This is a genomic window from Pseudomonas sp. PLMAX, assembly GCF_046042685.1.
In the GTDB taxonomy this organism is placed as follows: Bacteria; Pseudomonadota; Gammaproteobacteria; order Pseudomonadales; family Pseudomonadaceae; genus Aquipseudomonas; species Aquipseudomonas putida_AE.
On the sequence record NZ_CP064949.1, the window covers coordinates 5,300,817 to 5,358,487 of the forward strand.

Consider the following 57,671-nt stretch of genomic DNA (forward strand, 5'->3'; position numbering starts at 1 on the left):
GCCGACTGGAGCCGTCGTGACTTCGACAGCACCACCTACTTCGCAAACCTGGAACAAGCGCTGGCCAACGACTGGAAACTCAAGGTCAGCCTCGACCAGAAAACCACCGATCACGATACCCAACTGGCCTCGGCCAGCGGTGGTTACCCGGACCGCGACACCGGCGAAGGCATGTTCTTTTACCAAGGGCACTGGGAAGGCCATCGCGTGCAGAACACCGCTGACGTGAACGTCTCCGGCCCTTTTTCCCTGGGCGGTCGCGAACATGAACTGGTGGCGGGTTTCATGACCTCCCACTCCCGTCAGACTGGCGCAACCTATGGTAACCCCACCGACTCCGATGGACTGGTGCCGGGCAACATCTTTGACTGGACAGGCCATATAGCGAAGCCGGACTTCCCGAAAAACGGCAAGTACGAACGCACCCAGAGCCAGAACGGCGCTTACCTGGCCACCCGCCTGCGCCCGACCGACGACCTGTCGTTCATCCTCGGCGGCCGTGTCAGTACCTACAAGTACAACGAGGATTACACCTACTACCCCGGCGCCGGCCTGGCCGACACCCACGCCAGCTACAAGGAACACGGCGTCGTCACGCCTTACGCCGGTGTAGTCTATGACCTGGACGATACCTACTCGGTCTGCGCCAGCTACACCAGCATCTACCAGCCACAGATCTACAAGGACGCCAGCGGCAAGACCCTGGATCCGGTTGAAGGCGACAGCTACGAAACCGGTATCAAGGCGGCCTACTTCGAAGGCAAGCTGAACGCCAGTCTGGCCTTGTTCCAGATCGAGCAAGACAACGTCGCGCAGTACGTCACCACCAACACGGACAACGGCCAGGACGTCTATGAGCCAATCGCCGGTGCCAAAACCAAGGGTGTGGAACTGGAACTCGCCGGTGAGCTGGCTGAAGGCTGGAACCTGTCTGCCGGTTACACCTACGCCCGTACCCGCGACCAGGACCATCAACGCATCTACGGTTTCCCACTGGCCACCAGCAAACCGGAACACGTCGCGCGCACCTTCACCACCTACCGCCTGCCCGGCGCACTGGACCAGGTCACCGTCGGTGGCGGCGTGAGCTGGCAGAGCGCATTTTACGGCCAGAGCTTCAGCCCTACCGATGGCAGCACCTCGCTCAAGCAAGGCGGCTACACCCTCGTGGACCTGATGACCCGTTATCAGTACGACGACCACCTGAGCTTCACCGTCAATGCCTACAACGTCTTCGACAAACGCTACCTGACCGGCCTTGGCAACTTCGGCACCACCTTCTACGGCGAACCGCGCAACATGCAGGTCACCGCGAAGTACGACTTCTGAGTCTGAGCTGAAAGAAAAATGCCCGCATTGAGAGATGCGGGCATTTTTTATGGGCGTTACTTCAAAAGCAAAATCAAAAGATCTTCTGCTTATGTCACCTCAAAGCCGCGAGCGCACCCACCCCGCTACCTCCGCATGAATCCCTTCCACCTCCCCCAATAACCCCGCCATGCGCAGAAAGTCATGAGTCATACCCGTCTGCTCCAACAACGTCACCTCATTCCCCGCCGCCCGCAAACGCTCGGCATACTCAAGCCCTTCGTCATGCAACGGGTCATAACCGGCCAGGTACACCAGTGCCGGGGCCAAACCCGACAAATCCTCGGCCAGCAGCGGCGAGCAGCGCCAGTCGGCCAGGTCCTGGGGGGTGCGGGCGTAGTGGGTGTAGAACCAGTCCAGGGTCGGGGTTTCCAGCAGGTAGCCCTCGGCAAAATCCCGGTGTGAGGCGCGGTGGGTGGTGGCGTCGGTGACGGGGTATGCCAGCAGTTGCGCCTTGGGTTTCAGCGCGAGTTCCTGTGGGTCGCGAACAGAGATGATCGACAGCACTGTGGCCAGTGTTGCACCGACGCTGTCGCCGGCCAGGGCCACCCGTGTGGCGTCCAGGCGGCGGGTTGCGCCTTCGCGTAGCAGCCAGTTGCCGGCGTCGCAGGCGTCCTGTACCGGAGTCGGGAAGCGCCATTCTGGGGCCAGGCGATAATCCACGGTCAGCACGGCGAAACCACCCTGCGCTGCCAGGCGACGGCACAGTGCGTCGTGGGAGTCGAGGCTGCCGACCACGTAGCCGCCGCCGTGGAAATAGAGCATCACTGGTTGCAGGGCTTCGACGACTTGGCCGTTGCGATACAGGCGTGCGGCGAGGCTGTGGCCGTCGCGGGCGGGGATGGTGAAGTTTTCGCAGGCGATATTGGCCAGCGGTGTATCGAGGAAGCTTGAGGAGGCTTCGAAGTCGATCCGTGCCTGTTGCGGGGTCTGTTCGTGCATGGGGCGACTTTTGCCGGTCAGGCGGCCGAACTCGGCGAGTTCGAGGAAAGCTTCAAGTTCTGGCAGTACGGCCATGGGAGGGATCCTTTACGCAAGAAAGTAGAAAATCTTGTAGTCAACGCGGTCCCCTGTAGGAGCTGGCTTGCCAGCGATGGATTCGAATACGCCGCGTGTATCCAGAAAGCACGCGTTATCGTTGGCGACCATCGCTGGCAAGCCAGCTCCTACAGGGGGTGTGTTTATCCAACAAGCACGCGTTATCGTTGGCGACCATCGCTGGCAAGCCAGCTCCTACAGGGGGGCGGTGTTGTCAGGCGGTGGTTGGGGTGCGCTCCAGTAGGTGTTCGAGGTCGTCGAGCAATTCGTCGCTGCGTAGCAGCTCGTAGTGGTCGCCGGCCAACAAGCGATCAATGCCGTGATTGCCGACCTGGGCTTCGAACACCTGGCGTTCGTCCTCGCGTCCGGCTACCCACCAGCGATGGGCCGAGACCTGAATTTTCGGTAGTTGTCGCTGCGACAGCGCAAGCTGTTTGAGCGACGAACCGGTAGCGAAGATCTGCGTCAGTTCACTGGCACCCAACGCCGCGTGGCCATTGGCGCCGTGCATGGCTGCTTCGATCACTGCGGTGGCGCCTTCGCGTTCGTTCAGGCCTGTGGTTTTCGAGGCAATCAAGGCCTGTGCTTCTACAGACGGTTGACCGAGGACAAACTTAAGGAAGTCCGCCAGGTCTTCGCGCCAGTCCCCCGCTTCCGCCGTACCCGCTACATAACTGTCGACCAGCCCGGCGAAGGCCACCGTCTGCCCCTGGCGTTCCAGTTCATGGGCGACCAGTTGCGTCAATGCGCCACCCAGAGACCAGCCGAGCAAGTAGTACGGCCCTTGCGGCTGTTGTGTGCGGATTCGCTGGGCATAGGCCTGGGCCATGGCCAGCAGCGACTCGTCCTGCCACTGCGGGTCGAGCAGCATGCGGCATTGCAGGCCGTACACCGTGCGCCGGCCTTCGAGTCGACGGGCCAGCGGCTCGTAGTCGAATACCGTGCCGAAACCGGCGTGCAGGCAGAACAGCGCCGGCAAGTTAGTGACCCGGCCATTCAGCGCCAACAGTGGGTCCGGCGCTTGTGCTGGTTCCGCCACCTGATAGCCGCTGAGTTCGGCGATGCAGGGTTTCTGCATCAGGTCGCGCAGTTTCAATTCGAAGCCCAGTTGCGGCTGGCTGCGCACCCGCGAGATGACCTTGAGCACCTGCAATGAGTCGCCGCCGAGTTCAAAGAAGTTGTCATCGATGCCCACTTGCGGCACCCCCAGCACCTCTTGCCAGATCGTCGCCAGTGCGCTTTCCAGCGCGTTGCGCGGCGCGCGGTAGCCGCCCAGCGCCCACTCCGGCACAGGCAGTGCGCGACGGTCGAGCTTGCCGTTGGCCGACAGCGGGAAGCGCTCCAGCACCAGGATCCGTGCCGGCACCATGTAGTCAGGCATCTGCGCTTGCAGATCGGCCTTCAAGCGTCGATCCAGTCCGGTGGCAGCAGCGGCCACCACGTAACCGACCAACTGTTTGCCGGTCGGCGTGTCGTGCACCACCACGGCGGCATCCTGCACAGCGGCGCAGTCACGCAGGCGGGCTTCGATCTCGCCCAGCTCGATACGGAAACCACGGATCTTCACTTGCTGGTCGAGCCGGCCGAGGTAGTCGATCAAGCCGCATTCGCGCTGGCGCACCAGGTCGCCGGTGCGGTACATGCGGCCACCGGCCTCGAACGGATCGGGAATGAAACGCTCGGCGCTCATGCCCGGCCGCTGGTGATAACCCCGCGCCAGGCATTCGCCGCCCAGGTACAACTCACCGCTGACACCCACCGGCAACGGATTGAGGTCGGCGTCGAGGATGTACAGGCCACGGCCCGCCACGCCACGGCCAATCGGCGCATAGGCCGCCTCGCAGGTTTCGCTGGCTTCGGCACGCCACAGCAGTGGTGTAACCACGGTTTCGGTCGGGCCGTAGCCGTTGACCAGGCGCTGCGGGCGCAAGGTGCGCTTGACCTGTTCGAAGCTGGCATCCGGCACCGCATCACCGCCAAAGCAGTACACCTCGACCGCCGGCGGATTGCCCAGGCGCTCGGCTACTTCGGCCATCTGTTGCAGGTACGCCGGCGGGAAGCAGGCGACGCTGACGCTGTGGCGATGCAGCACCTCCAGGGTGTATTCCGGGGTCCACAGGTTGTCTTCGCGAATCACCAGGCTGCCGCCGGCCAACAGCACACTCAGCCAGCGTTCCTGGGCACCGTCGAAGGCGAACGACATGAAGTGCAGTTCACGGCTGCGCGGCGCCAGTTCGTAGAGGTCGATGATGCCGCGGCAATGTCGGGCAATCGGTCCACGTTCCACCGCGACGCCCTTGGGCTGGCCGGTGGAGCCGGAGGTGTAGATCAGGTACGCCAGGTGTCCCGGCAGTGGTTCGACAACCGGGCACTGGGGGCTGCCCGCAACGCTCAGTTGATCGAGCAACAGGCGTGGCGGGCTGTCAGCCAGGGCCAGGCGATCACCCAGGTCGCTGTCGCACAGCAACAGGCTGGCGGCCGAATCGCTGAGCATGTAGGCCAGGCGCTCAACCGGGTAAGACAGGTCCAGTGGCAGATACGCCGCACCGGCCTTGAGCACGGCCAGGAACGCGACGATCGTGCGTTCCGAGCGGGGCAAGGCCACCGCGACCATGCTTTCCGGGCCAACGCCACGACCGATCAATTGCTGCGCCAGCGCATTGGCTTGGGTTTCAAGATTGGCGTAGCTGACATTGCGATCCTCACAGAATAAGGCGATTTTCTGCGGTTGAGTAAGCACATGCTGATTAAAACTGTGCAGCAGATCGGCGTTATCGCTGGAGGTTTGCGGCAAACTCAGGCGCGCTTGCGGCAGGCCGATGTTGCCCAGCAGGCAGTCCGCATCCTCTGGCAGAGCGCGCAGCAAACCTTCCATCTGCGCACGAATCCGCTCCACCTCCTGTTCACTGAAGCGATCGCGCAGGTACAGGTATTCGACTTCCAGACCTTCATCGTTGGCACTGACCATCAGGTCCATCGGGAAGTTAGTGACGCCGCCGCTGCCGACTTCGGCAAAGCGCAGCTCGCCTTCCTCGCCACCACGCAAGGCACGGTCCACCGGATGGTTTTCGAACACGATGATGCTGTCGAACAGACCCTGGCCACCCTGCCCGGCCCAGCGCTGGACGTCGGACAAGGGCGTGTGTTCGTAGTCGCGCACGGCCAGGTTGTAATCCTGCAGGTCACGCAGCCACTCGCCCAGCGGCTGTTGCGGGTCGAGGGTCTGGATCACCGGCAAGGTATTGATGAACAGGCCGAGCATGTCCTGGGCACCGGCCAGCCCCGTCGGCCGCCCCGCCACCGTGGCGCCGAACGCCACGCTGCGTTGGCCGCTGTGGCGTTGCAGCAACAACAGCCACGCGCCTTGCACCAAAGTGTTGAGGGTGACGCGCTGACGCTTGGCGAAGCTGTGCAGCTTGCGTGTCGCCTGGGCATCGAGGTCGCTGTACATCACGCCGTGGCCGGAGCCTGTGGCACCCGATGCCGTGGCCAGGATGGTCGGCGCCTCGAGCGACGCCAGGCGTTCACGCCAGAAGCCTTCGGCCTGTGCCTCGTCCTGGCGTTGCAGCCAGGCGATGTAGTCGGCGTAACGTCCGGTCAGCGCCGGCAGGCTGGTGTGGTGGTACAGGCGCAGCATTTCGCCCAGCAGGCGCGAAGCGCTCCAGCCGTCCAGCAGCAGGTGATGGTAGATCCAGATCATTTGGTAGCGATCTTCACCCAGGCGCACCAGCACAAAGCGCATCAGCGGCGGGCAACTCAAATCGAAACCCTTGGCCTGCTCGGCGGCCGCCAGTTCACTCAGCGCCTGCTCGGTGCCGCTACGTTCGCGCCAGTCGAGTTCTTCGATGGGCAACTCGACGCTGGCAAACACCGCCTGCAGCGGATCGGCCAAGCCATCGCGCCAGCGGAAAGCGGCGCGCAATACTTCATGGCGCTCGATCAAGGCTTGCCAGGCTGCGCGGAATCGCGGCACCTGCAAGCCGTCAACCGCCACGCTCAACTGGTTGACGTAGGGGTTGAGCTGCGGCGATTCGAGGCAATGGAACAGCATGCCCTGTTGCATCGGCGACAGCGGATACAGGTCTTGCAAGCCTTCACGGGCGGCGAGATCGATGTGCGGCACCAAGGCAAACGCCTCGACTGCCGGCGCTTCGACCAACGCCGCTTCATCACGGCTCGCCACTGCGGCCAGTGCACGAATGGTCTGCTGCTCGAACAACTGCTTGGGACTGAACACCAGTCCACGCTGCCCGGCACGGCTCACCGCCTGCAGCGAGATGATCGAGTCACCGCCCAGTTCAAAGAAGTTTTCGGTGACGCCCACCGAGTCCAGGCCCAGCAGTTCCTGCCAGATCTCCACCAGCAGTGCTTCCGCCGGCGACGCGGCGGCCACCTGGTCGAGGCTCTGACGTGATGCCTCCGGTGCCGGCAGGCCCTGACGATCGAGCTTGCCGTTCGGCGTCAGCGGCAATGCCGCCAGGCACATCAAGTGCGCCGGCAACATGTGCGCCGGCAGACGGCTGCGCAGGTGTGCGGTCAGTGCTTCATGCAGGTCCTGCTCGTTGGCCAGCGGATCGCGCGGCACCACGTAGCCGACCAGTTGACGGCTCACCGGACCTTCGCGGTCGATGACGAAGGCTTCACGCACGCCTTCGTGCTCCATCAGGCAGGCTTCGATTTCGCCCAGCTCGATACGGAAGCCGCGAATCTTCACTTGCTGGTCGATACGGCCGAGGTATTCGACCACGCCATCGGCACGGAACCGCGCCAGGTCGCCACTGCGGTACAGGCGCGCCCCTGGCACGAACGGGTCCGGTACGAAACGCTCGGCGGTGAGGTCAGGACGTTGGTGATAACCCCGGGCAACGCCCTCGCCGCCCAGGTACAACTCGCCCGCCACGCCGACCGGTAACGGCTGCAAGCCGCCGTCGAGAATGTAGGCGCTGCGGTTGCCCACCGGCCGGCCGATCGGCATGAACGCCGAGTCGAACTCGGTATCCGGATAGGCCAGCCAGATCAGCGGCGTGATCACCGTTTCGGTCGGGCCATAGCCATTGATCAGACGCTTGGGTTGCAGGACTTGCTGCACCTCGTCGAACGCATGCTTGGCCATCCCCTCACCGCACGGGGTGTAGGAACGGATCGGCAGATCGCGCCCGGCTTCGCCCATGTAATCGGCGATCTGCGCCAGGTAACTCGGGGTGAAGCAGGCGATGGTGATGCCGTGTTTTTCGATCTCGGCGCAGGTGCGCTCCACGCTCCACAACTCGTCGTCGCGGGGCATCACCGCCGAACCGAACACCAGTGGCGTCAGCCAGCGCTCGTGAGCGCCGTCGAAACTGATCGAAGCGAATTGCAGTTCGCGGTCGTCCGGGGTCATGCCATACAACTCGCCGATCGACAGGCAATGCATGGCCAAAGGACCGTGGGCCACGCTGACGCCTTTCGGCCGGCCGGTGGAGCCCGAGGTGTAGATCAGGTAGGCGAGGTTTTCGCCGCAGGTCAGGTTGACCGGGTTGCTGTCCGCCATGAATTCCAGCGGCTCGCGGTCGATTTCCAGCACCGCCAGGCCTTCGGGCAATGGCAGTTTTTCCCGCAGCCAGGATTGGCTGATCAGCAGGGAAATGCCGCTGTCGTCCATCAGGTAGCGCAGGCGCTCCGCCGGGTAGGCCGGGTCCAGCGGCACGTAGGCGCCGCCGGCCTTGAGGATCGCCAGCAGGCCGATGATCATCTCTGGCGAACGTTGCATGGCCAGGCCGACCCGCACTTCCGGGCCGATGCCGCGCCCGCGCAGATGGTGGGCCAGGCGGTTGGCGCGGCGATTGAGCTGGTCGAAGCTCAGCTCCAGTTCGTTGAAGATCAACGCCGTGGCGTCAGGCCGGATAACGGCCTGGGCCTCGATCAGTTGATGCACGCACAGTGGGTTTTCCTGCATGGTGAACGGTGGGTTCCATTCCAGCAATTGCTGGGTGCGCTCCGGCAAAGTCAGCAGGTCCAGCTCGCTCAAGGCGGCCTGAGGCGCAGCGACCATCGCTTCCAACAGCGCGGCCAGATGTTCGCTCATGCGCGCAATGGCAGTGCTGCTGAAATGACTGCACTGGTAGCTCCAATTCAGGCTGAGCTGGCTCTCAGCGGTGGCCGCCAGGGTCAGCGGGAAGTTGGTGCGCTCATGGTTCTGCGGAATCGAGAAGCTCAACCCGGCCGGTGCGCCTTGTTGCAAGGCTTCGGCCACCGGGAAGTTTTCGAACACCAGCAGGCTGTCGAACAGCGGCTCGCCGGCACGCCCGGCCCAACGCTGAATGTCGCCCAGCGCTGTGAATTCATGCTCGCGCAGTTCCAGGTTTTGCGCCTGCAAGCGCGTCAGCCATTGCCCGACGCTTTCGAGGGCATCCGGGCTGCTGATCACCGGCAAAGTGTTGATGAACAGGCCGAGCTGGCTTTCGGCCCCAGGCAAATCCACCGGGCGACCGGCCACGGTGGCGCCGAACGCCACGCTGCGTTGGCCGCTGTAGCGTTGCAACAGCAGTGCCCAGGCGCCTTGCACCAGGGTGTTGAGGGTCACTTTTTGCTGGCGGGCGAAGTCGCTGAAGCGCTTGCTGGTGGCGACGTCGAAGGTCTGGCGGTGGTCGGCAAAGCCTGCGTCCGCCTTGCTGGCGACATTGGCCAGGCTCTGGGCCAACAACGTCGGGTTGTCGAGGGATGCCAGTTGCTCGCGCCAGAACAGTTCGTCAGCTTGCGCATCCTGACGTTGCAGCCAACCGATGTAGTCGGCGAAACGCCCGGTCGGCGCCTGAACCTCCTGCCCCGCATAACGCTGCAGGACTTCGCTCAGCAGCAGCGAGTTACTCCAGCCGTCGAGCAACAGGTGATGGTGGGTGTAGATCAGTTGCTGACGCTCGTCGTCCAGGCGCACCAGGGTCAGGCGCATCAGTGGCGCCCGGGTCGAATCCAGTTGCAGGCGTTCGCTGGCGATCAGTTGCGCCAGCGCCTCGGCCTGATCATCGCGGCCGCGCCAGTCGAGGCAGGTCAGCGGCAAATGCAGATGACGATGCACCAGTTGCACCGGCGCCTCGAAACCTTCGGGGAAGTGGAAGCTGCTGCGCAGGATCGCGTGGCTGTCGAGCACCGCTTGCCAGGCGCGGCCCAGGCGTTCGGCATCGAGACCGCGAGCCTCGACGCTGAGCGGGTTCACGTAGGCGCCGGAATCCGACTCGTACAGGCTGTGGAACAACAAACCGGCCTGCATCGGCGACAGCGGATACATATCTTCGATCTGCGCCGGTGGCACTGGCAGGCCATCGAGTTGCGCCTGGGTCAGGCGGGCCAGCGGGAAGTCCGCCGGGGTCACGCCGCCCGCGCCCTCGCTCAGGCAATGCTCGATCAGCGCCAGCAGTTCAGCGCGGAAATCGTTCGCCAGGGCCTCGATTTCGCGCCGGTCGAAGCATTCGCGGCTGAAGGTCCAGTCGAGTTTCAGTTCACCGCCGTACACCTGACCGTCCACCGACAGCCAGTTCGGCAAGGGTGCGTCCGCCGATTGCGCAGCTCCGCTGGACTCACTTGAAGGCGTGAACAGCGCGTCCTCGGCAAAGCTCTGGTCGAACTGGCCGAGGTAGTTGAAGGTCACCCGTGCTTGCGGCAATGCGGCCAAGGTCGCTTGCGCCGAAGCATCGCCCATGTAGCGCAGCAAGCCATAGCCCAGGCCTTTGCCGGGGATGTCCCGCAGTTGCTGCTTGATCGCCTTGATCGAGCCGCCGAGGTCGGCCGTCGGCGTCAGGCGCACCGGGAACAGGCTGGAGAACCAGCCGACGGTGCGGGTCAGGTCGATGTCGTCGAACAGCTCTTCGCGGCCATGGCCTTCGAGCTGGATCAACGCTGATTCGTGACCGGTCCAGCGGCTGAGGGTGCGAGTCAGCGCGGTGAGCAGCAGGTCGTTGACCTGGGTGCGGTAGATCGCCGGAGCCTGTTGCAACAGCTGACGGGTTTGTTCGCGGTCCAGACCGATGCTCACGCCCTGGCGCAGATGCCCGGCCTGGCTTGCTTGCGCGTTGGCCGCTGGCAGCGAATCGCTGGCGCCAGTCAGTTGAGCCTGCCACCAGTTCAGTTCGTCGGTGGCGGTTTCGCAGCGTGCGTAGGTACCGAGTTTTTCTGCCCAAGCCTGGAAGGCGCTGGTCTTCGGCGGCAGTTCCTCACCTTGATACGCGGCCTGCAAATCTTCCAGCAACACCCGCCACGAAACACCGTCCACCGCCAAGTGGTGGATGACCAACAACAAGCGTTGCGAGCCGTCAGCCTGGGCGATCAGCGCCACGCGCAGCAGCGGCCCGTCTTGCAGGCTGAGGCTGCGCTGGGCTTCGTCGCACACCGATTCGAGCGACGCATCGCTGGCGACGCGGGCGGTCCAGAGCATGTCGATGACATCGGCACTGTCGGCACCGACATAGCGCGCCGACCATTGGCCGTCGACCAAGCTGAAACGCAAACGCAGGGCATCGTGCTGCTTGAGCAGCCGTTGCAGGGCAGCTTGCAGACGCGGCAGTTCGAGGGTTTCGCGCGGCGTCAGCAACACCGCCTGGTTCCAGTGGGCACGTTGCGGGATCGGTTCTTCGAAGAACCAGCGCTGGATCGGCGTGAGGGTTTGCACGCCGTCTACCGGACCTTGTTGCGCCACCGGGGCGGCCTGCTCTTTCACCACTGCGGCCAGGGCTTGCAGGGTCTGCTGCTGGAACAGGTCGCGCGGTTGCAGGCTCAGGCCGGCACGTCGGGCGCGGCTGACCACCTGGATCGAAATGATCGAGTCACCGCCCAGTTCGAAGAAATTGTCCTGGCGCCCGACCGGCTCCACACCCAGCACGTCCTGCCAGATCTGCGCCAGCACGCGCTCGTGTTCACTGCGTGGCGCTTCGAATGCACGCTGGCTGACCTGCGCGGTCGGTGCCGGCAGGCGCTTGCGCTCGAGTTTGCCGTTGGGGCTCAGTGGCATCTGTTCGATCAGCACGGTCTGCGCCGGCACCATGTAGTCCGGCAGGCTGCCGAGCAGATGGCTTTTCAGGGTTTCCCGCCAGGAGCCCTGCTGCGCCGCATCGGCGTCTAGCAACGCACGATCCTGCGGCACGATGTAGGCCACCAGTTGCTTGCCGCTCGGGCCGTCCAGGGCCAGCACCACGGCTTCCTGCACGTCGGCGTGTTCTTGCAGGCGCGCTTCGATCTCCCCCAGTTCGATGCGCAGGCCGCGAATCTTCACCTGGTGGTCGATCCGCCCGCAGTAGTCGATGGCGCCATCGGCGCGGTAGCGCGCCAGGTCACCGGTGCGGTACAGGCGCTCGCCGCTGCCGAACGGGTCGACCACGAAACGCTCGGCGGTCAGCGCACCACGGCGGTGATAACCCCGGGCCAGGCCGACGCCACCGAGGTACAACTCACCCACCGCGCCCAGCGGCAAGGGTTGTAGTTCACTGTCGAGGATAAAGGTGCGCAGGTTGGCGATCGGTCGGCCGATCGGCACGCTATCGCGGCCCTCTTCCACACAGGTCCAGTGGGTCACGTCGATGGCCGCTTCGGTCGGGCCATACAGGTTGTACAGGTTGGCCTGCGGCAGGCTGCGCAGGGTCTGGCGTTGCAGCTCCATCGGCAGCGCTTCGCCGCTGCAGATGATGCGGGTCAGGGAGGTGCAGGCCAAGGCTTCGTCGGCAGCAATGAACGCCGAGAGCATCGACGGCACGAAGTGCAGCGTGGTGATCGCCTGCTCGACGATCAGCGCGGCGAGGCGTTGCGGATCGCGATGCTCACCCGGGGCGGCGATCACCAGGATGGCGCCTTTCATCAGCGGCCAGAAAAACTCCCACACCGACACGTCGAAACTGAACGGGGTTTTCTGCAGCACGCGGTCCGTGGGCCGCAAGTCATAGGCGGCCTGCATCCACTCGATACGGTTATGCAGCGCCACGTGGCGGTTGCCGGCGCCCTTGGGTTTGCCGGTGGAACCGGAGGTGTAGATCATGTAGGCGAGGTTTTCCGCCACCGCCAGGTTCGGCAGATCGCTGCCTGGCAAGTCGCTCAACCAGTCGGCATCGGCGTGCAGGCACAGGGTGCGCACGGTGTCCGGGGTCGGCAGTTGCGCCAGCAGGGGTTCCTGGGTCAGCAGCAGTGTTATGCCGCTGTCTTCGATCATGTAGCTCAAGCGATCGAGCGGGTATTCCGGATCCAGTGGCACGTAGGCACCGCCGGCCTTGAGGATCGCCAGCAGGCCGACGACCATTTCCAGCGAACGGTCGCAGGCGATGCCGACGATCACTTCCGGGTCGACACCCTGGGCGCGCAAGTGGTGGGCCAGGCGGTTGGCGCGCAGGTTCAACTCGGCATAGCTCAGGGACTGGCCCTGGAACACCAGCGCCGTCGCCTGAGGATTTTCCAGCACCCGTGCTTCGAAATGCCGTTGTACACAGACTTCGCCCGGATAGACCTGAGCGGTGTCGTTGAGGTCGTCGAGCATGCGCAGGCGCTCGTCGGCCTCCAGCAACGGCAATTCAGCCAGCGGCGTTTGCGGGTTGGCCAGCACCCCGGCCAGCAGGTTGCGCCAATGCCGGGCCAGGTGCTCGATGCGCTCGGCATCGAACAGGTCGGTGGCGTAGGTCAGGCTGGCGAACAGTTGGTCGCCCTGTTCCTGGGTGTCCAGTTGCAGATCGAATTGCGTGGTGTGCGCCGTGGCGTTCAACGCCTCCACACGCAGGCCGGCCAGCAAGCCGCTGACGGCGGCGGGCTTGGCCTGCTGGTGGTTGAACATCACCTGGAACAGCGGGCTGTGGCTCAGGCTGCGCTCGCCTTGCAGCGCCTGCACCAGGCGCTCGAACGGCAGGTCCTGGTAATCCTGTGCATCCAGGGCAAAGGCGCGGGTCTGGTCGAGCAACTGGGTGAACGGCAGGCGCCCGTCGAGTTCGGCGCGCATCACCTGGGTGTTGACGAAGAAGCCGATCAGGCCACGGGTCTCGGCGCGATTGCGGTTGCCGATCGGCACGCCGATGCGCAGGTCGGCCTGACCGCTGTAGCGATAGAGCAAGGCCTGGAAACTGGCCAGCAGCAGCATGAAAGGCGTGACGCCGCGCTGTTTGGCCAGGGCCATCAGGCCGGATGAGAGCGTGGCGTCCAGGGCGAAATCCAGACGCGCACCGCGCTGGCTCGGTTGCGCAGGACGCGGGCGATCGGTCGGCAATTCCAGCAGAGGCTGTTCGCTGCCGAGCTTGCCACGCCACCAATCGAGTTGGCGTTCAAGCTCGCCGGCTTCCATCCAGCGTCGCTGCCACGCAGCGTAGTCCGAATACTCGATCGGCAGCGCTTGCAGCTGTGCGCTGCGGCCCTGGCAATGGGCGGCATACAACTGGGAAAACTCTTCCACCAACACGCCCATCGACCAGCCATCGGTGACAATGTGATGCAGGGTCAGCACCAGCACGTGGTCATTAAAATCCAGCTGCAACAGGCTGACGCGCAACAGCGGGCCGTGTTGCAGATCGAACGGTCGGGCGATTTCCTGCTCGACTTTTTGCATCGCCAATTCGAGGCGCTGCGCCTCAGGCCCGCCGCTCAGGTCGTGCTGCTCGATGGGGAGCGTGGTGAACGTGGCCAAGGTCTGCAGCACTTGGCCGTCGTCCTCGACAAATCGGCTGCGCAGGCTCTGATGCCGCTCCAGCAAAACATCGAAACTCTGCTGCAACGCCGCGACATTCAGCGGGCCTTGGAGACGCAGGGCCGCGGGAATGTTGTAGGCACTGCTCTGTGGGTCGAGCTGCCAGAGGAACCACTGGCGCTGCTGCGCATAGGACAGTTCGAAGGTCGCTTGTGGCCCGGCGGCAGGCGGGATCGGCAGTTGGCCGAAGCTCACGCCCTGCTCCTGCATTTTGCTCAGAAACTCGCGGCGCTTGTCGGCAGGCAGGCCAGCGAAGCGGGTGGCGATACGCGAGGCGGTGCTGTGCTCCATCAGTTGATCTCCATCTCGTCCAGCAGCGACTCAAGCGCATCCAGACGGGCATCGTTGTCAGTCGGGGCTTGTTGCCCGGCCATGGCGGCATAAGCCTGAAGGTCGTTGCTTTCGAACAGCGCGCGCAGCGGCAGCTCGATGCCCAGTTCCAGTTCCACACGGGCACTGGCCTGGGCGGCGAGCAGCGAATGCCCGCCCAATTCAAAGAAGTTGTCGCGCCGGCCGATCTGCGCCACGCCCAGCACCTCGGCCCAGATCGCCGCCAGTTGCTGTTCGAGCTCGCCCTCTGGGGCTTCGAACGGTCGTTGCCAGTCCTCGGCATCCGGCAGCGGCAAGGCCTTGCGATCGAGCTTGCCGTTGCTGGTCAGCGGCAAGGCATCGAGCAATAGCCAGTGGCTGGGCACCATGTAGTCCGGCAGGTCGACCTTGAGCGCGGCGCGCAGGTTGTCGCGCCAGCTGATCGGATCGTGCGGGGTTTGCTCGGCGACGACGTAGGCGCACAGCTGTAGCCCGCTGTCGCCGGCATGCACGCTCAGCACCGCCTGGCGCACGCCCGGTTGCGCCAGCAGGGCGGCTTCGATCTCGCCCAGTTCGATGCGGAACCCGCGGATCTTCACCTGTTGGTCGATGCGCCCCAGGTAGTCGATGCTGCCGTCGGCGCGCTGGCGCGCCAGGTCGCCGCTGCGATACAGGCGTTGCGCGGCATCGAACGGGCTGGGCACAAAACGCTCGGCGGTCAGGCCGAAACGCCCGTGGTAACCCCGTGCGAGGCCGGCGCCGGCGATGTACAACTCCCCCGCCACGCCCACCGGCACCGGTTGCAACTGGCTGTCGAGCAGGTACCAGCGCAGGTCGCGGATCGGCAGGCCGATCGGGCTCTGGGCCTTGCCGTCGAGGTCGGCCAGGCGGATCGCGCGGTAGGTCACGTGCACCGTGGTTTCGGTGATGCCGTACATGTTGACCAGGGTCGGTTGCTGGTCGCCAAAGCGTTCGAACCAGGGACGCAGGCTGGCCACTTCCAGGGCTTCGCCACCGAAAATCACCTGGCGCAACGCCAGTTGGCGCGGGCTGGCGCAGGCGATCGGCAGCAACTGGCGGAAGGCCGTCGGGGTCTGGTTCAACACCGTCACCCCTTCATCGCAAAGCAGGCGGTGGAACTCCTGGGGCTCGCGGCTGATGTAATACGGCACGATCACCAGGCGCCCGCCGGTGCACAGCGAGCCAAACAGCTCCCACACCGAGAAATCGAAGGCATAGGAGTGGAACAGGGTCCAGACATCGTCTGCGCCGAAGTTGAACTCGGCCGCGGTGGCCGTGAGCAGGCGCCCGACGTTGCCATGGCTGAGCAAGGCGCCCTTTGGCCGGCCGGTGGAGCCGGAGGTGTAGATCACGTAGGCGAGGTTGTCCGGGGTCGCCAACGGCGCCAGGTTGTCGTCGCTGTAGGCGTCCAGTTGCAACGCCGCCAGGTCCAGGACCTGCACGCCGTCGCGGGCCGGCAAGCCATCGATCAGGTGAGCCTGGGTCAACAGCAACGCGATGCCACTGTCATCGATCATGTAGCTCAGGCGCTCGGCCGGGTATTGCGGATCGAGCGGCACGTAGGCGCCACCGGCCTTGAGAATCGCCAGCAAACCGACCACCAGCGGCACCGCCCGCTCGGTGGCGATACCCACCCGCACTTCGGGGCCGACACCCTGCTCACGCAGTTTGCGCGCCAGGCGGTTGGCCTGGGCATTGAGCGCCGCGTAGCTCAGCTGCTCGCCTTCACAGGACAGTGCGATGGCGTCCGGGCGTTGCGCGGCCTGGGCTTCGAACAGCTGATGCAGAGTTGGCGATGGCGCTTGCGCCTCGAACGCCGGGTTCCAGTGCTGGATCAACGCCTGCTGTTGCGGCGCTTGCAGCAACGGCAGTTCAGCGACGCGCTGCTGCGGATCGGCAACCACCGCGCGCAACAGGTTCAGCCACTGCTCGGCGAAGCGCTGCGTCGAGGCCTCGTCGTACAGGTCGGTGGCGTAGCTGAGGCTGGCGGCCAGCGTGTCGCCCTGCTCCTGGGTATCGAGCACCAGGTCGAACTGCGCGGTGTGTTGCTGCCAGTGCAAACGCTCCACCTGCAGGCCGGCGACCTCGCGCTCGACGCTCGCGCCCATTTGCTGCTGGTGGTTGTAGAGCACCTGGAACAAGGGGCTGTGATTGAGGCTGCGATCCGGTTGCAGGGCATCCACCAGTTGCTCGAACGGCAGGTCCTGATGCGCCTGGGCGTCCAGCGCGACCTGCTTGACCTGTTGCAGCAACGCACTGAACGGTTGCTGTCCATCGATCTCGGCACGCAGCACCTGGGTATTGATGAAGAAGCCGATCAGGCCTTCGGTTTCCAGGCGAGAACGGCCGGCGCTCGGTACGCCGACGCTAATGCCCGACTGCCCGCTCTGGCGGTGCAGCAAGGTCTGGAAACTGGCCAGCAACAGCATGAACAGCGTCACTTGCTGTTGCTGCGCACGCTCGCGTAAACCGGCTAGCAATTCACGATCAACGTTCAGTGTCAGGCTGGCGCCGCGTTCGCTGCGGCGAGCCGGACGGGTCAGTTCACTCGGCAATTCCAGCGGCGCCTGGCTGCCCGCCAGTTGTTCGCGCCACCACGCCAGTTGCCGCGCGCCCTCGCCGGCTTCCAGCCAGTCGCGCTGCCAACGAGCGTAGTCGCTGTAGTTCACCGGCAGGCTCGCGAGGTTGGCTGCACTGCCTTCGACAGCCGCCTGATACAACGCGCTGAACTCATCGACCATGACCTGCATCGACCAGCCATCGGCGGCGATGTGGTGCACGGTGAGCACCAGCACATGCTCCTCGCCGCCGACCTGCAGCAGCAATGCGCGCCACAACGGACCGTTGCGCAGATCGAACGGCCGGGCGATTTCTTCGGCAACGGCGGCGTCGACCGACGACTCATCGAGCTGCCGTTCGCTGAAGTGCAACGCCAGTTCCGTGTGCAGCAATGGACGCGCCTGCTGACCGTCCTGTTCGAAGGTGGTGCGCAAGGTCTGGTGCCGGGCCTGCAATTGCAGGAAGGCTTCGCGCAGGGCCTGGCGATTCAGTGGTCCCTTGAGGCGCAGCGCGGCGGGAATGTTGTAGGCGCTGCTCTGTGGGTCCAGTTGCCAGAGAATCCACTGGCGCTGTTGGGCGTAGGACAGAATCGGCGCCTGATCATCGGCTGCACGTTGCAAGGTCGGCTGAGCGCTGGTTTCGGCAAGCATTGCACGCTCGGCAAATTCCGCCAGATTCGTGGCGGAGAACAGGCTGCTCACCGACAGTTCAATGCTAAGTTGCTGACGTACCCGCGAGATCACTTGCAGCACAAGCAACGAATGGCCGCCCAACTCGAAGAAGTTGTCGTCGCGACCTATCTGTTCGACCTGCAACACGTCCTGCCAGACCTGCGCCAGTTGCGTTTCCAGGCCTTCGGCCGGGGCAATGAAGGCACGTTGTGCAGCGCCAGCTTCAGCACGCGGCAAGGCCTTGCGGTCGAGTTTGCCGTTGTTGTTGAGCGGCAATTTCGCCAGCAGGATCAGATGGCTGGGCACCATGTACTCCGGCAGCGACTGGCGCATGACGGACCTGAGCCCTTCCAGATAGTCGGCCTCGGAAACCACCGCGCCGCTGGCAACGATGTACGCCACCAGTTGCGTGCCATCCTGGGCGATGACCGCCGCTTCGCGTACCTCGTCCCGGGCTTGCAGACAGGCTTCGATCTCACCCATCTCGATGCGGAAACCGCGAATTTTCACCTGATGGTCGATACGCCCGACGTATTCCAGATCACCGCTGGCGTTGTAGCGCGCCAGGTCGCCGCTTCGGTACAGGCGCGCGCCCGGCTCGCGGGCGAAGGGGTCCGGGAGGAAACGTTCGGCAGTCAGCGCCGGACGGTCGAAATAACTTTGCGCCAGGCAGGCCGGCGCGCCGATGCACAACTCGCCGACACCGTCGGCGGGCAGCAACTGGCCGGCTGCATCCAGCACATAGAGCGCACGACCGGCGATGGCACGACCGATCGGGATGCCGAACGCATCGCTGGCATCCTCCAGGCGGCACTCATGCACGCTGGACACCACCGTCGCTTCGGTCGGCCCGTAGGTGTTGAGCAGGCGCACGTGACCCAGACCAGCCTGATGCCACAGGCGCAGTCCTTCTACCGACATGGCCTCGCCGCCGACGTGCACCTGACGCAGAGCGCCAAAGTTACGCACCGCACCGCTGGCACATTCACCGGCCAGCAGGAACCAGTAGGCGGCGGGCAAGTCGGCCACGGTCACACCTTGCTCGACGATCTGTGCAGCCAGTCGACCGGCGTCCCACAGGTCATCGCCACGCATGATCAGTGCCGCGCCGACGCACAGGGTCGGGAAGCATTGCTCGACGAAGCCGTCGAAGCTGAAGGTGGCGAATTGCAGTACGCGATCTTCTTTCGTCAACCTCGAATAATCGGCGGCGGTTTGGCAGAACTCGCGTAAAGCGTCGTGGGCGATGGCCACGCCTTTGGGTTGGCCGGTGGAGCCGGAGGTGTAGATGATGTAGGCCAGGTCTGCGGCGACGGCGTGGTTCTGCGGATTGCCTTGTGGATAACCGGCGCTGTCGTCGAGGCGCAGGCGTACCCGCCCCGTCGGCAACGGCAGGTCTTCCAGTAAGCCGGACTCGCTCAACAGCACATCGAGGCGGCTGTCGTCGACCATGTAGGCCAGGCGTTCAGCCGGGTATTTCGGGTCCAGTGGCACATAGGCCGCGCCGCTTTTCAGCACCGCCAGCAGGCTGACGATCAACTGCGGGCCGCGACGCAGCGCCAGGCCGACACGCTTGCCGGGGCCGGCTCCGTTTTCGATCAGGCGATGGGCCAGGCGGTTGGCCTGGGCATTGAGTTCGCCGTAGCTCAGGCTCCGGCCGTCGACCTGCAATGCCAGCGCATCCGGAGTCGCGGCGGCTTGAGCGGCGATGCGTTCATGGACCAGAAGCACTGTGGATAACTCAACCGAGGCCGGTTGGCTGATGGCGAGTACCGCGTTCTTGCCTTCGGCATCGAGCAGTTCCAGCGCACCCAGCGCCGCGTCTGGTGAAGCCACCAATTGCGTCAGCAGATGCTGCAAATTGGCCGACAGTTGAGCGACTTGAGCGGCACTGAAGCGCGCAGCGTCGTAGCTGAAATCCAGGCTCAGGGCTTCGCCCAACTCGACGCCAAGCGTCAGTGGATAATGGGTGCGCTCGTGGTTATGCAAATTGCCGAACGACAACCCCGCCGGTGCGCCCTGCTTCAGCGCCTGGGCAACGGGGAAGTTTTCGAACACCAGCAAACTGTCGAACAATGCCGAGCCCTGCTGCCCCGCCCAGCCCTGAATGTCATACAGCGGCACATGCTCGAACTCGCGCATCGCCAGGTTCAGGCCTTGCAACTCGCCGAGCCACTGGCTGACGGTCTGGTCCGGCTTCATCGCGCACACCAGCGGCAGGGTGTTGATGAACAGCCCGAGCTGTTCTTCGATGCCCGGCAGCGGCGCCGAACGGCCGGCCACGGTGGCGCCGAACACCACGCAGTCCTGGCCGGTGTAGCGCTGCAACAACAGACTCCACGCCGCTTGCAGCACGGTGTTGAGGGTGACTTTCTGCTGCCGGGCGAACTCGGCCAGACGCTGGGTCGCGCGTGGGTCGATGGTCACGCGACATTCCTCGCTGCCTGCGCCCCCGACGGGAGGACGCAAGGCTTCGGCCAGCAGCGTTGGCGCTTCAAGCGGTGCCAGTGCGGCTTTCCAGAATTGTTCGCCAGCGACCGTCGATTGCTGCTGCAACCAGCCCAGGTAATCGCGGTACTGCCCAGTCGGTGCCGGCAGCGCATGCCCGGCGGCATAGTGCTGGATGACTTCGGCGAGCAACTGCGCGTTGCTCCAGCCGTCCATCAGGATGTGATGGCTGGTGTAGATCAGGTGCCAGGCGTCAGTGCCGGTACGCACCAGCTTCAAGCGCAACAGCGGTGCCGTGCCCAGCTCGAAACCTTGCGCGCGTTCGGCATCGGCCAGGGCGTCGGTATCGGTCGCTTCCAGCACTTGCAGTGGCAATGCGACCTGACGGGCAATCGCCTGATGCGCTACGTCCAGGCCTTGCCAGTGGAAGCTGCTGCGCAAGATGTCGTGACGCTCGACCGCGGCCTGCCAGGAGCGGGTGAAGCGCTCGCAGTCCAGGCCACCGATGTCCAGGCGCAGCTGACTGATGTAGGCGCCGACTTGCGGCTCGTACAGGGTGTGAAAGAGCATGCCCTGCTGCATTGGCGACAGCGGGTACAGGTCCTCGAGCGCCGCGACGTTGATCGGTAAAACATCGAGCTGCGCCTGATCGACCCGCGCCAACGGGAAGTCTGACGGAGTGGCCTGGGGTGCTGGCAGCGAGCAGCAGTGATCGATCAACGCGTTGAGCTCCAGCGCGTAGTCGTCCGCCAGACCCTGGATGGTCGCGGTGTCGAACATCTCGCGGCTGAAGCCCCAGCTCAGGGACAGCTCGCCACCGTAGACCTGACCTTCGACCACCAGCCAATTGCCCAGGGTTGCCGCCGGGTCCTGGGCCACGCCGTTGCCTTCGGTGGACGGGATGAACAACGCCCCCTCATCGAACTGACGGTCGAACTGTCCCAGGTAGTTGAAGGTGATGCGCGGTTGCGCCAGCGCCGCCAGTTCGGCGCGGACTTCAGGTGTGCCGAGGTAGCGCATCGCGCCGTAGCCCAGGCCTTTGTCCGGGACTTTGCGCAGTTGCTCCTTGATGGATTTGATCGATGCGCCGAGCTCAAGGGCGGGTGTCAGGTTGACCGGGAACAGGCTGGTGAACCAGCCGACGCTGCGGGTCAGGTCGATGTCGTCGAACAGGTCTTCGCGACCATGGCCTTCGAGCTGGATCAGCGTGCTGCCCTGCCCGCTCCAGCGGCAAACGGTGCGGGCCAGGGCGGTCAGCAACAGGTCGTTGACCTGGGTACGGTAGGCCGCCGGGGCCTGTTGCAGTAGCTTGCGGGTTCGCTCGGTGTCGAGCTTGAGTTCGAGTTTGTGTTCGAAACGGTTTTCCAGCGCGCCGTTCGGGCGCTCGCACGGCAGGTCTTTTGGCGCGTGTTGCAGTTGGGCCTGCCAGTGGCCGAGGCCGTGCTCGAAGGCTGATAAATGCGCCTGCAAGCGCGCGACCCAACGCTGATAGGTGCTGGTTTTGGCCGGCGCGCTGCCGCCGTTGTAGAAGTGCTGCAGATCTTCCAGCAGTACGCGCCAGGACACGCCGTCCACCGCCAGGTGGTGGATCACCAGCAGCAAACGTTCAGAGCCGTCGGCCATCGCCACCCACAGTGCGCGCAGCAACGGGCCATTGTGCAAGTCGAGACTGCGCTGGGCTTCGTCGCACAAAGCGTTGAGCTGCTCGACCGATTGCGCCTGACGCTGCCACAGCACCGATTCAGTGGTTGGGGCGGCGTAGGTTTGCTGCCAAGCGTTTTCTGCCTGTGCATAACGCAGGCGCAGGCTGTCGTGTTGGGTCAGCAATTGTTCCAGGGCGCGATCCAGCGCTGCGACGTTCAACGGCTCGCGCGGCACCAGCAACAGCGACTGGTTCCAGTGCTGACGCTCGGGGATGTTTTGTTCGAAGAACCATTGTTGCACTGGCGCCAACGCCACTGCGCCAACCGCAGGGCCTTGGTCGATCTGCGATTGCTCGCCACTGCGTGCCGCCTGGGCGAGGCTACGGATGGTCTGGTGCTGGAACAGGTCCTTGGGGCTGAGCACGATGCCGGCCTGGCGCGCGCGGCTGACCACTTGCATCGAGACGATGGAGTCGCCGCCCAGTTCGAAGAAATTGTCTTCCAGGCCGACGTTGTCGATGGCCAGCACGTCCTGCCAGATTGCGGCGAGGGATTTCTCCAGCTCGCTGCGTGGCGCGACGTGTTCGCGTTGCTGCTGGCTGCCATCCACCGCTGGCAAGGCCTTGCGGTCGAGCTTGCCGTTGGGGGTCAGCGGCAGTTGTCCGAGGAACAACAGGAACGCCGGGACCATGAAGTCCGGCAGGTGCTGGCGCAGCGCTGCTTTCAGGGATTCACGCAGGGTCGCTTGCGCGTCGAGGTCGTCCAGCAACGCCGAATCGTTCGGCACGATGTAGGCCACCAGTTGCTGACCGCTGGCGCCGTCCTGGGCCAGCACCGCCAGTTCGCGCACCGCCTCCTGCTGCAACAGCCGCGCTTCGATTTCCCCCAGCTCGATACGGAAGCCACGGACCTTGACCTGATGATCGATACGGCCGACGTATTGCAGGGTGCCGTCGGCCTGATAGCGGGTCAGGTCGCCGGTGCGATACAGGCGATCGCCAGTGCTGGAAAACGGATTGGGTACATATTTTTCAGCGGTCAGGCCCGGCCGTGCGAGGTAACCACGGGTGATGCCCGCGCCGCTCAGGTACAACTCGGCGCACACGCCTTGGGGCACCGGTTGCAGTTCGGCATCGAGCAGATAGCTGGCGGTGTGCTTGAGCGGGCGGCCGATATTGGCGTGGCCACCGGCTTCGCGGCGGGTCCAGGTGGAATAGGTGGTGTCTTCCGACGGGCCATACAGATCGTAGACATGCTCGACCGTCGGGTGCTGGTACAGAGCCTCCACCAGGCTCTGCTTGAGCGGCTCACCGGCCAGGTTGATGATGCGCACGCTCGACGGGATCTGCCCGTCGCGCTGCAGTGCGTTGATCGCCGATGGTACGGTGTTGATCAGGCGTACCTGATCCCGCGCCGGCAGTTGCGGCAACTCCAGGGCGTTGCGGGCGATGATCAGCGAGCCACCGTTGGCCAGGGTGACGAACAGCTCCCACACCGACAGGTCGAAGCACACCGAAGTCGACGCCAGTACACCCCGGATGTCCTCGCGGCTGTACACCGATCCGGACCAGTCGATCAGCGCCATCACGTTACGATGGGCAATCGCCACGCCCTTGGGCTTGCCGGTGGAGCCGGAGGTGTAGATCACGTAGGCCAGGTTGTCCGGGGTGACGCGGGTGACCGGGGCGCTTTGCGGGTAGGCGGCTAGCGACTGGATCTCGTCCATCAGCAGGACTTGAGTGTCTGCGCTCACACTCAACGATTCGGCGACGGCCTGCTGTGTGATCAGCACGAGCGCGCGACTGTCCTCGAGCATGTAGGCGACGCGCTCGGCCGGGTAATCCGGGTCCAACGGTACGTAGGCGCCGCCAGCCTTGAGGACCGCCAGCAAGGCCACCAACAGTTGCTCGGAACGCTGCATGGCCACACCGACCCGCACTTCCGGGCCGACGCCGAGCTCAATCAGTTTGTGGGCCAGGCGATTGGCTTGCTGGTCGAGTTCGTTGTAGGTCAGTTGCTTGTCCGCGAAGGTCACGGCCAATGCATCAGGGCTTGCAGCCACTTGCTGGCTGATCAGCTGATGAATGCTCAGGTCCTGCGGGGCGCTGTCATCAGCGCGGTTCCAGTCGTGGACGATGCGCTGATACTCGGCCTGCTCCAGCAACGGCAAATCGCTGATGCGCTGCTGCGAATCACTGACCATGCCTTGCAGCAACCGTGTCCAGTGCTGCGCCATGCGCGCGATGGTCGCGGCGTCGAACAGGTCGTTGGCGTAGGTCAGTGCCGCGTGGAGCTTGCCGCCCTTTTCATAGGTGTCCAGCGTGAGGTCGAACTGCGTGGTGCGCCCTTGCCACTCGATCATGCCCAGCGCCAGGCCGGACGCCGTGGTGACCGTGGAGATATCCGCGACCTGCGACTGATGGTTGTACATCACCTGGAACAGCGGGGTGTGGCTGAGGCTGCGTTCCAGTTTCAAGGCTTCGACGAGGCGCTCGAACGGCAGGTCCTGGTGAGCCTGGGCGCCCAGCGCGGTTTCCTTGATGCGCCGCAGCAGTTCGTCGACCCGGGTCTGCCCGTCCAGTTGCGTGCGCAGCACCTGGGTGTTGACGAAGAAGCCGATCAGCCCTTCGATTTCGGCGCGGTTGCGGTTGGCGATCGGCACGCCGACGCGCAAGTCGGTCTGTCCGGTATAGCGATGCAGCAGCACGTTGAAGGCGCCGAGCAGCAGCATGAACAGGGTGATGTTGTGCTTCTGCGCGGTGGCCCGCAGTTGCTCGGCCAGCTGCCCGTCGACGGCGAATTCGTAGCGGGTGCCGCGGTAGCTCGGCATCGCCGGGCGTGGGTGATCGAGGGGCAGTTCCAGCACCGGATGCTCGTCGCCCAGTTGCGCTTGCCAGTAGTCGAGTTGGCGCGCCTGCTCGCCGGCCTCCAGCCAGCGCCGTTGCCACAGGGCGTAGTCGCTGTACTGGATTGGCAAGGGCGCCAGTTGCGGTAACGTGCCGGCATCGAAGGCGTCGTAGCAGCGGACGAACTCGTCGATCAGCACGTTCATCGACCAGCCGTCGGACACGATGTGGTGCAGGGTCAGCAGCAGGACGTGTTCCTGTTCGGCCAGCTTGAGCAAGGTGACGCGCAGCAACGGACCGACGCCCAGATCGAACGGCAGCACCGATTTCAGCTCGGCGGACTCGGCCACGGCCTGCTCACGCTCGCTAGCCGGCAAGGCGCTGAAGTCCACATGATCGATCACCAGCGACGCGGTGGCCGGCACTTGCAGCAGGCTGTCGTCGGGCTGCGGCGCAAACACCGTGCGCAAGGTTTCGTGACGCGCCACCAGGCTGGCGAATGCCTGTTCCAGCGCCGCCAGGTTCAGACGACCAGTCAGGCGCACCGCACCCGGCAAATTGTAGGCGCCGCTTTGCGGATCAAGCCGCCAGAGAAACCACATGCGTCGCTGGGCGTACGACAGCGCCTGGCGATCCTCGGCAAGGGCCCCGGCCGGAATCGGAAACCGGGCGAAATCCACGCCCTCCTTGTGCAAGGCCGCAAGGAACAGCTGGCGCTTTTCCAAGGGCAACCCGATAAACCGGCGAGCAAGTTTCAAGGAGTCTTCAGCATTCATTTCTCAGCATCCGGATCAGTAGGCAGGAAGCACAAAGGCGCGTCGTCCCTATAAAACGAATGCAGACGGGAAAAATTAGCGAATGAGAATAAGTATCAGGATGGCAAAACATTGTGGGAGCGGGCTTGCTCGCGATAGAGGTGTATCAGACACCATTGATGTCGACTGACACTCCGTCATCGCGAGCAAGCTCGCTCCCACATGATTCGGTAATGTTTGCGATTGGGTTAACCCACAGCGGCCATGGCGTGCCGACGATGATGTACTTCAAGCTGATCCTTGATCACCTTGAGCACCTTGGCCTCATGCTCATGAATGAAAAAATGCCCACCCGCCAACATGTCCACGGAAAAGCTGCCGTGGGTTTCCTTGCGCCAGCCCATCAGTTGTTCGGTCGTTGCCCGGTCCGCCTTGCCGCCGAGCACGTGCACCGGGCATTTGAGCAGCGGTCGCTGCATCGGCTCGAAGCGCCCGCACAACTGGAAGTCGGCGCGCAGGATTGGCAACGTCAGGCTCATCAACTCTTCGTTGGCCAGGACTTCTTCACTGGTGCCGTTGAGGCTGCGCAACTGCTCGATCAACTCGGCATCGGATTTGGGTTCGGCAAATCCGCGGTCGTAGTCCTCGCGCAGGGTTGGCGCCGCCGTGCCCGAGGCAAAGAGCGCCACCGGTTCCGGGCAGCCAAGCGAGCGCAAGGCGTGGGCCATTTCGCAAGCGAGCAGCGCACCCAGGCTGTGGCCGAACAGGGCATACGGCGCCTTGAGCGTGGTTTTTTGTTCCTGTGCGAGCTGCAGCGCCAGACGACGCATGTCGGTATGCAATGGCTCGCCGAAACGGGCACCCCGCCCCGGCAGTTCCACCGGTTGCAGCTTGATCCACTCCGGCAGCTTGCGCTGCCAGCGGCTATAGACCATGGCACTCGCGCCGGAATAGGGCAGGCACAGCAATGTCAGCGGGGTCACCGGGCTTACCTCGAAATGTTGTCTGTAAAAGAGAACGGATGAGGCAGCTCTTGAATTAGTCGTAGATCAAATGTGGGAGCGGGCTTACTCGCGAATAAGGTGTGTCATTCAACAGTGATGTTGGCTGAGCCACCGCTTTCGCGAGCAAGCCCGCTCCCACAGTTAAAACATCATTTCAGATGGCGATAGCTTTGGATCGCGGAACCGAGGACGACACCCCCCGCCGCAATCGCCAGCCAAAACCCGCTCCGCGCCCCGAACGCATCCACCAGCCACCCCGACCCCGCCGCGCCGATCGCCACGCCAATGCTCAGCCCGGTGACCAACCAGGTCAGGCCTTCAGTGAGTTTGGCCGGCGGCACGATCTGTTCCACCAGGGCCATGGCGACAATCAACGTCGGTGCAAAAAACAGCCCGGCAACAAACACCGCCAGGGACAACCCGAGAATGTTCACCGCCAGCAGCAGCGGCAAGGTCGTCACCGCCGTCGCCACTCCACCATAGAGAAACAAGCGCGGCAGCGGCACTTTCGAGCGCAACGCGCCGAACGCCAACCCCGCCAGGCACGAACCGATCGCATACACCGACAACACGATGCTCGCTGCGGCTGGCTGGCCCTGTTGCTGGGCGAAGGCCACGCTGACCACATCCACCACACCGACGATGGTGCCCATGGCGACCATCAACAGCATCAGCAACTGGATGTCCAGGGAGCGGATGATCGATGCAGCGTGATGTTCTTCATGGGCATGCACCGGCGGCTCGGTGCTGCGTTGCAACACGAACGCCGTGACCCCGATCGCCAGCATCAGCAATGCCGCCAACGGCCCCGCCTCGGGGAATGCCACCACGCATAACCCCACCGACAACGGTGGCCCGACGATGAAGCAGACTTCGTCCAGCACCGACTCCAGGGCGTAGGCGGTTTGCAGTTGCGGCTGGCCGCGATAGAGCTCGGTCCAGCGCGCCCGAACCATCGCTGACATGCTCGGCATACAGCCGGCGATCGCGGCGAACACAAACAACGTCCACTGTGGTGCCTGCAAACGGGTGCAGAGCAGCACCATCAACAGCGCCCCGCCCCCGATCAGCGCTGACACCGGCAAGATCCGGCGCTGACCAAAACGGTCCACCAGCCGCGACACCTGCGGTGCACAAAACGCTGTCGCCAGCGCGAACGTCGCCGCCACGGCACCCGCCAAACCGTAACCACCCTGCAACTGCGAGAGCATGGTGATCAGGCCGATACCGGTCATGGAAATCGGCATGCGCGCGATCATTCCGGCCAGCACGAAGGCGCCGCTGCCAGGTGCATCGAACAGATCGCGGTAGGGGTTGGCCATGGGTGCGGGTCTCGACAAGGGCCTGCAAATTGCCATAAACACTGATCGAGGGGAAAGCAGCCAATTGTTGCTTGAATGTGAAGGCCCCATCGCCAGCAGGCTGGCTCCCACAATGACTGATGTACACGCATCCCATGTGGGAGCCAGCCTGCTGGCGATAGGGCCAGAACAGTCAGCGCAAAATGAACTCCAGCCCGCCAAGACCAGTCAGCTATTTAGGCCCTCAGCTCCCGGAGCCCCAATGCCCGACCACGAACGCCAAAGTCCCATCGACGCCCACGGCATCATCGGCGACATGCGCAGCGCCGCGCTGGTCAATGACAAAGGCAGCGTGGATTTTTTCTGCTGGCCGGAATTCGACAGCCCGTCGATTTTCTGTTCGCTGCTGGACACGCCCGAGGCCGGTATTTTCCAGCTGTCCCCGGACCTGCCTGACGCTCGCCGCGAGCAAATCTACCTGCCCGACACCAACGTCCTGCAAACCCGCTGGCTCAGCGATCGCGCCGTGGTGGAAATCACCGACCTGCTGCCCATCGGCGACACCGAAGACAACCTGCCCGTGCTGATGCGTCGGGTCCGGGTAGTCAGCGGCCAAGCGACGTTTCACCTGCGCTGCGCCGTGCGCCATGACTACGCGCGCGCCCGCACCCTCGCCCGCCTGGATAAACAGGACGTGATCTTCGAAGCCGCCGATCAGCCGTCCCTGCGCCTGGCGACGGATCAGGTCATGCGCATCGAAGGCCAGGCAGCGGTCGCCGAATTCACGCTCAAGCAAGACCAGACCGCCGAGTTCCTCCTTGGCGACATCGACGACCCGCGCTTCAAGGAAGGGGCGGCCACACTGTGCCTGGAACGCACGCTGAAGTTCTGGCGCGACTGGATCGGCCAGTCCAATTACCGAGGCCGCTGGCGGGAAATGGTCAACCGCTCGGCCCTGGCGATGAAGCTGCTGACGTCGCGCAAACACGGCGCAATCCTCGCTGCGGCGACCTTCGGCCTGCCGGAAGTCACCGGCGGCGAGCGCAACTGGGACTACCGCTACACCTGGATCCGCGACGCCTCGTTCACCGTCTATGCCTTCATGCGTCTGGGTTTCACCGAAGAGGCCAACGCCTACATGCGCTGGTTGCGCGGACGGGTCAGCGATTGCCAGGGCAAACCGATGAAACTCAATATCCTGTATGGCATCGACGGCCGCCAGGAACTGCCGGAAATCGAACTCGCGCACCTGTCCGGCCACGGCGGCGCCACGCCGGTGCGCATCGGCAACCTGGCCTACGCCCAGGTCCAGCTCGACATTTTCGGCGAGCTGATGGACGCCGTGTACCTGGTCAACAAATACGGCGAAGCCATTTCCCACGAGGGCTGGAAGCACACCGTGGAAGTGATCGACCAGGTCTGTGAAACCTGGCAGCAGGAGGACGTCGGGATCTGGGAAATGCGCGGCGAACAGCACCACTTCCTGCACTCGCGACTGATGTGCTGGGTCGCCCTGGACCGGGCAATCCGTCTCGCCTCGAAACGCTCCTTGCCCGCGCCGTTCGCCCGCTGGGACCAGACGCGTCAGGCCATCTACTCGGACATCTGGGACAACTTCTGGAACGAAGAGCGCGGGCACTTCGTGCAGCACCTCGGCGGCACCGGCCTCGACGGTTCGATGCTGCTGATGCCGCTGGTGCGCTTCGTCAGCGCCAAGGACCCGCGCTGGCTCGCGACCCTCGACGCCATCGAGAAAAACCTGGTGCGCGACGGCATGGTCTACCGCTACCACAATGACGACAACCACATCGACGGCCTGCCCGGCACCGAAGGCGCCTTCGCCGCGTGCTCATTCTGGTACGTCGAATGCCTGGCCCGTGCCGGTCGGGTGGAACAGGCTCATCTGGAATTCGAACAACTGCTCAGGTACGCCAATCCTCTGGGGTTGTACGCCGAAGAATTCGACAGCCACGCGCGGCACATGGGTAATACCCCGCAGGCACTGACGCACCTTGCGTTAATAAGCGCGGCGTGTTTTCTGGACAGGAAATTGAGTGGCGAAAAGAGTGTTTGGCAGCCGTGAAACCGTTTCGCCGACCTGCTTTTGTAGGAGCCGGCTTGCCGAAGGCGTTCTCAAGTACGCCTTCGCCGGCAAGCCGGCTCCTACAGGTTCGATGTCCGGCGAGGGTCTTGTGTAGTCCAGCGCCCTACATTTCATAAACAAAATTCGCGTCCAGCCCCCGGAAATACCCGGTTGCAAGCCATTACATCCCCACCTAACATCGATGCTCTACGGGTACAGCGGAGCTGTCCAACCCAACCCGCATTCAAGGAACCAGAATGTCCCAACGCATCCATCGCAGCATCGACCTGCCCCTTCGAACCGGCCTGAACCGCGACGAACTGTGGGAAGACCACGACAAAGGCCTGATCAAATGCTGGGAAGTCGGCCGCCAGCGTGCCACCCGCTTCCCCGACCTCGCCCGACAATGCCTCGCCGGTGAGCTGCCGGTGCTGGGCTGGAAAGGTGGCGTCAGCCGCAGCCTGAAAAAACTGGAAAAATACGGCTCCCTCAAATACCTGGCGCAGTGGCAGGGTCTGCGCGGGGAGGATCTGGATGTGGATCTGGGCGAAGAACGGGTGCTGACCTGTGCACGGACCGGGATGGTGGTGACGTTTACCCCGGATAGGGCGAAGTATTTTAATCAGGTCACAGAAGTGGGATCAGTTGAGTGAGAGGCGCTCAGTCAAAAGTGGTGCCGAGCAGTGTCGTTACCGGTTCTGCTTCAGCGCTGACTGAAAAGCGCTCGCGATAGGCCTGCGGCGTCACCCCCATGGCCCGCAGGAAACTGCGGCGCAGGGTTTCTTCGCTGCCGAAGCCGCATTGCGCGGCCACCCGCTTGATCGGCACGCCGGTATCGCTGAGCAGGCGTCGTGCGGTTTCGACGCGGATCAGCTCGATGGCCCGGGCCGGGGTCTGGCCGGTGTCGGCGCGGTAGTGACGGACGAAGCTGCGTTCGCTCATGCCGGCCTGCAGGGCCAGGGTCGGGATGCCGAGGTCTTTGCTGAGGTTTTCACTGATCCAGGCGTGAAGTTCATCGAAGCGGTTGCCTTCTTTCTGCAAAGACAGGGTCACGCTGAATTGCGACTGGCCGCCCGGGCGTTTCAGGAACACCACCAGTTGCCGGGCGACTTCCAGGGCCATGGTCCGACCGAGGTCGGCTTCGACCATCGCCAACGCCAGGTCGATGCCGGCGGTTACGCCGGCCGAGGTCCAGACCGGGCCGTCGTTGATGAAGATCGGATTGGGCTCGACCTGCAATTGCGGGTGTTGCTGCGCCAATTGCTCGCAACGGGTCCAGTGGGTGACAACACGCCGGCCATCGAGCCAGCCGCTGGCTGCCAGCAGGAACGCCCCGGTGCACACCGATGCCACGCGCCGGCAGTGCGCCGCGTGCTCACGCACCCAATGGACAAGTGAGGGCTCCTGCGCAGCCGCATAGACGCCCCAACCCCCAGCGATGATCAGCGTATCGCTGCCCTGCCCGGGCAAAGGCTCGGCGAGTAACGCCAAGCCCGCCGATGACATCACCGCCCCGCCGCCGCTGCTTATCACCGATGGCGCATAAGGGGGTGGCGAACCCTGCTGGCGGGCGATGTCGTTGGCCGACGCAAACACCTGCAACGGCCCGGTGACATCGAGCACTTGCACATTGGCGAACGCGAGCACGTGAATGGTTTTCGGCATGTTGGCGTAATTCGTGGGGTGATTGGCGTGTACGCCAAATCCTAGGCGCCTACAGTGAAGGCGTCCACCCACTCCAGGAGAAAAACACCATGACCTTGCAGATCGGTTTTCTGTTGTTTCCACAGGTGCAGCAACTCGACCTGACTGGCCCGTATGACGTGCTGGCCTCGCTGCCGGACGTGAAGGTGCATCTGATCTGGAAGGACCTGATGCCCATCACCGCCAGTACCGGCCTGATGCTCAAGCCGACCGTGACCTTCGACGATTGCCCGGCGCTGGATGTGATCTGCGTACCCGGGGGCAGCGGAGTCGGGCCGTTGATGGAAGATGAGCAAACCCTGGCGTTCATCAAGGCCCAGGCTGCCAACGCGCGGTACGTGACGTCGGTCTGCACCGGTGCGCTGGTGCTGGGTGCGGCGGGCCTGCTCAAGGGCAAGCGCGCCACCACCCATTGGGCGTATCACCAATTGCTGGCGCCACTGGGGGCGATTGCGGTGAAGGATCGGGTGGTGCGCGACGGCAATCTGCTGACCGGTGGCGGGATCACCGCAGGCATCGATTTCGCCCTGACCCTGGCCGCAGAACTGTTCGACCGGGACACGGCTGAGCTTGTGCAATTGCAACTGGAATACGCGCCTGCGCCGCCCTTTCAGGCCGGTAGCCCGGAAACTGCGCCTGCCAAGGTACTGGAGGAAGCTCGCCACCGCGCCGCTGCGTCATTGCAACTGCGAGCGCAAATCACTGAACGTGCGGCGGCGAAACTCGACCGGCAATGAAATACCGGCTGCGGCTCACGCAGCCCGTATTTTTCTGACGCCTATAAAAAAACCCGCCGAAGCGGGTTCTTCCAAGACCATTACAACTCCCTGTCGTCAGCATCCCTTGCAAATGGCCGATCATCCGTGATCCTGAGCACTTCCTGTGCATCAGTGGATGGGGCCAGAATACGCATCGGATCCAATTTGTAACAGACGACATAGTTGTTTCCGCGTGTAAGACATTCGCTATAGATGCACTTCCAAATCTCTCCGACCGGTTATAACCGTCACTCGCCCGCACGTTCCCGGGCCTTGGCGTTTTCGGCGAGGAATTGCTCGAGACGGCTCAATTGCTCCTCCCAGCCACGGCTGTCCATGTAATACGCCTCCTTCTGGCGTACATCGGGAATGTGCGCGAAACCTGACTCGGACACCTTGAGCAAGGTACCGCCTTCGTAGTCTTGCAGTTCGAACCTGACCAGCGTGGTGGGCTCCTGGGAGTAGTCGATTTTCGGGTTCACCGCATAGGGGTGCCAGCGAAAGGAAAACAATTGCTGCGGCTCGACCCGCTCGACCAGCACGTTCCACAACACGTGTTCATAACCGGGATACGTAACCTGCCCCTGCGTCCACTCGCCGGCAATGAAACGCCGGCCTTCGAGCGCAACGCCGAACCACTGACCGAACGCCTCGGCATCGACCAAGGCGCGCCATACAAGCGCGCGTGGCGACTTGAGCATGATTTTGCGTTCAAAACTGTTGGGTACTGGTTTCATACGTCACCTCCTGTAATGAACAACAGTAGGCCTGTAAGACCACATGTCCAGCCCGAAAGTTGTATCAATCGGGCGTCAGTTGTCGAAATCGCCGTCTTTGCGTCGCTACACTGGCGCAAATTCCCCTGTTACAGCGAGCCTATTGCATGTACTCACGCTTCCTTCTGGCACTCACGCCTTTGCTGTTAATCACCCAGGCTCACGCCGTGGACTGCGACAACGCCAGCGACCAGGTGACGATGAACCAGTGTGCCGCACAGCAGCATGCGGCGGTGGACAAGGAGTTGAATGCGCTTTACCAGCAGATCACCACGCGTTTGAAGGGCGACCCTGACGGGAAAAAACTGCTGGTGGGGGCGCAACGTTCGTGGATTGCGTTTCGCGATGCCGAGTGCAAGTTTTCGGCGTCCGGGGTGGAGGGTGGGAGTGTTTATCCGCTGATCTACGGCAATTGCGTGACCGAGTTGACCAAGGCGCGGGTGGAGACGTTCAAGACTTACCTGAAGTGCCCGGAGGGGGATTTGGGGTGTCCGGTGCCTGGGGTTTGATTTTGTAGTGTTTTTGAGGGCCTATTCGCGAGCAAGCCCGCTCCCACATTTGATCGCGTTCTTTCTGGAAGAACTCGGTCCAGTGTGGGAGCGGGCTTGCTCGCGAAGGCGTCAGTTCAGGCGCCGCAATTACCGCACAAAAATCTGCGCCGTGGTAATCGCCATATCCCCACCCGGCAACTTGATGCTGCCCACCTGTTTCAGGCTGTCGGCATCGAAGATCGCCACATCGTTGAACGTCCCGGCCAGGTAGATCTTGCTCCCGTCCTTGTTGAAGGAAATGCAGTAGTAGGAGTGATCGAGCGTCGCCGCCTGGAGCATTTTCTTTTCCTTGATGTCGTACTTGGCCAGGCGGTTGAGCACGCCAAACATCAGGTTCGGGTCTTTTGGCGAGCGCATGCCGCTGAAGTAGATTTCCGTCAGGGGCCCGAAGTCGGTGGTTTCGGTCTTGCCGGTCTTCAGGTCGACACTGAACAGGCCGTACAGGTATTCCGCGGTCGCCGGATCCTGCTGCTTGTCCTTGAATTTCGCCGCGGTGTAGAGCAGCGAGAAGTCATGCCGGTAGGTCTGCTGGTTCCACACGTAGAGCACGTCCGGCGCGCTGTAGTTCGCGCGTTTCCAGTGACGGCTGGGGATCAGCACGTCGAACTTGCCGGTCTGCACATTGACCTTGTAGACATCCGCCCCGGCCACGTACAGCGTGCCGTCGTCACCGCTCTGCATGATGGTCAGCTGCCGTGGCGCCGGGAAGCTGCGCACGGGTTTGGCGTCCAGGCCAGCGTCGGTCTTGTACACATCGAGCCGAGGCTGCTGCACTTCGTAGCGATCGTTCATCATCAACGTCGGGTTGGCGACGGTGTACAGCTCTTTGCCGTCGTGGCTGACCGTGAAGGCGAACATGGACTTGGCCTTCTCACCCGGTTTCTGGGTGATGCTGGCGTGGAACACCTGCTTGCAGTTGTCCAGCTCGACGCCGTAGACATCCGCGTAGTGGTTGTTCAGCACGTAGGCGGTCTTGCGGTCCGGCGCCAACTGCACGGAGCCGGGGCCGAAGGCGTCCGGCAGCTTGCAGGTCTTGTACAGGGTGTCGCTGGCCAGGTCGATCACGTGCAGGTTGTTCGGGTAATTGGTGGTCACCATGTATTCGTGACCGACTTGCAGCGCGGTGTTTTCATCGGCCAGGACCGTGAGCGAAGCGGCGCTCAGGACGGCGAAAGCGGCCAGGCCGCAGGCTTTGATGCTGTGCATGCTGGAATCCTTCTTCTTGTACGCTGCTTTCAAGGGCATCACTTGTCCTTCGGGAAGACAGTGCCGAGGTTGCGCCAGTTGTCGTTGGACGCCTGGGCATCCTTGTTCCAGTCCGGGTAGGTGCTCATCATGTCCGGCACCTGGGCCGGCCACCAGCACGGATCGGAGCAGCCATACAGGTCGGCTTCCATCGGCTGGCAAAGCGACGACACACCGCCAAACGCATCGATCTCCCAACCCGGGTCGGTGGTCGAGGCGCAACCCGCCACCGAGCTCATCGCCACCACTTCTTCGATGCGGTTTTCATCTGCGGCCTGATCCAGCTTCAACGCTTTGTTATTGATTGCCTTGAGATGTTTCATATCAGTGAGCCTTGCGCGGAGTGATGTAGCTGCTGATGAACGCAGGGTTGTGAGCCATGATCCGGGTATAGACCTCGATACCGAAGTCGACCCAGTCACGCATCAGTTCGCAATAGTGATAGGTCGGGTGGGTCGGGTCGCCATAGCGGGCGTAGCTCTCGTGGTAGCAGCCGCCGGAGCACAGGTTGCGGATCTGGCAGTCTTCACAGCCGGTGTTGGTACGGTCCAGGCGTTGCGAGAGGAAGTCGTTCAACTCCACCTGTTTCACGCCGCTGTGGACGTTGCCGAAGGTCGGCAGGCTCGAACCGGTAAAGCGGTGGCACAGGTTCAATTCGCCCTTGTGATCCACCGCCAGCATCTTCAGGCCCGCGCCGCAGGGCAGCGCCTTTTTGTGACCTTCGTGGATGTCGGTGATCAACTGGTGCAGGTTGGAGAAACCGATGTTGCGGTGCTCCAGCGCCGCTTCCAGGTAACGCCGACCGAGGCGTTTCATGCTGGCGAAGACTTCGATCAGCTCGTCGCTGGTGAGGTTGAAGCTGCTGATATCGCCCGACGTCACCGGGGCAAAGCCGACTTCGGCGAAACCCAGCTCGTTGAACAGGTGATCCCAGATGGTTTCGACGTCGGTGACGCCGGTGGTCAGGGTCACCCGCGCGCCCACCGGACGGCTGTTGTAGCGCGACAGCAGCATCTCGGCCTTGCGCCGCACCACGTCATAGGTGCCCTGCCCGCCCACGGTGATGCGGTTGCGGTCGTGCACGGTTTTCGGCCCGTCGATGCTGACGGACAGCCCGAAGCGGTGGGCATTGAGGTAGTCCACGGTGTCTTCGGTGAGCAGCGTGGCGTTGGTGGTCATGACGAACTCGACGAACTTGCCGGCTTCGCGAAAACGCTTCTCACAGTAATCGACCATGTACTCGATGAGCTTGCGATTGCTCAGCGGTTCGCCGCCGAAGAACACCACGGTGAAACGCTCTTCATCCGGGGATTCGCGCAGCAGCATTTCCACCGAGGCGATCGCCGTTTCGACCTCCATTTTCTTGCCCGCCGAGGGCTTGTCGAGGTCTTCCTTGTAGCAGTAGGTGCAGCTCAGGTTGCAGCCGGTGTTGACGTTGAGCACCACGGTATTGATCGCCGTGCGCTCGACGCGTTTGGTGGCGATATCTGGTGTCAGCGGCGAGCCGTCGCTGACCAGTTCCAGGGCCATCAGCTCGCGCAGGGTCTCGGTGATTTCCTCGCCGTTGAAGCGCGCGGCCAGGCGCTGGATCAAGTCGTCCGAAGAACAGCCCGGGCCGCGCAGGGTATCGATGATGGTGCCCGTCAGCTCATCACTGGCGAACAGCGAGCTGCTGGGGATGTGAAACAGCATGCGGTCGGCATCCACCAGCACTTCGTGCAGGTTGCGTTCGACCAGATTCAAGATAGCGCCCATTGCAAACCTCCTGTGCAAACCCCGGTTGCGGGGCCTGCGATCATTCCGAAAAAGTGTCTGAAGCCTCAGGTTTCAGCCAACTCAAGGAATGGGTGGATTGTTCCAGCGTTGCACGGTGACGATCATGTGGCCTTCGCCGGTCAGGGATTTCCCTGCATCGTCGACGGCGGCGATCACCTTGAGGTTGCCGGCATTGTTGGTGGACATCTTGCGCGCCGGGTTAGGCCCGGCATCGCCCGGGGTGAACACGCCCGTGTCGGCGTGCATGGTGCCGGCAAACTTGACGTCTTCGTCTTCCTTGGCGCGGTCGTCGAAGGCCTCGACCTTCCACTGCGCCGGGAACACGCCGATGCGATACGGCTTGCCGTCAGCACCCTTGCCCCAGGCCTCGGCATCGAAACGGCCCTGGACTTTCGGCGTCGAACCACCGCCCTCGCCGATCCGTGCCACCGAGAATTCCGGCACCACCTTGACCTGGGCGATCTTGCTGTACACCGACAGGCTCGGGCCTTTCAGCGTACCGACGCTGACCGCGCGCAGGCCCGGCTGGGCATTGGCCGCTGCCTTGAGCTTGACCTTGATCTGCTCCGGACTCTGCGAGACGACTTCGAGCACTTCCACGCCTTTGCCGAAGTTCAGCTTGCCGGTCAGGCCGCTGCCGATCAGGGTCACTTCGGTTTCGCTGCCGGCCTTCACATAACCCGGCTGCACCGCCAGCAAACGCTGGCTGCCCTGCTTGGCGGCGATGAAGTCCAGGCCGCGTTCATCGTGCTCGGCCTCGAACATGCGGCCCTGCATCGCATTGCCCTGGGCGGCGAACACCTGGCGCATGGTCACGCCATCGATGGTGACGTTGCCGCGCCATTCGTAGCCGGTGTAGAGAATCGCGCTGCCGTCGCCGTTGAACGGCGTGCCGTCGGCGTATTGGCCCTTGACGCTGACCTTGAAGGTGTCGCTGCCGTCGGCGGTCACGCTCATCACACCGGCCAGTTCGCCTTTGCCCGGCAAGTGTCCGCTGAAGCTCCAGTCACCCACCAGCGCCTCGCTCTTCGGCGCGGTGCTCAGCCATTGTTTCCAGGCCGGGTTGTCCAGCGCATAGCGCTTGGCCAACAGCGGCACCATCTCTTTACGGGCAATGTCGAACCAGTCGCGGTCGCGGGACAACGCCTGATATTCCAGCGACGGCCACTGGCCGAGGTGGAAGTTCACCAGGCGTTCCCATTCCTGTGCGGGACGGCGTTGCAGGGCGACCCGCGCACCGGAGTGGCAGCGGCCGCACATCTGGCTGGTCTGGTCGTCGAACTTTTCGACGGTGTTGAGCCGGCGCTCCATGGCATAACGCACGCCGTCGGTCTCGCTCGGCGCCAGGCCCTGGGTGTCGGCCAGGTACTTGACCAGCGTGCGACGGTCTTCATCGCTGATCTGCAGACCGTGCATGGTCTGCATCCGCGCGATGCTCATCAGCCAGCCTTCCGGCGTCTTGCGCTGATGGCTGATGCGGCTCAGGGCGTTATCGGCTTCGGGGGTGTGACAGCCCTGGCAGGTTTCCTTGAGGATGGTCTGGGCGTCGCGGGCTGCCAGGCTGTGAGGCGAATGCAGCGCTAGACAAGCCGCTACGGCCAGCAGGCTGGCGCTCATGCCTGAACGGAGTTTTCTCTTCATCAACGTCGAACCTCGCACGGTGCTTTCTTATTTTTGTGGCTTATCGTTTTCTGGGTTTCTGCCGCCGGCGGTGAGCCGCTGACGGGGGCAGGAGAAACGTCTGGGATGAGCAATACACGGAGCGTGCCAGCTTGTGAATAGTGTTTTTTATCAATCGTTTAGGTGAAACATAGGGTGATTGGCGACGTCTAGACTCTCCGTCGTGCGTTTAATATCGAGACATCTGTTGCACTCTGAGACAAGCGTAGGATCAAGATCAAAAGATCGCAGCCTTCGGCAGCTCCTACAGGAAAATCGCCGCCCCCTGTAGGAGCTGCCGAAGGCTGCGATCTTTTGATCTTCGCTGTCGCAATTTGCGACGATGACTGGTTCCCCGGTCATGGGCAAATAGCCCAGGAGGCCCATCCAATCTGGATTTCAATCAAATAAACACAACTGGCACAGCCATTGCGAAAGACCTCGCCACACAAACAAGACGAGGTTTCATCATGTCGCTTCCCAACCTGCTTCCCGCCACTTCGGCCTTCATCCAGCGCGCCCCGCGCATGCTCATCAAGGGCGACTGGGTCGAGGCCGCCGATGGCCAGACCATGCCCCTGCACAACCCGGCCACCGGCGAAGTGCTGTGCGTGGTGCCGGGCGCCACGCCGGAAGATGTCGACCGCGCCGTCCTCGCCGCTCGCCAGGCGTTCGATGATTCGGCCTGGACCCGCACTCGCCCCCGGGAGCGGCAGAACCTGTTGTGGAAACTGGCCGACCTGATGCAGCGCGACGCCGAGCTGCTGGCGCAGCTGGAGTGCCTGAACAACGGCAAAAGCGCGGCAGTGGCGCAGGTGATGGACGTGCAACTGGCCATCGATTTCCTGCGCTACATGGCCGGGTGGGCGACCAAGATCGAAGGCTCCACGGTTGATGTGTCGGCGCCGCTGATGCCCAACGACCAGTTCCACAGCTTCATCCGTCGCGAAGCGGTGGGCGTGGTCGGCGCCATCGTCGCCTGGAACTTCCCGCTGCTGCTGGCCTGCTGGAAACTCGGCCCGGCCCTGGCCACCGGCTGCACCGTGGTGCTCAAGCCCGCCGACGAAACCCCGCTCACCGCGCTGAAACTCGCCGAGCTCGTGCTGGAAGCGGGTTACCCCGAGGGCGTGTTCAACGTGGTCACCGGCACCGGCATCACCGCAGGCTCCGCCCTGACCCACAACCCGCTGGTGGACAAGCTGACCTTCACCGGCTCCACTGCCGTGGGCAAACAGATCGGCAAGATCGCCATGGATTCCATGACCCGGGTGACCCTGGAACTGGGCGGCAAATCGCCGACCATCGTCATGGCTGATGCCGACCTGCACACCGCCGCAGCCGGCGCCGCCAGCGCGATTTTTTTCAACCAGGGCCAGGTCTGCTGCGCAGGCTCGCGCCTGTATGTGCAGCGCAAGCATTTCGACAATGTGGTGGCGGACATCGCCGGCATCGCCAACGCCATGAAGCTCGGCAATGGCCTGGACCCGAGCGTCGACATGGGCCCGCTGATCTCGGCACGTCAGCAGGAGCGCGTCTACGGTTACATCGAAAAAGGCCGCGAAAGCGGTGCGACCATCGCCTGCGGTGGCGAGCAGTTCGGCCCTGGCTTTTTCGTCAAGCCGACGGTGATCGTCGATGTCGATCAAAAACATTCGCTGGTGCAGGAAGAAATCTTCGGCCCGGTGCTGGTGGCGATTCCCTTCGACGACGAAGCCGATGCGCTGCGCATGGCCAATGACAGCCCTTACGGGCTGGGCGCGAGCATCTGGTCCAATGACCTGGCGGCGGTGCACCGGATGATCCCGCGGATCAAGTCCGGCTCAGTGTGGGTCAACTGCCACAGCGCCCTGGACCCGGCGCTGCCCTTTGGGGGGTACAAAATGTCGGGGGTCGGGCGCGAGATGGGGTATGCGGCGATCGAGCATTACACTGAGTTGAAGTCGGTGTTGATCAAGCTCTAATCGGCGGCGCCTGTCAGGCCGCCTTCGCGAGCAAGCCCGCTCCCACATTTTGATCTGTGCACGACGCAGAACCAGTGTGGGAGCGGGCTTGCTCGCGAAGAGGCCGGCCCTGCCAATGCAAAGATCAGGGTTTATATCCCAGCCCCAACAAACAACTCCTGACAATCTTCCCCTGCTCCACCGTCAACCCGGCCAACACCCGATCCGCAGGCTCACTCCACAACCGCCGCACCAACGGCGCCAACTCCACCCCCTGCACATGCCAGATTCCCAACGGCTGGTCCGCCGTGATCACCACCTCGGCCTCATCGACAAACCCATCCTTCAACACCGGCGCCCGCTCAATCCGCAACGCACTGAAATCCGCCTCGACATGGGCCACCTCGGCATCCGGCCATTGCCGCCGCGCCTGCCAGAATGGCTGGTCAAGCCAGCGCTGCTCATCGGCATAAAAATCCCGGCCAATGCGCGCGAACCGCAGGAACAACTGCTCCACCCGCTGCTGGTGAAACCGCTGGGCCAGGCCCGCCCGCTCAGGTTTGCGCAACAAGGTGTTGATCACCGTCGGTGCCTGCAACGCCGAGGACAGGGATTGAAAGATACCGTTGCCCGACAGCGGGTCCACCGCCATCGCCGCATCACCGACCCGAATCCAGTGCTCGCCGCACACCTGTGGGCTGAGGATCGCCGTGCTGCTGCGGGCATGCAGTTGCAGGTCGGCCTCTGGCTCGGCGCCGAAAAAAGCCCGGGCCACTGCCGATGCCCGCCGCCGTTGCCGGCAGTATTCAAGCAGCTGCGCCTTACCTGGCAACCCGGCACTGGCCACGTCCACCGTCCATTGCCAGTAGCATTGACCGTCGTCCCGTCGCGCCATCCAGGCCCAGCCGTCGGCGAGGCTTTCCACGGCGCTGGCGGTCGTGCCCGGTGCGCCTTGCCAGCGATTGAGCAGGCTGACCGTCTCCGGCCCGCGCAAGCCTTTGCCCAGGGCCGGCGCCTGGCGTCCGCGCGCTTCCACGAGAAAATCCGCGTCCAGTGCTTCACGCCCTTCGACCTGGATCTGATGCCCCGAGGACGATGACAACACGCCGAGCACCCGACCTTCGATCAGGTCCACGCCCGCCTCGCGCAAGTCTTCGCGCAAGCCCCGGTCGAAGGCCGGGCGGTCGAGCAGGAATTCGATGTTTTGCGCATGCTGCTGGCCGTTCCAGTTCACCTGGCGTTGCGAAGGCAGTGTCGCCTGCGCCAAGGCCTGCTGCAGGCCGGCGCCGCGCAAGGCTTCCAGCACCCGCACGGAAACCCCTTCCAGCGCGGCAAAACGGCGCCACTCGCAAACCAGCGTTACTGGATACCCCAGCCGGCGCAAGCCCAGCGCCACCGCCGCACCGGCCGGGCCGGCACCCAGCACCACAATCGTACTCATGGGCCGCGGCGCCATTCAGGGCCACGGTAATGGGCGTTGTCCCGCAGGCACTGGACGATCTGTTCGTTGCTCGCCCCGGGCTGCTCGACCAGGAAAGCGGCGATATGCCCGCTCAACGCCGCGCAGCCGAGGCTCGCCCCCGATTGCCCGGGATAGGTGCCGTGCACGCAAGCACCGAAATCCGCCTGGGCACTGTCAAGCCATGACCATTGCAATTCGGTGCATCGCGCATCGCCGGTCACGCGCAGCACCTGAGGATAATTCGCCGGAAACACCCCTTCGCCCTGGGCCGGGCTGGACGCGCACAGCAGCACGCCCCGCGCCACCGCCGCCGCGCAGGCGTTGCGCAGCAGGCTGCGATCCTGGCGCAGGCCCAGGCTCAGGTTGATCAAGCGCACGTCCTGCGCCACCAGCCAGTCGATGGCCGTGGCGATCTGCAGGGCGCTGGTGACCCCGCGCTGGTCGAACACTTGCGCCACGCAAAACAGCGCCGCGGGTGCTCGCCGGCCGATGGCTTCGATCACCGCGCTGCCATGGCCCAGCGGGTCGTCACGCAGGTCGCTTTCAGCGAGCCCGTCTTCCACCAGGGAAAAACGCCGGCCGGCGACCACTTGCACTCGTTGCGCCGCCGAGTGACCGCTGTCTACCACGCCAATGCACAGCTCAGGCCTCATGCAGCACCGTTTTCGACACCAGCACGCCATCGAGCAATTCAAAGCGCAGGTCGGCATCGGCCAGGGTCGAGGGGCGATGGCTGATGAGGATGCGCGTACGCCCGGCAAACAGCCGGTCGATGGCTTCGATCACTTCGCGCTCGGTGGCTTCGTCCACCGCCGACGTGGCTTCGTCGAGCACCAGGATCAGCGGGTCCTGCAACAGGGCGCGGGCGATAGCGATTCGTTGCTTCTGCCCGCCGGACAACTGCTGGCCGCGCTCCCCCAACGGGCTGTCGAGGCCCTCGGGCAAGGTCGAGATCAGGCTGTCGAGTTGCGCCAGCCGTGCGACTTCGGCGATCGCTTCACGGCTGGCATCCGGCACGGCGTAGGCCAGGTTGTCGGCCAGGCTGCCGCGAAACAGCACGATGTCTTGGCTGACCACGGCAATGCGCCGACGCAATTCGAACAGGTCGAGTTCGCGTACATCCACCTCCCCCAGCAATACCCGGCCGGACTGTGGATCGTGATGGCGTTGCAGCAGGTCGATCAGCGTGGATTTACCGACGCCTGAGCCGCCGCTCAGGGCGACTTTCAACCCATAGGGAATGCACGCTTCGATGCCGCGCAAGGTCGTCGTCCGACCGGGATGACTGAAATGCACATCGTCGAATCGCAGATCGCCCGAAGTCGGCATCGACCGGGGCGCAACGGGAGTGAGCACCGTGGGTTGTTCGCCACGCAGTTCCATCACCCGCCCGAGGCTGACGGTCATCCGCTGCACCGCCACATACAGCCCGAGCAAACTCTGCACCGGCCCCACGGCCATGCCCAGGTAGGTGGAAAAGGCGATCAATGCACCCAACTGCCAGGTGCCCTGCACCACCCAATAACCGCCGATCAGGAATGCACAGGCCCGCGACAGCGAGGTCAGCGTACCCGGCACGGCCTGGGTGAAAAACTCGGTGACCTGCAGGCGCAGCAACTGGCTCATGTAACCCTGGCCCAGACTTTCAAGACGCCGAGCTTCGCGCTGCTGCTGGCCGGCGGACTGGATGAACTTCATCACCGGCAGCGTCTCGACCATGAACGACGACATGTCCGCCGAGCGTTCGCGCAACTGCCGCACATCGCGCTCGACCTTGCGCCGCATCCAGCGCAGCCAGAGCACGTCGAGGGGAATCAGCACCAGCGCCAGCAGCGACAGCTTCCACGACAGGGTCAGCAGCATCGCCACGGCCACCACCAGGCCGATCACGCTCGACACCGCCGAGAACAACGAATCCACGGCAAAGCGCTGGATCTCCGCCACGTCGCCATCCAGGCGCGACATCAGGTCGCCGATGCGCCGCTGGCCGTAGAAGCTCGGCGACAGGGTCTGCAAATGCCGGTACAGGTCATCGCGCAGGGCAAACAGCATGCGCCCGGACAAGCGCGTGTGCAGGTACCGGTTGATCCCGGACAACGCCGTGCCCAGCAAGCCGGCGACGATCATCAGCCCGGCGATCAGCACCAGCATCGGGAAGTTGCGCGCCAGCAGGCCATCGTCGATCAGCAGCTTGGTCAGCCACGGCTGCACCAGCACCAGCGCCGAGGCACACACCGACAGGCCCAACAGCCCGGCGATCGCCAGGCGGTGCGGGCGCACGAAGCTGTACAGCCAGCGCAACGCGGCTTGCAAAGCCTCGGGGTTCTGGCTGTCAATCAGCCGCACAATCAGGCGCTGCATTACGAGCGCAACTGTTTGAGCTTGCGATACAGGGTCGCGCGACTGATGCCCAGGGCGTCGGCAGCGGCCGAAACGTTGCCCTGGTGGCTGTCCAGGGATTGGCGGATCATCTCCAGTTCGTTTTCACGGATGCTGCCGGCCTGGGGCCGTTCGCTGGCGTTGAGGTCGTCGAGCATGCTGTCGGGCAAATGATCGAGGGTGAGCACCGTGTCCCCGGGTTCGCGCATGGCCAGCGCGGTGCGCAGGACCATCTCCAGTTGGCGGATGTTGCCCGGCCAGTGATAGCCCTCGAGCAAGCGGTTCAAGTCGTCGTGCAGGACCATGTTCGGCGCGTCGAGCCTGGCCAGCAGACGGCCTACCAGTGCGCTGAAATCCTCGCGCTCGCGCAGCGCCGGGAGCATCACGCTGATGCCGTTGACCCGGTAGAACAGGTCTTCGCGAAAGTGCTTGTCTTCCACCAGGCGCTTGAGGTCGCGGTGGGTGGCGCAGATCAGCGCGACGTCGATGTCCTGCTCTTCGCCGGCGCCCAATGGCGCGACCTTGCGGTCCTGCAGCACGCGCAGCAGACGGGCCTGCAAGGCCAGCGGCATGTCACCGATTTCATCGAGGAACAAGGTGCCGCCGTGGGCCTGTTGCAGCCGCCCGACCATGCCGCCCCGGCGTGAACCGGTGAACGCACCCTCGCGGTAGCCGAACAGCTCCGACTCGATCAGGCCTTCGGGGATCGCCGCGCAGTTGACCGCGACGAAAGGTTTGTCGCAGCGGCTGCCGGCCATGTGCAGGGCACGGGCGATGACTTCCTTGCCGGTGCCGGTTTCACCCAGCAGCAACACCGGCAACTGGTTGGCCAGGCCTTGACGGGCCATGCGCAGGGCACGGGCATAACGGGCATTGCTGCCGGCCAGGGATTCCAGGTCGGGCTGGTTTTTCGCAGGTTTGGCGACGGTGCGTGGCGAGCTGCCGACGTTGATCGAGCGTTGCGGCGCGCGCAGGGTCTTGTAGAAGAATTCACCCTTGGCGGTCTGCAGACTGCCGATGCCGCCCTGATGCAGGCGTGCCAGTAATTGAAGGCCATCGACCCCGAGGAACTCTTCGCAGCGCCGACCGACCAGCGCCGAGCGTTCGGCATGCAACAACTGGCAGGCCTGGGCGCTGACTGCGAGGATCTGCCCGCCCAGGCTCACCGCCAGCAGGCCCTGCCACGGCGATTCGAGGTATTGGCGGCGACTATGGAAAGCCAGGACGATTTCGTCCGGATAGCTTGAGTTGAAGACGCGGCTCTCGATCTGGCTGACGGCCATGGCCAACAGCGCGGTGCTGTCGTGGGCGCGGCCCAGCGGGCCTTCGCGGGTCAGGTCGAGCACGCCGAGGATGTCGCCCTGGGGGCAATGGATCGGCACCGAGGTGCAGGAAAAATCACTGAGGCGATCCAGGTAATGTTCGCCGCAATCGATCAGGGTAGGCCGGGCCTCCACCAGGGCGGTGCCGAGGGCGTTAGTGCCGCGCGCGGCTTCGCTCCAGCAGGCGCCGAGGGTGATGTCCTGCAGGCCACTGCCCTTGAGGCGGTCGGCGCGACCTTCGACGGCGAGGATGGTGGCGTCGGAGTTGGCGAGGATGATCAGCCCTTCCTTGCCCTGGCGTTCGGCCAGGTAATCGATCGCCGGCAACGCCGCATCGATCAGCAGGCGATTGCTCGCCAGCAACACATCGACGCTGGCACTCGATTCCAGCGCCAGCTCATGCTTGGCATTGAAATGCACGCCATGGCTGAGGCTGCGCCGCCAGGAGGCATCGATCTCCGCGCGCAAAACGCCGTCCGGGACCTCACCTTCCAGATGCAGTTTTTCCCGGGCCAGCCGGGCTTCACGATGCATTTTGGGGGAGTTTGTTTTTATTAGCGTCATCAAGCGCTCCGGGTCGTCCGCCCTGCGCCTTCATACGTCGGCGCCCTGCCGCAATCTTTACGTTAACGTCAGGGCGATGGCAAGTGCCTTACGGCGCTTGTGTTCCGGCAGGTGGATCGCGTCATCGTTCTTCGCGAGCAAGCCCGCTCCCACACTTGACCGAGTTGGACCACAGGTTTGTGATCGACGCTGAACAATGTGGGAGCGGGCTTGCTCGCGAAGGCGATAGACCGGACAGCAAAATTTCAGAGCTGCCAAACCTCAGGGCTCACAAAAAACGCCCGCGCATTATCCTCCAGACTCTCCAGGTGATACCCCCCCTCCTGCACGATCAAACACGGCAATCCCAGGCTGCGAATCCGCTCGCCGAGCACCGCAAACCCTTGCCGAGTCACCGCCACCTTGCTCTGCGGATCCAGCTCGAAAATATCGAACCCCAAGGACAACACCAACACCTCGGCACCGAACTCCGTCACCGCTTCCAGAGCTACATCCAGCTGCTCGAGGAAGTCGGCCTCGCTAGCCCCATGGGCCATCGGCAAGTTGAGGTTGAACCCCTCGCCCGCTCCGACGCCACGCTCATCGGCAAAACCCGCAACCCCCGGATAAAAATTGGTCGGATCGCCATGCACCGAGACATACAGCACGTCATCGCGATCATAGAAGATCTCTTGGATGCCCTGGCCGTGGTGCATGTCGGTGTCGAGCACCGCCACCCGCGCAAAACCACCACGCAACACCTGGGCCGCCACCGCGGCGTTGTTCAGGTAACAGAAACCGCCTGCCGCTTCGGCCCGGGCATGGTGCCCCGGTGGACGGCACAAGGCATAGGCCGCCGGTTCGCCATCGAGCAGGGCCTGGGCGCCGGCGACTGCGCTTTGCGCCGACCAGTAGGCCGAACGCCAAGTCTGCTCGCCCACTGGGCAACTGCCGTCGGCCAGGTAGCGCGCGGCTTGTGCGAGCACCCCGCGCAGGGCGTTGGGCTCACGCACGAAGATGTTCGACATCACCTCGTCGCCCCAATCCTCGGGGATTTCCTTCCAGCGCTGGTGGGCTTCCTGGAGGAACACCAGGTAGGGGGCACCGTGTACTGCCAGTAGCGGATCGAGCCCGGCATCAACGGGCTGTTCGACCTTGAAACCCAATGCCTTTGATGCCTGCACCAGGCGCTGGGCGCGCTCGGGTACTTCCTGGGGGGTGCGCATCTGGCCACGGGAGTAGTAGCTGCGTGGATGGTGGAGCAATTGTTCGGGGTGGAAAAAACTGCGCATGGAGTGAATACCTGTCAGTTAACTAAAATCTTGAAACTGAGTACGGCCTGAATGTGGGGGCGGGCTTGCTCGCGAAAGCGGTGCGTCAAACAACATCTGCATCGACTGACACTCCCTCTTCGCGAGCAAGCCCGCTCCCACATGGGAATAGTGTTTACCCAGTGATTTCGGCGCGAGCCAGCACTGCGTTGAGCAGCACATCAGTGCCCTGGCGCACATCTTCGGGCAACACATCTTCCGCTTCGTTATGGCTCAGGCCACCCACACACGGAATGAACACCATGGCCGTCGGGCAGAACCGCGCCAGGTGAATCGCGTCGTGCCCGGCACCGCTGACGATCGATTGCTGGGCGTAGCCCAGGGCATCCACCGCCTGCTGCACCGCCGCCACGCAATCGGCATCGAACGGCGTGGCCGGGCTGATCCAGTGTGGGGTAATGGTCAGGTTCAAACCGCGACCGTCGGCGATCGCCTGCAGTCGCGCACGAACCTGTTGCTCCATGGCCTCGATGGCTTCGTCGCGGTGATGACGCAGGTCGACCGTAAAGTTGACCAGCCCCGCAATGGTGTTGCGCGAGGACTTGTTGATGCTCAACTCGCCCACCGTGGTCAGGCCTTCGGGGGCGAAATCGGCAGCCAGGCCTTCGATGGCCTGGATCATCCGCGCCACGCCGTACAAGGCATCCTTGCGCAGCGGCATGGGCGTCGTACCGGCGTGGGCGGCCATGCCTTCGACGCGCACGTCGAGCCAGCGGATCGCCTGGCCGCCGCTGACCACGCCGATGCTTTTTGCGTTGTCTTCGAGGATCGGCCCCTGTTCGATATGCGCTTCAAAGTATGCATCCACCGCACCGCCCAACGGACGATCGCCCGCGTATCCCGTGCGCTGCAGCTCTTGTGCGACGCTGATGCCATCGGCATCGCGCACCGCCAGCGCCGCGTCCAGCGACATGATGCCGGTGAATACCGCCGAGCCGAACATCGCCGGGGTGAAGCGTGCGCCTTCTTCGTTGGTCCACACCGCCACTTCCAGTGGCTTGCGGGTCTGGATGCCGAGGTCATTGAGGCAACGCACCACTTCCAGGCCGGCGAGCACGCCGTATACGCCATCGAACCGACCGCCTTCGGGCTGGGTGTCGAGGTGGCTGCCCATCATCACCGGCGCGGCATCGGGATCGGTGCCGGCGCGGCGGGCGAACAGGTTGCCGATGGCATCCACGCTCAGGGTCATGCCGGCCTCGCGGCACCAGTGGGCAAACAGTTCACGACCGGCCTTGTCTTCGTCGCTCAAGGCCAGGCGGCAGCTGCCGCCACGGGCAGTGGCACCGATTTCGGCCATCGCCATCAGACTCGCCCAGAGGCGTTCGCCATTAATCTTCAACATAAATCACTCCAGGAAAATGCAAAACGACGCTTTGTAGGAGCCGGCTTGCCGGCGAAGAGGCCTTCAAGACATGCATCGATCTTTCGACCGTCTTCGCCGGCAAGCCGGCTCCTACAGTTCGGTTCGGCGTCAGGCGTTGGCCATTTCCACGCGTTCAGCACTGGCATGGCGACGGGCAAGGGACAGGACACAGATCAAGGACGTTGCGGCGATCAGGCTGTAGAACATCGCCATCGGCCACCATTGGCCGGCGAACTTGTGCGCCAGCATCGTGCCGATCAGCGGCGTCAAACCACCCGCCACGGCCCCGCAAATCTGGTACGCCAGGGAGATCGCGGTGTAGCGCACCCGGGTCTCGAACATGCCGCTGACGTAACCTGCGATCACCGCATAAAACGACGCCATGCACACCACCGCCAGGGCAATGCCGAGGATGATCAGCGGCGCCTGGGCCGAACTCACCAACACGAACATCGGGTAAGGCGAGGCCATGGCCAGCAGCGACACCAGGCACAGGAAACGGGTCGCACCGATCTTCTCGGCGACCCACGCCGCCAGGGGTTGAATACAGAACTGGATGATCGCGACGACGAACAGGCACTCCAGGATCAACGAGCGCGGCAGCTCAAGTTGTTGGGTGGCGTAGGCGATCATGAAGGTATTGGTGAAATACACCCCGGCGATGCCCAATGTGTTGGCACCGATGCACAACAGCAGCGGCCGCCAGGCGGTGCGCAGCACTTCCATGACCGGCGCCTGCTCCTTGCGTTGGTTTTTGCTGGCCTGCTCGCGGCTGGCGAGAAACTCCGGCGACTCGTTGACGCCCAGGCGAATCGCCAGGCCCACCAGCAACAACAGCGAACTGGCGAGGAACGGCAAGCGCCAGCCCCAGCTCATCAGGTCTTCTTCCGGCAAACGGGTGACCGCGCTGAAGGCCAACAGCGACAGGATCAAACCCGCCGGGCTGCCCAGTTGCGCGAACGAGGCAAAGAAATTGCGTCGGCCCTTGGGCGCATGCTCGCCGGCCATCAACACCGCCCCGCCCCACTCGCCACCGACGGCAATGCCCTGGACGATGCGCAACAGAATCAACAGTACCGGTGCCGCTGCGCCGATCTGCGCGTAGGTCGGCAGCAAGCCGATGCACACCGTGACCACGCCCATCATCAGCAAGGTGATGATCAGCGATTTCTTGCGGCCGATGCGATCGCCGATATGACCAAAGACAATCCCACCCAACGGCCGCGCAAAGAAGCCCACGGCGAAGGTGCCGAACGCGGCCATGGTGCTGAACAGTTTGTCGTCGGAGGGGAAGAACAGCGCACCGAACACCAGCGCGGCGGCGGTGGCGTAGATGTAAAAGTCGTACCACTCGATCATGGTGCCGATAAAGGCTGCGGCAGCCGCACGGCGCGGCTGGGACGAAGCGGGAGGCTTCATGGGGGCGGACTCCTTTGTTTATATTTTTGGCAGGAGATAAACGAACAATCAGCGGCGCTCTGGCGGCGCCGGTCTGGGGATGATTTTTCGTCCGCGGGCGATGATTAGTCAATTTTCTATTTGTTATTCTAAGTATAAACCACACTTATAATTTGGGATTGCAGGTGTCAGGGTGTGTCTCGCTGGACAAGGTGTAGATCACGCTCATCTGCTTCCCAATGTCGCCCCCGCATGGCCCGCCCTCTGTCATCAACTGCTAAAACACTGTCGCTCAATGAGAAGCAGACACCCCGCGCCTGGCGATACTGGTTGGCTCATCGAACAGTGACGCGACACGTCTAGACCGATGCCTTTGTGCCCTGATGGGGTTATCGGTTGCATCTCAAAAAAACAATCAAAGAGAGCGCAGAATGAAGTTCAGTTTTGTCGATAACAGCAAACCCACCCGACGGCGCGTTTTGCGCGATGCCTTGACCCTGGCGGTGGCCGCCTCCCCCTTGGCCAGCCTCGCCAGGGCAGCCGACGAGAGCGCCGAGGAAGTGACATTCGCGGCGGGCCCACGGCCGCTGGTGCAGTACCCGCAAAAACGCCCCTTGACCCTGGTGACCACTCGCCCACCGCACCTGGAGACGCCCTTCGCGGTCTTCAACGAAGGGCCTATCACCCCCAATGACGCTTTTTTCGTGCGTTACCACCTGGCCAATTTCCCCACCAGCATCGATCCGGACAGCTACCGGCTGACGGTCAAGGGTGCGGTCGACACCGTGTTGTCGCTGTCCCTTGCAGAGCTCAAGGCGCTGGCGGAGCCGGTGGAAGTGGTGGCCGTCAATCAATGCTCGGGCAACAGCCGCGGCTTCTCGATGCCGCGGGTGTTCGGCGCGCAGTTGGGCAACGGCTCAATGGGCAATGCACGCTGGGTGGGTGTGCCGCTCAAGGCTGTGTTGGAAAAAGCGGGGGTGAAAGCCGACGCCAAACAAGTGACCTTCCGCGGCCTCGACAAACCGGTACTGCCAAGCACACCGGAGTTCATCAAGGCCCTGGACATCAGCCATGCCATGGACGGTGAGCCGATGATCGCCTGGTCGATGAACGGCACCGACCTGCCCTTCCTCAACGGTTATCCGATCCGCCTGGTGGTGCCCGGTTATTTCGGCACCTACTGGGTCAAGCACCTGAGCGAGATCGAAGTCGTCGACCATACCTACGACGGTTTCTTCATGGCCAAGGGTTACCGGGTTCCGGACAACGATTGTTTCTGCATCGCACCCGGCACTACGCCAGCACAAACCAAACCGATCTCCAAACTGCCGGTGCGCAGCTTCATCACCAGCGTTAAACAGGGCGATGTGTTGCCGCTGAAAAAAAAAGTGCTGCTCAAGGGCATCGCGTTCGACGGCGGTGCCGGAGTGAACAAGGTGGAACTGTCCATCGACGGTGGAAAAACGTGGCGTGAAGCCACGCTTGGCCAGGACCTTGGCCGTTTCTCCTTCCGCGAGTGGACGCTGGCGATCACCTTCACCAGCAAGGGCGCGACACAGCTGATGGTGCGCGCCAGCAACCGCGCGGGCGAGACCCAACCGCTGCAAGCCGACTGGAACCCTGCCGGCTACCGCCGCCACGTCGTCGAAACCAGCCACGTGACCGTCGCCTGAGGAGAGCCGGATGAAACCCATGAAAATCATGACCCGCTGGCTGTGCGCTGCACAAATCTGCCTGGCCGGTTTGGCCAGTGCAGCGCCCCTGTCGATCACCCTGCCGCCGGAAACGGCAGCCTTGAAGCCCAGTACGCTGCCGGGCTACCCGCTGGCCCAGCAGAAGTGTTCCACCTGCCATTCCGCCGACTACATCAACTTCCAGCCCCCGGGCATGAGCCTGGCGCAGTGGACGGCGGAAGCGGGCAAGATGCAGCACGTGTACGGTGCTCCGATCAGCGATCAGGACGTGACCATCATCGGCGCCTACCTGGCGGCCACCTACGGCAGTGCCAAGGCGAGCGATGCCGATGTACAGGCGGCCTCCAACCCGCCGGCGGGCCAACCTGCACCAGCCCCGATGGCAAAAGTCGACGCCACGACATTGCTGCAGAACAACGCCTGCCTGTCCTGCCACGCCATCGATCACAATGTCGTCGGCCCGGCTTATCACGATGTGGCGGCCCGGTACGCCAATGACCCGCAGGCCCTGGCCAAGCTGACGTCGAGCATTCAGCACGGTGGTAGCGGCAAATGGGGGGATATCCCGATGCCGCCTTTCGCGCAGTTGAGCCCGGACGATCTGCACAGCCTGGCGACGTTCATCCTGCAGCAGTGAGTCCATTGTGGCCTGGAGTGGTTTGAGCACGCAGGGCCAAGTCGATCCACTGCGCATGGATCGACTTGAACAGCGGCCGGCGGCATGCGGTCAGCTGATGCCTTGGCCCATGAGCTTTTCTGCGCCGCCAGGCGAACGATGTTAGGATCTGGCCCATTGCGGGGTGACTTGCCCTTTCATGTTTTTACTTTCCGTGAACACCTATGGACCGCCTGCTCAATGACCGCCTGGACTGGAACCTGCTGCGCACCTTTCGGGTAATCGGCCAGGAGCTGAGCATCAGCCGCGCGGCCGCCCGCCTGCACCTGACACAGCCGGCGGTGAGCCAGGCGCTCAAGCGCCTGGAAGAACAACTGGGGCGGCAACTGATCGCCCGGCGCGGGCCACGGTTTGCCCTGACCGAAGTCGGCGAGCAGATCTTCGAACTGGCAGGGGAAATCTACGGGCAGATGTCCCAGGTCAGCAGCGTGCTGGAACAACCGGCCGACGAAGTCATCGGCAAGGTGCGCCTGCTGATCATCAGCCGGATCTTCTCCGAGCGCTTCGATGACTTCCTCGCCGACTTTCATCGCCAGCACCCGCGGGTGGATCTGGAGGTCGAGGTAATGCGCAGTTCCGATATCGTCAGCGCCCTCCAGGAAAAAACCGCCACTCTGGGCCTGAGCCTCAACCGGCGCCCGCAGCCGCGCCTGGAACAGCGTCTCTTCCTGCGCCAGCGTTATGCGTTTTTTTGCGGCAAGCACCATGCGCTGTTCGGTCGACGTGACGTCGCCGAAGGGGATTTGCAGCGGGAGAATTTCGTCAGTTTCACCAGCGACCAGATTGGCGGCATGCTCTCGCCGTTGACGATCTTTCGCGACCAGCAGGGCTTCAGCGGACGCATCGTCGCCTCGTCGCCGAGCCTGGAAGAAGTCCGGCGACTGGTGATCGCCGGCTTCGGTATCGGTTGCCTGCCCGAGCACGTAGTGGCGGCCGACGTCGACGCCGGATTGCTCTGGCGCCTGCCGCCCCATGAAGGGATTGCCGATGTGGACATCCATTTGCTGTGGAACCGCGAGCAGCGCATGAGCCGTGCCGAGACGATCTTTCTCGAAAGCCTGCAACAGCGACTGACCGACTGAGCTCATGATTTTCTGCGGATGATAGATCGCTTATACGTGAGGATCGCCCGGTGCCTTGCTCGGCACCGCGTATTGCGGCTTGAGGTGGCCGTCCTGATCGAGTAGCCAGGCGTCCATGATCTGCCGCACCACCGGACCGGCGACACGGCCACCGGCCTCGCCGTTTTCGATCATCACCGAAATTACGATCCGCGGATGTTCGGCCGGGGCAAATCCGACGAACAAGGCATTGTCGCGGTTGCGCTCGCGGGTCTTCGCGCGGTTGTAACGCTCGCCCTGTTTGATCGCCACCACTTGCGCGGTGCCGCTCTTGCCGGCGATCCGGTACTGCGCCCCCGCCGCTGCCGCCCGGGCGATCCCGCGGGCATCGTGCATCACCATCTGCATGCCGTGGTTGACCTGCTCCCAGTCGCGCGGGTCCTTGAGCAGGATATTCGGCATCGGATGCTCGTCCACCGGCGCGACCCCGTCGACGGTCTTGGCCAGGTGCGGGCGGTTCCACACGCCTTTGTTGGCTATAAGCGCCGTGGCCTGCGCCAGTTGCAGAGGCGTGACCTGCATATAGCCCTGACCGATGCCGAGGATCACGGTTTCCCCGGGGAACCACGGCTGACGCCGCGTGGCGCGCTTCCAGGCCTGGGACGGCATCAAGCCGGGGGACTCTTCGAACATGTCCAGCGAGACCTTTTCCCCGAGGCCGAACATGGCCATGTAGTCGTGCAGTCGATCGATGCCCAGCTTGTGCGCGAGGTCGTAGAAGTAGGTGTCGTTGGAGCGCATGATCGCCGCGTCCATGTCCACCCAACCGTCGCCGCTGTGGTTCCAGTTGCGGTACTTGTGGTCGAAGTCCGGGAGTTGGTAATAACCTGGATCGAAGACCCGGGTCTGCGGCGTGACGATGCCGGCGTCGAGCCCGGCAATCGCGACTTCCGGCTTGATGGTCGAGCCCGGCGCGTAGAGCCCGCGCAGCACACGGTTGAACAGCGGTCGATCGATGGAGTCGCGTAGCGCCGAGTATTCCTTGGAGCTGATACCGGTGACGAACAGGTTCGGATCGAAACTCGGGTTGCTGACCATGGCGAGCACTTCACCGGTCGACGGATCCAGCGCGACCACGGAGCCACGACGATCGCCCAGGGCGTGCTCGGCGGCCTCCTGCAGCTTGACGTCCAGGCTCAGGACGATGTTTTCACCGGGCACCGGATCGGTGTGCTTGAGCACGCGCAACACGCGGCCCTGGGCATTGGTCTCGACTTCCTCGTAACCGACATGGCCGTGCAGTTGCGACTCGTAGAATTTTTCGACCCCGGTCTTGCCGATGGACTGGGTACCTCGATACTCGACGGTATCCAGGACCTTGGACTCTTTCTCGTTGATCCGTCCGACGTAGCCGACTGAATGCGCGAAGTGCTCGGCCAACGGATAGTGCCGCACGAACTGCGGCTCGACATCGAGGCCCGGCAAACGGAACTCGTTGACCGCCAGTACCGCGATCTGCTCCTCGGTCAGTTCATAGAACAAGGTCACCGGCACGAACGGATGCCGTGCCTGTTTCATCGCCTTGTCGAACTGCGTGCGGTCTTCGGCAGGCAGGTGCAGCAGGCTGATCACTTCGTCCAGTTCCTGATTGACGTCGGACGCGCGTTCGCGAGTGATGATCAGGTTGTAGCTGGGTCGGTTGTCCGCCAGGACCACGCCGTTGCGGTCATAGATCAAGCCGCGGGTAGGCGTGATCGGCAGCACGTGGACACGGTTGTTTTCGGAGATCGTCGAGTGATAATCGAATTCCACCACCTGCAGTACGTATAGGCGCACCACCAGTGCACAGGTGATGGCGACGACAAACAAGGCACAGGCCATCAGTCTCTTGTTGACCAGGCGCGTCTCTTTTTCGTGGTCTTTGATTGGAATCGGTTGGGGCATTTCTGTAGCAACTCTGAAAAGAAAATGCCGATCCCTGGGCTTGAAACAGTCCGTTAAAAAAACGAGCTGCACCATAACAAAAACTGCCGGGTCACTTTCGTGTCATTTTCTTTATGTTGGGCCGCGGAAAGCCGCCCGGAGCAACCGGCATCATGCAGGAAAAACGGGCACAAAAACAAAACCCCTACCTGCATGCGCAGATAGGGGTTTCGGAATTTAATCTTGACGATGACCTACTCTCACATGGGGAAACCCCACACTACCATCGGCGATGCATCGTTTCACTTCTGAGTTCGGGATGGGATCAGGTGGTTCCAACGCTCTATGGTCGTCAAGAAATTCGGGTACTGAGTCGTGGCCGGTTGGCCTCGCTTCAGCAAATTGGGTATGTGACAGCTGGTGTTTTGTGAGCATCTCGAACTTTCGGTTCTTTCGTCTTCACACACCGCAATCTGATGCTCTTTCGAGTAGTCAAATTGCTTGGGTGTTATATGGTCAAGCCTCACGGGCAATTAGTATTGGTTAGCTCAACGCCTCACAGCGCTTACACACCCAACCTATCAACGTCGTAGTCTTCGACGGCCCTTCAGGGGACTCAAGGTCCCAGTGAGATCTCATCTTGAGGCTAGTTTCCCGCTTAGATGCTTTCAGCGGTTATCTATTCCGAACATAGCTACCCGGCAATGCCACTGGCGTGACAACCGGAACACCAGAGGTTCGTCCACTCCGGTCCTCTCGTACTAGGAGCAGCCCCTCTCAAATCTCAAACGTCCACGGCAGATAGGGACCGAACTGTCTCACGACGTTCTAAACCCAGCTCGCGTACCACTTTAAATGGCGAACAGCCATACCCTTGGGACCGGCTTCAGCCCCAGGATGTGATGAGCCGACATCGAGGTGCCAAACACCGCCGTCGATATGAACTCTTGGGCGGTATCAGCCTGTTATCCCCGGAGTACCTTTTATCCGTTGAGCGATGGCCCTTCCATACAGAACCACCGGATCACTAAGACCTACTTTCGTACCTGCTCGACGTGTCTGTCTCGCAGTCAAGCGCGCTTTTGCCTTTATACTCTACGACCGATTTCCGACCGGTCTGAGCGCACCTTCGTACTCCTCCGTTACTCTTTAGGAGGAGACCGCCCCAGTCAAACTACCCACCATACACTGTCCTCGATCCGGATAACGGACCTGAGTTAGAACCTCAAAGTTGCCAGGGTGGTATTTCAAGGATGGCTCCACGCGAACTGGCGTCCACGCTTCAAAGCCTCCCACCTATCCTACACAAGCAAATTCAAAGTCCAGTGCAAAGCTATAGTAAAGGTTCACGGGGTCTTTCCGTCTAGCCGCGGATACACTGCATCTTCACAGCGATTTCAATTTCACTGAGTCTCGGGTGGAGACAGCGCCGCCATCGTTACGCCATTCGTGCAGGTCGGAACTTACCCGACAAGGAATTTCGCTACCTTAGGACCGTTATAGTTACGGCCGCCGTTTACCGGGGCTTCGATCAAGAGCTTCGCGTTAGCTAACCCCATCAATTAACCTTCCGGCACCGGGCAGGCGTCACACCCTATACGTCCACTTTCGTGTTTGCAGAGTGCTGTGTTTTTAATAAACAGTCGCAGCGGCCTGGTATCTTCGACCGGCGTGGGCTTACGCAGCAAGTGCTTCACCCTCACCGGCGCACCTTCTCCCGAAGTTACGGTGCCATTTTGCCTAGTTCCTTCACCCGAGTTCTCTCAAGCGCCTTGGTATTCTCTACCCAACCACCTGTGTCGGTTTGGGGTACGGTTCCTGGTTACCTGAAGCTTAGAAGCTTTTCTTGGAAGCATGGCATCAACCACTTCGTGTTCTAAAAGAACACTCGTCATCAGCTCTCGGCCTTGAAATCCCGGATTTACCTAAGATTCCAGCCTACCACCTTAAACTTGGACAACCAACGCCAAGCTGGCCTAGCCTTCTCCGTCCCTCCATCGCAATAACCAGAAGTACAGGAATATTAACCTGTTTTCCATCGACTACGCTTTTCAGCCTCGCCTTAGGGACCGACTAACCCTGCGTCGATTAACGTTGCGCAGGAAACCTTGGTCTTTCGGCGTGGGTGTTTTTCACACCCATTGTCGTTACTCATGTCAGCATTCGCACTTCTGATACCTCCAGCAAGCTTCTCAACTCACCTTCACAGGCTTACAGAACGCTCCTCTACCGCATCATCCGAAGATGATACCCGTAGCTTCGGTGTATGGTTTGAGCCCCGTTACATCTTCCGCGCAGGCCGACTCGACTAGTGAGCTATTACGCTTTCTTTAAAGGGTGGCTGCTTCTAAGCCAACCTCCTAGCTGTCTAAGCCTTCCCA

General features: G+C 63.0%; 28 protein-coding genes and 2 rRNA genes (2 of these 30 cut by a window edge). 9 read left to right on the forward strand and 21 right to left on the reverse strand.

All coding sequences use genetic code 11. From position 1 onward, the window contains the following. On the forward strand, positions 1-1,329 hold the 3' portion of the coding sequence (locus DKB71_RS24120) for a TonB-dependent siderophore receptor (RefSeq protein ID WP_408597876.1). Its footprint begins 1,140 nt before the window's first position; only the last 1,329 of its 2,469 coding nucleotides appear in the window; its start codon lies off the left edge, out of view; the stop codon is at positions 1,327-1,329. Positions 1,330-1,428: 99 nt separating this feature from the next. On the opposite strand, the gene DKB71_RS24125 is transcribed toward DKB71_RS24120, so the two are convergent. The 5 genes from DKB71_RS24125 to DKB71_RS24145 form a co-directional block, all read right to left on the reverse strand. After that, entirely contained in the window at positions 1,429-2,385 is a 957-nt protein-coding gene (locus DKB71_RS24125; RefSeq protein ID WP_408597878.1) for an alpha/beta hydrolase, read from the reverse strand. Between the two features lie 235 nt (positions 2,386-2,620). Continuing rightward, on the reverse strand, positions 2,621-14,377 hold the full coding sequence (locus DKB71_RS24130) for a non-ribosomal peptide synthase/polyketide synthase (RefSeq protein ID WP_408597880.1): 11,757 nt from the start codon (positions 14,375-14,377) through the stop codon (positions 2,621-2,623). Then, positions 14,377-25,359 (reverse strand): amino acid adenylation domain-containing protein, encoded by a 10,983-nt coding sequence (locus tag DKB71_RS24135; protein WP_408597882.1) that lies wholly within the window; start codon positions 25,357-25,359, stop codon positions 14,377-14,379. The genes DKB71_RS24130 and DKB71_RS24135 overlap by 1 nt, the downstream gene beginning before the upstream one ends. Positions 25,360-25,586: 227 nt before the next feature. Next, positions 25,587-26,321: a thioesterase II family protein gene (locus DKB71_RS24140; RefSeq protein WP_408597884.1), complete on the reverse strand. Its 735-nt coding sequence runs from the start codon at positions 26,319-26,321 to the stop codon at positions 25,587-25,589. A 170-nt stretch (positions 26,322-26,491) separates the two neighbouring features. Further along, a complete protein-coding gene (locus DKB71_RS24145; RefSeq protein ID WP_408597886.1) occupies positions 26,492-27,664 on the reverse strand; it encodes an MFS transporter in 1,173 nt (390 codons plus the stop codon). A 241-nt stretch (positions 27,665-27,905) separates the two neighbouring features. Here DKB71_RS24145 and DKB71_RS24150 point away from each other — a divergent pair, with 241 nt between their 5' ends. Together DKB71_RS24150 and DKB71_RS24155 are read left to right on the forward strand one after the other, a co-directional pair. Next, positions 27,906-29,726, forward strand: coding sequence for a glycoside hydrolase family 15 protein (locus DKB71_RS24150; RefSeq protein ID WP_408597888.1), 1,821 nt, complete (start codon positions 27,906-27,908; stop codon positions 29,724-29,726). Between the two features lie 257 nt (positions 29,727-29,983). After that, complete coding sequence (locus DKB71_RS24155; RefSeq protein WP_408597890.1) at positions 29,984-30,379, forward strand: hypothetical protein; 396 nt, start codon at positions 29,984-29,986, stop codon at positions 30,377-30,379. Positions 30,380-30,386: 7 nt separating this feature from the next. On the opposite strand, the gene DKB71_RS24160 is transcribed toward DKB71_RS24155, so the two are convergent. Continuing rightward, positions 30,387-31,391 (reverse strand): GlxA family transcriptional regulator, encoded by a 1,005-nt coding sequence (locus tag DKB71_RS24160; RefSeq protein WP_408597892.1) that lies wholly within the window; start codon positions 31,389-31,391, stop codon positions 30,387-30,389. Positions 31,392-31,480: 89 nt separating this feature from the next. Here DKB71_RS24160 and inhA point away from each other — a divergent pair, with 89 nt between their 5' ends. Then, complete coding sequence (inhA, locus tag DKB71_RS24165) at positions 31,481-32,167, forward strand: isonitrile hydratase (protein WP_408597894.1); 687 nt, start codon at positions 31,481-31,483, stop codon at positions 32,165-32,167. Positions 32,168-32,436: 269 nt separating this feature from the next. Here inhA and DKB71_RS24170 read toward each other — a convergent pair whose 3' ends face one another. Next, positions 32,437-32,925 (reverse strand): SRPBCC family protein, encoded by a 489-nt coding sequence (locus DKB71_RS24170; RefSeq protein ID WP_408597896.1) that lies wholly within the window; start codon positions 32,923-32,925, stop codon positions 32,437-32,439. Positions 32,926-33,071: 146 nt separating this feature from the next. Between DKB71_RS24170 and DKB71_RS24175 the strand changes: the two genes are divergently transcribed. Continuing rightward, positions 33,072-33,473 (forward strand): lysozyme inhibitor LprI family protein, encoded by a 402-nt coding sequence (locus tag DKB71_RS24175; protein WP_408597898.1) that lies wholly within the window; start codon positions 33,072-33,074, stop codon positions 33,471-33,473. A 129-nt stretch (positions 33,474-33,602) separates the two neighbouring features. Here DKB71_RS24175 and peaD read toward each other — a convergent pair whose 3' ends face one another. The 4 genes from peaD to peaA form a co-directional block, all read right to left on the reverse strand. Further along, a complete protein-coding gene (gene peaD / locus DKB71_RS24180) occupies positions 33,603-34,721 on the reverse strand; it encodes a quinohemoprotein amine dehydrogenase subunit beta (RefSeq protein WP_274078011.1) in 1,119 nt (372 codons plus the stop codon). A gap of 38 nt (positions 34,722-34,759) precedes the next feature. Further along, positions 34,760-35,083: a quinohemoprotein amine dehydrogenase subunit gamma gene (gene qhpC / locus DKB71_RS24185; protein WP_008016081.1), complete on the reverse strand. Its 324-nt coding sequence runs from the start codon at positions 35,081-35,083 to the stop codon at positions 34,760-34,762. Between the two features lies 1 nt (position 35,084). Continuing rightward, positions 35,085-36,515 (reverse strand): quinohemoprotein amine dehydrogenase maturation protein, encoded by a 1,431-nt coding sequence (gene peaB, locus DKB71_RS24190; protein ID WP_408597902.1) that lies wholly within the window; start codon positions 36,513-36,515, stop codon positions 35,085-35,087. Between the two features lie 81 nt (positions 36,516-36,596). Then, positions 36,597-38,177 (reverse strand): quinohemoprotein amine dehydrogenase subunit alpha, encoded by a 1,581-nt coding sequence (gene peaA, locus DKB71_RS24195; protein WP_408597904.1) that lies wholly within the window; start codon positions 38,175-38,177, stop codon positions 36,597-36,599. A 488-nt stretch (positions 38,178-38,665) separates the two neighbouring features. On the opposite strand from peaA, the gene DKB71_RS24200 reads away from it, so the two are divergent. Beyond that, positions 38,666-40,156, forward strand: coding sequence for an aldehyde dehydrogenase family protein (locus DKB71_RS24200; RefSeq protein WP_408597906.1), 1,491 nt, complete (start codon positions 38,666-38,668; stop codon positions 40,154-40,156). A 124-nt stretch (positions 40,157-40,280) separates the two neighbouring features. Here the strand turns inward: DKB71_RS24200 and DKB71_RS24205 are convergent, their stop codons facing one another. The 7 genes from DKB71_RS24205 to DKB71_RS24235 all read right to left on the reverse strand — a co-directional run bounded on the left by DKB71_RS24205 (position 40,281) and on the right by DKB71_RS24235 (position 49,957). Then, on the reverse strand, positions 40,281-41,576 hold the full coding sequence (locus DKB71_RS24205) for an NAD(P)/FAD-dependent oxidoreductase (RefSeq protein ID WP_408597908.1): 1,296 nt from the start codon (positions 41,574-41,576) through the stop codon (positions 40,281-40,283). Then, positions 41,573-42,250 carry a S8 family serine peptidase gene (locus DKB71_RS24210; RefSeq protein WP_408597910.1) on the reverse strand — a complete coding sequence of 226 codons (678 nt, stop codon included), beginning with the start codon at positions 42,248-42,250 and terminating at the stop codon, positions 41,573-41,575. Before DKB71_RS24210 ends, DKB71_RS24205 begins: the two co-directional genes overlap by 4 nt. Then, on the reverse strand, positions 42,240-43,958 hold the full coding sequence (locus DKB71_RS24215; protein ID WP_408597912.1) for an ABC transporter ATP-binding protein: 1,719 nt from the start codon (positions 43,956-43,958) through the stop codon (positions 42,240-42,242). The genes DKB71_RS24210 and DKB71_RS24215 overlap by 11 nt, the downstream gene beginning before the upstream one ends. Continuing rightward, entirely contained in the window at positions 43,958-45,862 is a 1,905-nt protein-coding gene (locus tag DKB71_RS24220) for a sigma-54-dependent Fis family transcriptional regulator (RefSeq protein ID WP_408597914.1), read from the reverse strand. Before DKB71_RS24220 ends, DKB71_RS24215 begins: the two co-directional genes overlap by 1 nt. Positions 45,863-46,107: 245 nt before the next feature. Next, complete coding sequence (locus DKB71_RS24225) at positions 46,108-47,133, reverse strand: histone deacetylase family protein (RefSeq protein ID WP_408597916.1); 1,026 nt, start codon at positions 47,131-47,133, stop codon at positions 46,108-46,110. 154 nt (positions 47,134-47,287) lie between these two features. After that, positions 47,288-48,517, reverse strand: coding sequence for a Zn-dependent hydrolase (locus tag DKB71_RS24230; protein ID WP_408597918.1), 1,230 nt, complete (start codon positions 48,515-48,517; stop codon positions 47,288-47,290). Positions 48,518-48,646: 129 nt separating this feature from the next. Next, complete coding sequence (locus DKB71_RS24235; protein WP_408597920.1) at positions 48,647-49,957, reverse strand: MFS transporter; 1,311 nt, start codon at positions 49,955-49,957, stop codon at positions 48,647-48,649. 410 nt (positions 49,958-50,367) lie between these two features. Between DKB71_RS24235 and DKB71_RS24240 the strand changes: the two genes are divergently transcribed. The 3 genes from DKB71_RS24240 to DKB71_RS24250 all read left to right on the forward strand — a co-directional run bounded on the left by DKB71_RS24240 (position 50,368) and on the right by DKB71_RS24250 (position 53,388). Beyond that, entirely contained in the window at positions 50,368-51,609 is a 1,242-nt protein-coding gene (locus DKB71_RS24240) for a molybdopterin-dependent oxidoreductase (RefSeq protein ID WP_408597922.1), read from the forward strand. Between the two features lie 10 nt (positions 51,610-51,619). After that, on the forward strand, positions 51,620-52,267 hold the full coding sequence (locus DKB71_RS24245) for a c-type cytochrome (protein ID WP_408597924.1): 648 nt from the start codon (positions 51,620-51,622) through the stop codon (positions 52,265-52,267). A 203-nt stretch (positions 52,268-52,470) separates the two neighbouring features. Then, positions 52,471-53,388, forward strand: coding sequence for a LysR family transcriptional regulator (locus DKB71_RS24250; RefSeq protein WP_323609325.1), 918 nt, complete (start codon positions 52,471-52,473; stop codon positions 53,386-53,388). Positions 53,389-53,418: 30 nt separating this feature from the next. Here the strand turns inward: DKB71_RS24250 and mrdA are convergent, their stop codons facing one another. From mrdA to DKB71_RS24265, 3 genes are all read right to left on the reverse strand, one after another. Beyond that, the gene (gene mrdA / locus DKB71_RS24255; protein WP_408597927.1) at positions 53,419-55,311 is read right to left on the reverse strand and encodes a penicillin-binding protein 2; all 1,893 of its coding nucleotides are present in this window, start codon (positions 55,309-55,311) and stop codon (positions 53,419-53,421) included. A 220-nt stretch (positions 55,312-55,531) separates the two neighbouring features. After that, positions 55,532-55,647, reverse strand: a 5S ribosomal RNA gene (gene rrf / locus DKB71_RS24260). Positions 55,648-55,802: 155 nt separating this feature from the next. Next, positions 55,803-57,671: ribosomal RNA gene (locus tag DKB71_RS24265) — 23S ribosomal RNA — on the reverse strand (it continues 1,025 nt past the right edge of the window).

Bases quoted from the DNA above. Each gene is read 5' to 3' on its own strand.
- DKB71_RS24125 (WP_408597878.1), bottom strand. From the start codon at position 2,385: ATGGCCGTACTGCCAGAACTTGAAGCTTTCCTCGAACTCGCCGAGTTC.
- DKB71_RS24130 (WP_408597880.1), bottom strand. From the start codon at position 14,377: ATGGAGCACAGCACCGCCTCGCGTATCGCCACCCGCTTCGCTGGCCTG.
- DKB71_RS24135 (WP_408597882.1), bottom strand. From the start codon at position 25,359: ATGAATGCTGAAGACTCCTTGAAACTTGCTCGCCGGTTTATCGGGTTG.
- DKB71_RS24145 (WP_408597886.1), bottom strand. From the start codon at position 27,664: ATGGCCAACCCCTACCGCGATCTGTTCGATGCACCTGGCAGCGGCGCC.
- DKB71_RS24150 (WP_408597888.1), top strand. From the start codon at position 27,906: ATGCCCGACCACGAACGCCAAAGTCCCATCGACGCCCACGGCATCATC.
- DKB71_RS24155 (WP_408597890.1), top strand. From the start codon at position 29,984: ATGTCCCAACGCATCCATCGCAGCATCGACCTGCCCCTTCGAACCGGC.
- DKB71_RS24160 (WP_408597892.1), bottom strand. From the start codon at position 31,391: ATGCCGAAAACCATTCACGTGCTCGCGTTCGCCAATGTGCAAGTGCTC.
- inhA (WP_408597894.1), top strand. From the start codon at position 31,481: ATGACCTTGCAGATCGGTTTTCTGTTGTTTCCACAGGTGCAGCAACTC.
- DKB71_RS24170 (WP_408597896.1), bottom strand. From the start codon at position 32,925: ATGAAACCAGTACCCAACAGTTTTGAACGCAAAATCATGCTCAAGTCG.
- DKB71_RS24175 (WP_408597898.1), top strand. From the start codon at position 33,072: ATGTACTCACGCTTCCTTCTGGCACTCACGCCTTTGCTGTTAATCACC.
- peaD (WP_274078011.1), bottom strand. From the start codon at position 34,721: ATGCACAGCATCAAAGCCTGCGGCCTGGCCGCTTTCGCCGTCCTGAGC.
- qhpC (WP_008016081.1), bottom strand. From the start codon at position 35,083: ATGAAACATCTCAAGGCAATCAATAACAAAGCGTTGAAGCTGGATCAG.
- peaB (WP_408597902.1), bottom strand. From the start codon at position 36,515: ATGGGCGCTATCTTGAATCTGGTCGAACGCAACCTGCACGAAGTGCTG.
- peaA (WP_408597904.1), bottom strand. From the start codon at position 38,177: ATGAAGAGAAAACTCCGTTCAGGCATGAGCGCCAGCCTGCTGGCCGTA.
- DKB71_RS24200 (WP_408597906.1), top strand. From the start codon at position 38,666: ATGTCGCTTCCCAACCTGCTTCCCGCCACTTCGGCCTTCATCCAGCGC.
- DKB71_RS24205 (WP_408597908.1), bottom strand. From the start codon at position 41,576: ATGAGTACGATTGTGGTGCTGGGTGCCGGCCCGGCCGGTGCGGCGGTG.
- DKB71_RS24210 (WP_408597910.1), bottom strand. From the start codon at position 42,250: ATGAGGCCTGAGCTGTGCATTGGCGTGGTAGACAGCGGTCACTCGGCG.
- DKB71_RS24215 (WP_408597912.1), bottom strand. From the start codon at position 43,958: ATGCAGCGCCTGATTGTGCGGCTGATTGACAGCCAGAACCCCGAGGCT.
- DKB71_RS24220 (WP_408597914.1), bottom strand. From the start codon at position 45,862: ATGACGCTAATAAAAACAAACTCCCCCAAAATGCATCGTGAAGCCCGG.
- DKB71_RS24225 (WP_408597916.1), bottom strand. From the start codon at position 47,133: ATGCGCAGTTTTTTCCACCCCGAACAATTGCTCCACCATCCACGCAGC.
- DKB71_RS24230 (WP_408597918.1), bottom strand. From the start codon at position 48,517: ATGTTGAAGATTAATGGCGAACGCCTCTGGGCGAGTCTGATGGCGATG.
- DKB71_RS24235 (WP_408597920.1), bottom strand. From the start codon at position 49,957: ATGAAGCCTCCCGCTTCGTCCCAGCCGCGCCGTGCGGCTGCCGCAGCC.
- DKB71_RS24240 (WP_408597922.1), top strand. From the start codon at position 50,368: ATGAAGTTCAGTTTTGTCGATAACAGCAAACCCACCCGACGGCGCGTT.
- DKB71_RS24245 (WP_408597924.1), top strand. From the start codon at position 51,620: ATGAAACCCATGAAAATCATGACCCGCTGGCTGTGCGCTGCACAAATC.
- DKB71_RS24250 (WP_323609325.1), top strand. From the start codon at position 52,471: ATGGACCGCCTGCTCAATGACCGCCTGGACTGGAACCTGCTGCGCACC.
- mrdA (WP_408597927.1), bottom strand. From the start codon at position 55,311: ATGCCCCAACCGATTCCAATCAAAGACCACGAAAAAGAGACGCGCCTG.